51 protein-coding genes (1 of these 51 running past the window's edge) are annotated in these 57671 nt (G+C 59.1%); 32 read left to right on the top strand and 19 right to left on the bottom strand.

Annotated features, from left to right (window positions below; genetic code table 11):
* From BN77_RS09885 to BN77_RS34095, 7 genes are all read left to right on the top strand, one after another.
* On the top strand, positions 1–1680 hold the 3' portion of the coding sequence (locus BN77_RS09885; RefSeq protein WP_007531152.1) for a bifunctional 5-dehydro-2-deoxygluconokinase/5-dehydro-2-deoxyphosphogluconate aldolase. 249 nt of this gene lie to the left of the window's left edge; only the last 1680 of its 1929 coding nucleotides appear in the window; the start codon falls outside the window, past its left edge; its stop codon occupies positions 1678–1680.
* Positions 1681–1703: 23 nt separating this feature from the next.
* Positions 1704–3554, top strand: coding sequence for a 3D-(3,5/4)-trihydroxycyclohexane-1,2-dione acylhydrolase (decyclizing) (gene iolD, locus BN77_RS09880; protein WP_007531150.1), 1851 nt, complete (start codon positions 1704–1706; stop codon positions 3552–3554).
* A gap of 62 nt (positions 3555–3616) precedes the next feature.
* The gene (gene iolE, locus BN77_RS09875; RefSeq protein ID WP_007531148.1) at positions 3617–4534 is read left to right on the top strand and encodes a myo-inosose-2 dehydratase; all 918 of its coding nucleotides are present in this window, start codon (positions 3617–3619) and stop codon (positions 4532–4534) included.
* 45 nt (positions 4535–4579) lie between these two features.
* The gene (gene iolB / locus BN77_RS09870) at positions 4580–5374 is read left to right on the top strand and encodes a 5-deoxy-glucuronate isomerase (RefSeq protein WP_007531146.1); all 795 of its coding nucleotides are present in this window, start codon (positions 4580–4582) and stop codon (positions 5372–5374) included.
* 91 nt (positions 5375–5465) lie between these two features.
* Positions 5466–5681, top strand: coding sequence for a DUF1127 domain-containing protein (locus BN77_RS09865; protein WP_007531144.1), 216 nt, complete (start codon positions 5466–5468; stop codon positions 5679–5681).
* A 54-nt stretch (positions 5682–5735) separates the two neighbouring features.
* Positions 5736–6569, top strand: coding sequence for a helix-turn-helix transcriptional regulator (locus BN77_RS09860; RefSeq protein WP_007531142.1), 834 nt, complete (start codon positions 5736–5738; stop codon positions 6567–6569).
* Positions 6570–6671: 102 nt separating this feature from the next.
* A complete protein-coding gene (locus tag BN77_RS34095) occupies positions 6672–6830 on the top strand; it encodes a hypothetical protein (RefSeq protein ID WP_007531140.1) in 159 nt (52 codons plus the stop codon).
* 39 nt (positions 6831–6869) lie between these two features.
* On the opposite strand, the gene BN77_RS09855 is transcribed toward BN77_RS34095, so the two are convergent.
* Together BN77_RS09855 and BN77_RS09850 are read right to left on the bottom strand one after the other, a co-directional pair.
* A complete protein-coding gene (locus BN77_RS09855; protein WP_007531138.1) occupies positions 6870–8237 on the bottom strand; it encodes an MATE family efflux transporter in 1368 nt (455 codons plus the stop codon).
* A gap of 64 nt (positions 8238–8301) precedes the next feature.
* The gene (locus BN77_RS09850; RefSeq protein WP_007531136.1) at positions 8302–8739 is read right to left on the bottom strand and encodes a glyoxalase superfamily protein; all 438 of its coding nucleotides are present in this window, start codon (positions 8737–8739) and stop codon (positions 8302–8304) included.
* Positions 8740–9072: 333 nt separating this feature from the next.
* Between BN77_RS09850 and BN77_RS09845 the strand changes: the two genes are divergently transcribed.
* Positions 9073–9405, top strand: a complete 333-nt coding sequence (locus BN77_RS09845; protein WP_040677675.1) for a hypothetical protein — start codon at positions 9073–9075, stop codon at positions 9403–9405.
* Between the two features lie 52 nt (positions 9406–9457).
* Here the strand turns inward: BN77_RS09845 and BN77_RS09840 are convergent, their stop codons facing one another.
* A complete protein-coding gene (locus BN77_RS09840; protein ID WP_007531131.1) occupies positions 9458–9904 on the bottom strand; it encodes a baeRF12 domain-containing protein in 447 nt (148 codons plus the stop codon).
* A 471-nt stretch (positions 9905–10375) separates the two neighbouring features.
* Between BN77_RS09840 and BN77_RS09830 the strand changes: the two genes are divergently transcribed.
* Together BN77_RS09830 and BN77_RS09825 are read left to right on the top strand one after the other, a co-directional pair.
* Positions 10376–10771 carry a hypothetical protein gene (locus BN77_RS09830; protein ID WP_007531129.1) on the top strand — a complete coding sequence of 132 codons (396 nt, stop codon included), beginning with the start codon at positions 10376–10378 and terminating at the stop codon, positions 10769–10771.
* 94 nt (positions 10772–10865) lie between these two features.
* On the top strand, positions 10866–11978 hold the full coding sequence (locus BN77_RS09825; RefSeq protein ID WP_007531127.1) for a pyridoxal phosphate-dependent aminotransferase: 1113 nt from the start codon (positions 10866–10868) through the stop codon (positions 11976–11978).
* Between the two features lie 130 nt (positions 11979–12108).
* Here BN77_RS09825 and BN77_RS09820 read toward each other — a convergent pair whose 3' ends face one another.
* Positions 12109–12375, bottom strand: coding sequence for an SEL1-like repeat protein (locus tag BN77_RS09820; RefSeq protein WP_007531125.1), 267 nt, complete (start codon positions 12373–12375; stop codon positions 12109–12111).
* 437 nt (positions 12376–12812) lie between these two features.
* Here BN77_RS09820 and BN77_RS09815 point away from each other — a divergent pair, with 437 nt between their 5' ends.
* Positions 12813–13151 (top strand): DUF2147 domain-containing protein, encoded by a 339-nt coding sequence (locus BN77_RS09815; RefSeq protein ID WP_007531123.1) that lies wholly within the window; start codon positions 12813–12815, stop codon positions 13149–13151.
* Positions 13152–13209: 58 nt separating this feature from the next.
* Here the strand turns inward: BN77_RS09815 and BN77_RS09810 are convergent, their stop codons facing one another.
* Complete coding sequence (locus tag BN77_RS09810) at positions 13210–13908, bottom strand: glutathione S-transferase N-terminal domain-containing protein (RefSeq protein WP_007531121.1); 699 nt, start codon at positions 13906–13908, stop codon at positions 13210–13212.
* 155 nt (positions 13909–14063) lie between these two features.
* On the opposite strand from BN77_RS09810, the gene BN77_RS34090 reads away from it, so the two are divergent.
* Positions 14064–14240, top strand: a complete 177-nt coding sequence (locus BN77_RS34090; RefSeq protein ID WP_007531119.1) for a hypothetical protein — start codon at positions 14064–14066, stop codon at positions 14238–14240.
* A gap of 93 nt (positions 14241–14333) precedes the next feature.
* Positions 14334–15830, top strand: coding sequence for an AMP nucleosidase (locus BN77_RS09805; protein ID WP_040677011.1), 1497 nt, complete (start codon positions 14334–14336; stop codon positions 15828–15830).
* A gap of 8 nt (positions 15831–15838) precedes the next feature.
* Here the strand turns inward: BN77_RS09805 and BN77_RS09800 are convergent, their stop codons facing one another.
* A complete protein-coding gene (locus BN77_RS09800) occupies positions 15839–16060 on the bottom strand; it encodes a hypothetical protein (protein WP_007531114.1) in 222 nt (73 codons plus the stop codon).
* A 147-nt stretch (positions 16061–16207) separates the two neighbouring features.
* On the opposite strand from BN77_RS09800, the gene BN77_RS09795 reads away from it, so the two are divergent.
* From BN77_RS09795 to BN77_RS09780, 4 genes are read left to right on the top strand one after another with little or no spacing between them, the layout of a single operon-like run.
* Complete coding sequence (locus BN77_RS09795) at positions 16208–16567, top strand: YciI family protein (protein ID WP_007531112.1); 360 nt, start codon at positions 16208–16210, stop codon at positions 16565–16567.
* A gap of 10 nt (positions 16568–16577) precedes the next feature.
* Positions 16578–16937, top strand: coding sequence for a YciI family protein (locus BN77_RS09790; protein ID WP_007531111.1), 360 nt, complete (start codon positions 16578–16580; stop codon positions 16935–16937).
* Positions 16938–16940: 3 nt separating this feature from the next.
* Positions 16941–17300 (top strand): YciI family protein, encoded by a 360-nt coding sequence (locus BN77_RS09785; RefSeq protein ID WP_007531109.1) that lies wholly within the window; start codon positions 16941–16943, stop codon positions 17298–17300.
* A 3-nt stretch (positions 17301–17303) separates the two neighbouring features.
* A complete protein-coding gene (locus BN77_RS09780) occupies positions 17304–18548 on the top strand; it encodes an RNA polymerase sigma factor (RefSeq protein WP_007531107.1) in 1245 nt (414 codons plus the stop codon).
* Here BN77_RS09780 and BN77_RS09775 read toward each other — a convergent pair.
* Entirely contained in the window at positions 18516–19478 is a 963-nt protein-coding gene (locus tag BN77_RS09775) for a lysylphosphatidylglycerol synthase domain-containing protein (protein WP_040677010.1), read from the bottom strand. The two genes, BN77_RS09780 and BN77_RS09775, sit on opposite strands and share 33 nt — an antisense overlap.
* Before the next feature lie 69 nt (positions 19479–19547).
* On the opposite strand from BN77_RS09775, the gene BN77_RS09770 reads away from it, so the two are divergent.
* Positions 19548–20564 (top strand): glycosyltransferase family 2 protein, encoded by a 1017-nt coding sequence (locus BN77_RS09770; protein WP_007531101.1) that lies wholly within the window; start codon positions 19548–19550, stop codon positions 20562–20564.
* Positions 20557–22053, top strand: a complete 1497-nt coding sequence (locus BN77_RS09765) for a glycosyltransferase family 39 protein (RefSeq protein WP_040677009.1) — start codon at positions 20557–20559, stop codon at positions 22051–22053. The genes BN77_RS09770 and BN77_RS09765 overlap by 8 nt, the downstream gene beginning before the upstream one ends.
* A gap of 7 nt (positions 22054–22060) precedes the next feature.
* On the opposite strand, the gene BN77_RS09760 is transcribed toward BN77_RS09765, so the two are convergent.
* Positions 22061–23428 (bottom strand): aspartate aminotransferase family protein, encoded by a 1368-nt coding sequence (locus BN77_RS09760; protein WP_007531097.1) that lies wholly within the window; start codon positions 23426–23428, stop codon positions 22061–22063.
* Positions 23429–23481: 53 nt separating this feature from the next.
* Here BN77_RS09760 and BN77_RS09755 point away from each other — a divergent pair, with 53 nt between their 5' ends.
* Entirely contained in the window at positions 23482–24864 is a 1383-nt protein-coding gene (locus BN77_RS09755; protein WP_007531095.1) for a glutamine synthetase family protein, read from the top strand.
* Here BN77_RS09755 and BN77_RS09750 read toward each other — a convergent pair.
* Entirely contained in the window at positions 24861–25805 is a 945-nt protein-coding gene (locus BN77_RS09750; RefSeq protein ID WP_007531093.1) for a diacylglycerol/lipid kinase family protein, read from the bottom strand. The genes BN77_RS09755 and BN77_RS09750 overlap by 4 nt on opposite strands.
* A gap of 316 nt (positions 25806–26121) precedes the next feature.
* Between BN77_RS09750 and BN77_RS09745 the strand changes: the two genes are divergently transcribed.
* The gene (locus BN77_RS09745; protein WP_007531089.1) at positions 26122–27336 is read left to right on the top strand and encodes an MFS transporter; all 1215 of its coding nucleotides are present in this window, start codon (positions 26122–26124) and stop codon (positions 27334–27336) included.
* A 340-nt stretch (positions 27337–27676) separates the two neighbouring features.
* Entirely contained in the window at positions 27677–29053 is a 1377-nt protein-coding gene (gene mgtE, locus BN77_RS09735; RefSeq protein WP_007531087.1) for a magnesium transporter, read from the top strand.
* Between the two features lie 30 nt (positions 29054–29083).
* Here the strand turns inward: mgtE and BN77_RS09730 are convergent, their stop codons facing one another.
* Entirely contained in the window at positions 29084–29557 is a 474-nt protein-coding gene (locus tag BN77_RS09730; protein ID WP_007531085.1) for an Lrp/AsnC family transcriptional regulator, read from the bottom strand.
* A 142-nt stretch (positions 29558–29699) separates the two neighbouring features.
* On the opposite strand from BN77_RS09730, the gene BN77_RS09725 reads away from it, so the two are divergent.
* Positions 29700–30605 (top strand): DMT family transporter, encoded by a 906-nt coding sequence (locus BN77_RS09725; RefSeq protein ID WP_007531084.1) that lies wholly within the window; start codon positions 29700–29702, stop codon positions 30603–30605.
* A 75-nt stretch (positions 30606–30680) separates the two neighbouring features.
* Here the strand turns inward: BN77_RS09725 and BN77_RS09720 are convergent, their stop codons facing one another.
* Together BN77_RS09720 and BN77_RS09715 are read right to left on the bottom strand one after the other, a co-directional pair.
* A complete protein-coding gene (locus BN77_RS09720) occupies positions 30681–31118 on the bottom strand; it encodes a GNAT family N-acetyltransferase (RefSeq protein WP_007531082.1) in 438 nt (145 codons plus the stop codon).
* An 87-nt stretch (positions 31119–31205) separates the two neighbouring features.
* A complete protein-coding gene (locus BN77_RS09715) occupies positions 31206–32870 on the bottom strand; it encodes an electron transfer flavoprotein-ubiquinone oxidoreductase (protein WP_007531079.1) in 1665 nt (554 codons plus the stop codon).
* A gap of 246 nt (positions 32871–33116) precedes the next feature.
* Between BN77_RS09715 and BN77_RS09710 the strand changes: the two genes are divergently transcribed.
* From BN77_RS09710 to BN77_RS34730, 6 genes are all read left to right on the top strand, one after another.
* Positions 33117–33905 (top strand): SDR family oxidoreductase, encoded by a 789-nt coding sequence (locus BN77_RS09710; RefSeq protein WP_007531077.1) that lies wholly within the window; start codon positions 33117–33119, stop codon positions 33903–33905.
* A 211-nt stretch (positions 33906–34116) separates the two neighbouring features.
* Positions 34117–35397 carry an efflux RND transporter periplasmic adaptor subunit gene (locus BN77_RS09705; RefSeq protein ID WP_040677006.1) on the top strand — a complete coding sequence of 427 codons (1281 nt, stop codon included), beginning with the start codon at positions 34117–34119 and terminating at the stop codon, positions 35395–35397.
* The gene (locus tag BN77_RS09700; RefSeq protein ID WP_007531074.1) at positions 35394–38510 is read left to right on the top strand and encodes an efflux RND transporter permease subunit; all 3117 of its coding nucleotides are present in this window, start codon (positions 35394–35396) and stop codon (positions 38508–38510) included. The genes BN77_RS09705 and BN77_RS09700 overlap by 4 nt, the downstream gene beginning before the upstream one ends.
* A 170-nt stretch (positions 38511–38680) precedes the next feature.
* The gene (locus tag BN77_RS09695) at positions 38681–39973 is read left to right on the top strand and encodes an Hsp70 family protein (protein ID WP_007531072.1); all 1293 of its coding nucleotides are present in this window, start codon (positions 38681–38683) and stop codon (positions 39971–39973) included.
* 58 nt (positions 39974–40031) lie between these two features.
* The gene (locus BN77_RS09690; RefSeq protein WP_007531070.1) at positions 40032–40904 is read left to right on the top strand and encodes a uracil-DNA glycosylase; all 873 of its coding nucleotides are present in this window, start codon (positions 40032–40034) and stop codon (positions 40902–40904) included.
* A 149-nt stretch (positions 40905–41053) separates the two neighbouring features.
* Positions 41054–41245, top strand: coding sequence for a hypothetical protein (locus tag BN77_RS34730; protein WP_040677005.1), 192 nt, complete (start codon positions 41054–41056; stop codon positions 41243–41245).
* A 98-nt stretch (positions 41246–41343) separates the two neighbouring features.
* Here the strand turns inward: BN77_RS34730 and BN77_RS09680 are convergent, their stop codons facing one another.
* A complete protein-coding gene (locus BN77_RS09680) occupies positions 41344–42192 on the bottom strand; it encodes a hypothetical protein (RefSeq protein ID WP_007531066.1) in 849 nt (282 codons plus the stop codon).
* A gap of 209 nt (positions 42193–42401) precedes the next feature.
* Positions 42402–43331 carry a DMT family transporter gene (locus tag BN77_RS09675; protein WP_040677004.1) on the bottom strand — a complete coding sequence of 310 codons (930 nt, stop codon included), beginning with the start codon at positions 43329–43331 and terminating at the stop codon, positions 42402–42404.
* A 366-nt stretch (positions 43332–43697) separates the two neighbouring features.
* On the opposite strand from BN77_RS09675, the gene pepN reads away from it, so the two are divergent.
* Both pepN and BN77_RS09665 read left to right on the top strand, forming a co-directional pair.
* A complete protein-coding gene (gene pepN / locus BN77_RS09670) occupies positions 43698–46346 on the top strand; it encodes an aminopeptidase N (protein WP_007531061.1) in 2649 nt (882 codons plus the stop codon).
* Positions 46347–46529: 183 nt separating this feature from the next.
* On the top strand, positions 46530–48848 hold the full coding sequence (locus tag BN77_RS09665) for a PAS domain-containing sensor histidine kinase (protein ID WP_007531059.1): 2319 nt from the start codon (positions 46530–46532) through the stop codon (positions 48846–48848).
* Here BN77_RS09665 and BN77_RS09660 read toward each other — a convergent pair.
* The 4 genes from BN77_RS09660 to BN77_RS09645 form a co-directional block, all read right to left on the bottom strand.
* Entirely contained in the window at positions 48845–51802 is a 2958-nt protein-coding gene (locus BN77_RS09660) for a bifunctional [glutamine synthetase] adenylyltransferase/[glutamine synthetase]-adenylyl-L-tyrosine phosphorylase (protein ID WP_007531057.1), read from the bottom strand. The genes BN77_RS09665 and BN77_RS09660 overlap by 4 nt on opposite strands.
* A 136-nt stretch (positions 51803–51938) precedes the next feature.
* The gene (locus BN77_RS09655) at positions 51939–53342 is read right to left on the bottom strand and encodes a sensor histidine kinase (RefSeq protein ID WP_007531054.1); all 1404 of its coding nucleotides are present in this window, start codon (positions 53340–53342) and stop codon (positions 51939–51941) included.
* Positions 53339–54016: a response regulator transcription factor gene (locus BN77_RS09650; protein ID WP_208856455.1), complete on the bottom strand. Its 678-nt coding sequence runs from the start codon at positions 54014–54016 to the stop codon at positions 53339–53341. The genes BN77_RS09655 and BN77_RS09650 overlap by 4 nt, the downstream gene beginning before the upstream one ends.
* Before the next feature lie 147 nt (positions 54017–54163).
* The gene (locus BN77_RS09645) at positions 54164–55726 is read right to left on the bottom strand and encodes a Do family serine endopeptidase (RefSeq protein ID WP_007531050.1); all 1563 of its coding nucleotides are present in this window, start codon (positions 55724–55726) and stop codon (positions 54164–54166) included.
* A gap of 219 nt (positions 55727–55945) precedes the next feature.
* Between BN77_RS09645 and BN77_RS09640 the strand changes: the two genes are divergently transcribed.
* Positions 55946–57124 (top strand): MFS transporter, encoded by a 1179-nt coding sequence (locus tag BN77_RS09640; RefSeq protein ID WP_007531048.1) that lies wholly within the window; start codon positions 55946–55948, stop codon positions 57122–57124.
* Positions 57125–57126: 2 nt separating this feature from the next.
* Here the strand turns inward: BN77_RS09640 and BN77_RS09635 are convergent, their stop codons facing one another.
* A complete protein-coding gene (locus BN77_RS09635; protein WP_007531046.1) occupies positions 57127–57582 on the bottom strand; it encodes a cytochrome c-type biogenesis protein in 456 nt (151 codons plus the stop codon).
* Between the last annotated feature and the right edge of the window lie 89 nt (positions 57583–57671).

Genomic DNA, 57671 nt, shown 5'->3' with positions numbered 1-57671 from the left:
GGCGTCGAGACGAAGGGCATCAAGACCGACAAGGAGCGTCTCACTGCGCTGGTGCTTCTCGCCGTCGAAGCCGAAGGCGTGTCTCCGATGATCTTCTATCGCTCGGATTGCGCCGACATGGCGCTCGACGAAAACGATGTCGATGAAGGCTTCATCAAGTCGTCGCGCGCCGTCCTTGTGTCGGGCACACATTTCTCCCGGCCGAACACGGAAGCCGCACAGCGAAAGGCCATCCGCATCGCCAAGGCCAACGACCGAAAGGTGATATTCGACATTGACTATCGGCCGAACCTCTGGGGTCTTGCAGGCCATGCTGAAGGCTTCGAGCGCTATGTGAAATCCGACCGTGTCTCAGCCAAGATGAAGGAAACCCTTCCAGACTGCGATTTGATCGTTGGGACGGAAGAGGAAATCCTGATTGCGTCAGGTGCCGATGACGTGCTCGGCGCACTCAAGGAAATCCGCCGTCTGTCGCCGGCAACGATCGTGCTAAAGCGCGGCGCCATGGGCTGCATCGTCTATGACGGTCCGATCAGCGACAATCTGGAAGATGGCATTGTCGGCGAAGGCTTCCCCATCGAAGTGTTCAACGTGCTCGGCGCCGGCGACGCTTTCATGTCGGGCCTCTTGCGCGGCTGGCTGAAGAACGAGCCGCTGAAGACTTGTGCCACCTGGGCCAATGCTTGCGGCGCTTTCGCGGTCTCCCGTCTGCTCTGCTCGCCGGAGTATCCGACGTGGGCCGAGCTCGACTTCTTCCTGAAGCACGGCAGCAAGCACCGCGCCTTGCGCAAGGACGAAGCAATCAACCAAATCCACTGGGCTTCAACTCGCAAGGGCGAAATTCCGCTTCTCATGGCGTTGGCGATCGACCATCGCTCGCAGCTCACGAGCGTCTGCGATGAGCTCGGCGTCGACTACAAGAAAATCGTCGCCTTCAAGCGTCTTGCCGTGGAAGCCGCCGCGCGTGTTGCCGATGGCCGCGACGGTTACGGCATGCTGATTGATGAGCGCTTCGGGCGCGACGCCTTTTTCGATGCGGCAACCAAGAACTTCGCCTGGATCGGCCGCCCGGTGGAACTGCCAGGGTCCAAGCCGCTACGCTTCGAATTCAGCCAGGACATCGGCTCGCAGCTCGTCGAATGGCCGCTCGACCATTGTATTAAGTGCCTGTGCTTCTACCATCCGGACGATCCGGCAGCGCTTAAGACCGAGCAGCAGGAAAAGCTGCGCACGCTATTTGAAGCCGCCCGCAAGGTTGGCCGCGAATTGCTCATCGAAATCATCGCGAGCAAGAACGGACCATTGACCGACGACACGATCTCGACGGCGATGGAAGAGCTCTATGCCCTCGGAATCAAGCCCGACTGGTGGAAGCTCGAGCCTCAGGCTTCGACAGCTGCCTGGAAAAAGATCGACGCGGTGATCGCCAAGAACGACCCATGGTGCCGCGGGATCGTGCTGCTCGGTCTCGAGGCTCCGGCTGACGAGCTGGTGAAAGGCTTCGAGGCGACATTGGCGGCTCCTTCCGTGAAGGGTTTTGCCGTCGGCCGCACGATTTTTGCGGACGCAGCACGCGGTTGGCTTTCCGGCACGTTGAATGATGAAGAAGCGATCGCTGACATGGCCGAACGCTTCCGCCAATTGACCGAGGCCTGGTTGAAAACCCGCGGTCTACATTAACTAAAGCATTTGGGAGGTGCCTCATGGGCAAGACTGTACGTTTGACGATGGCTCAGGCCGTTACGCATTTCCTCAAGAAGCAGATGACGCTCGTCGACGGCAAGAAGATACCGATCTTCGGCGGCGTCTGGGCGATCTTCGGGCATGGTAATGTGGCCGGCATCGGCGAGGCGCTCTACCAGGTCCGTGGCGAACTGCCGACCTATCGCGCTCATAACGAGCAGGGCATGGCGCACGCGGCCATCGCTTATGCGAAGGCGAACTTCCGCCAGCGTTTCATGGCGTGCACGACCTCGATCGGCCCTGGTGCCCTCAATATGGTGACGGCCGCTGGCGTCGCCCACGTCAACCGCATCCCGGTTCTCTTCCTGCCTGGCGACGTTTTCGCCAACCGTGCACCGGATCCGGTGCTGCAGCAGATCGAAGATTTCGGCGACGGCACGGTTTCGGCGAACGACGCCTTCCGTTCGGTTTCCCGCTATTTCGACCGCATCACCCGGCCCGAACAGATCATCTCGGCGCTGAAGCGCGCCATGCAGGTGCTGACCGACCCCTTTGATTGCGGCCCGGTCACGCTGTCATTGTGCCAGGACGTGCAGGCTGAAGCCTTCGATTACCCCGAGAGCTTCTTCGAGGAGCGCGTCTGGACCACGCGTCGTCCGCGCCCGGACGCCGACGAGCTGGCAAACGCCATCGCTCTCATCAAGAAATCCGAAAAGCCCGTCATCATCGCCGGCGGTGGTGTGCTCTATTCGCAGGCCACCAAGGAACTCACAACGTTTGCTGAAGAACACCGCATCCCCGTCGTCGTCACGCAGGCCGGCAAGTCAGCGATCGACGAGCGGCATCCGCTGGCGCTTGGCTCCGTTGGCGTCACCGGCACATCGGCGGCCAATGCAATTGCAGCCGAAACAGACCTGATCGTTGCCGTCGGCACCCGCTGCCAGGACTTCACGACCGGGTCCTGGGCGCTCTTCCAGAACGAGAAGCTGAAGATTCTCGGCTTGAACATTGCTGCATACGATGCCGCCAAGCACGATGGCCAGACATTGGTGGCCGATGCCCGCGAAGGGTTGAAGGCTGTCTCTAGCGGGCTTGCTGGCTGGAAGGCACCGGCTGCGCTGGCGGAGAAGGCGGAACGGGAAAAGAAGGTCTGGATGGACGCCGCCGCCAAGGTGATGGCGAGCACCAATGCCGCCCTGCCCTCCGACGCCCAGGTGATCGGCGCCGTCACGCGCTCTATCGATCTCGAAAAGGCAATCGGCCTTTGCGCCGCCGGCGGTCTGCCGGGCGAGATGCACAAGCTCTGGCCGGCGACTGCGCCGGGAAGCTACCATATGGAGTATGGCTTCTCCTGCATGGGCTACGAGATTGCGGGCGGCCTTGGCGCCAAGATGGCGCATCCAGAGAAGGAAGTTTTCGTTCTCGTCGGCGACGGATCGTACATGATGCTGAATTCCGAGCTCGCGACGTCGGTCATGCTCGGCCTGAAGCTCAACATCGTCCTGCTCGACAACCGAGGCTACGGCTGCATCAACAGACTGCAGATGGCGACCGGTGGCGCGAACTTCAACAACCTGCTGAAGGACGCGCACTACGAGGTCATGCCGGATATCGATTTCCGAGCACATGCCGAGAGCATGGGCGCGATTGCAGTCAAGGTTGCTTCGATTGCCGAGCTCGAGAAAGCGATTGCCGACTCGAAAAAGAACGATCGCACCTCGGTCTTCGTGATCGACACCGATCCGCTGGTTACGACGGAAGCCGGCGGCTACTGGTGGGACGTTGCCGTTCCCGAGGTCAGCCCACGCGAGCAGGTCAACAAGGCGCATGCGGCTTACGTCAAGGCGCGCGCCGCCCAGCGCATCGGCTGATCGACCAATTTCATGGGAGGAGCGGCCCCGCTCCCCCAACAATGCCTTTAAGGAGACTATTGATGAAGGCCAAACTTGGCATGTCGCCGATCGCCTGGTGGAACGACGATCTTCCTGAGCTCAGCGACGACGTATCTCTGGAAGAATGCCTGCGCCAATCGCGCAGCGCTGGATTCACCGGCATGGAACAGGGCCGCCGCTTTCCCAACAATCCCGCCGAGATGCTGCCGATCCTGCGCGCCGCCGATGTGACGCTCTGTGGTGGCTGGTTCTCCGGCACGCTTGTTGACGAGGATCTTTCGGCCAACAAGGACCGCATCGCGCCGATGATCGAACTCTTCAAGGCCGTCAACGCGCCTTGCATTGTCTATGGGGAAGTCGGCCGTTCAATCCAGGGCGACCGTTCCAAGCCGCTCACGACCAAGCCGCGCCTCTCGGATGACGAGATGAAGGCTTATGCGCGCAAGGTCACGCAGTTTGGCGAATGGTGTGCCGAGCAGGGCATGCCGCTTTCCTATCACCATCACATGGCGGCCGTCGTCGAGACCGAGCCGGAACTCGACGCCTTCATGCGCAACTCGGGTGACGGCATTCCGCTCCTGCTCGATGCTGGTCACCTGGCCTTTGCCGGCGGTGACGTGCTGCGAGCTATCGACAATCACCACGCCCGCATCAATCACGTTCACGTCAAGGACATCCGCAAAGCCGTCGTCGACGGGCTCGACCGCAGCAAGCAGTCTTTCCTCGATGCGGTGGCGCTCGGCGCCTTCACCGTGCCTGGCGACGGCTCGCTCGATTTCGGAGCAATAGTCAAGCGGTTTGCCGATTATGGCTACGAGGGCTGGTTCGTCGTCGAGGCAGAGCAGGATCCGCGTAATGCACCCCCGCAGAAGATGGCAGAGATCGGCCATGCCGAACTGATGCGCGTCATGACCGCGGCAGGCTACACGGTGGAAACCGAAGGCTTTCCGAAGGGATAGCGTTCCTCCTGCACAAGAGCATTGAATGAACTGGAGGATATGTTCATGCCGAACCTTCTCGTAAAGCCAACGGGTGACCGCGGCCGCGTCACCCATGTCACACCGGAAACAGCCGGGTGGACCTATGTCGGCTTCGACCTGCACCGCCTGAAGCCGGGCGAGACGGTCTCCGGCGAAGCCAGCGACCGCGAAGTCTGCCTCGTCTGGGTGTCCGGCAAAGGCAAGGCAACCGCCGCTGGAGAGGATTTCGGTTCCGTCGGCGGGCGTATGAGCCCGTTCGAGGGGGCGCCGCATTCGCTCTATGTGCCGGCCGGCTCCGGCTGGTCGGTGACGGCGCAAACCGATCTGGAACTTGCCGTCTGCTCGGCGCCAGGTGGCGGTGACTACAAGGCGAAGCTCATCCCGCCTGGCGTGCATCCGCAATTCCAGCGCGGCAAGGGCTCGAATGTGCGTCTCGTGACCAACATCATGCCCGAGGACGACAACTCTGCCCACTCGCTGCTGGTGGTTGAGGTCATCACGCCCAACGGCAACACCTCCTCCTACCCCTCTCACAAGCACGACCAGGACAATCTGCCGAATGAGAGCCTGCTGGAGGAAACCTACTACCACCGCACGAACCCGCCGCAAGGCTTTGCCTTCCAGCGTGTCTATACCGACGATCGCTCGCTCGACGAGGCGATGGCGGTGGAAAATGGTGACGTGACGCTGGTGCCGAAGGGTTATCACCCCTGCGCCACCATCCATGGCTATGATCTCTATTATCTCAACGTCATGGCCGGCCCGAAGCGGGTCTGGAAGTTTCACAACCAGCCAGAGCACGCATGGCTGCTGAAATAAGACGACGTAGAATCGCTAAATAATCTGACAGCGGGCGAGCCGTGCAGATGGTTCACTGCTTCCATCGAGATCGAACCGATGGAGAATTACCATGCACGGCTCCCCCGCTATTCTTAGTGCCAACGCACATCGCTCGCAATCGCGGCTCTTCGCCGCGCTGCTCTTCCTTTTCCGCTGGATCGTCCGGAAGCTGAAAGACAGGCGCAACCTGAACGCCATGATGGAGCTTTCCGACGAGCAACTGAAAGACATCGGTCTGTCCCGCTATCAGACCGAAAGCGACGTTCATGTCTATTGCCGCGACTGAACTGTGCTAGGATGCCGCTAGTAGGCTCCTTGCATACAACTTGCGGAAATCATTATGGCGCAATTTTCGACCGAGCTGCTCTTGAAGACGAGGACCCTCGCGATCCGCGACGTCCTCTGCAATGGCGAATGCCGGCACAGGAGTGACGAGGAATGCGCCCACAAGACAAGCCTGGTCTATCCCTACAGGGGCGTCTTCATGCGCCATGTCGGGCGCAACGAGACCGTGGCGGAAGCCAATCAGATGCTGTTCTTCAATGCCGGCCAAGGCTACCGGATCAGTCATCCTGTCGAAGGCGGCGACGCCTGCATCGACCTGTCCGTCGACGCAGCGCTGCTCGCTGAATTGGCGCCCAGAGATCAGATACAGCCCGGTGAGCTCTTTGGCTTCCGGCGCCAGCGGCGGCGGATCGATCCGCGTGCACAGGCGCTCGTGGCGCTGCTGCGCCATGGACTCCATCGCAAGGCGGCCGAGACGCTGGAAGCTGAAACGCTGGCGCTCACGCTTATTCGCCGCTCGCTCGGCGAGAGAACATCACATGTGGCAGGCGCCAGCGCGGGACGGCAGAAGCTCGTCGACCGAGCGAAGCTGGTGCTCTCCTCCGATCTGTCGCGGCGATGGACGCTTGGAGAAATCGCGGCGGAAGTAGGTGTGTCGCCGGTATATCTCACACAGGTCTTTCAGCAGGTCGAAGCCACGCCTCTCTATCGCTACCAGTTGCGGCTGCGCCTTGCCAGGGCTCTCGATCTTCTCGGCCGGTATGAGGATCTGACGGCGCTCGGCCTCGATCTAGGCTTTTCCAGCCATAGCCATTTCACCGCCTTGTTCCGCCAAACCTATGGTCAGACGCCGGCGGAATTCCAGCGCGCCGCCCGACTTCGGCGGTGATGGACAAAGATCGCTAAAGAATTCGACAGCGGCAACAGCGCCCGCAGTGGTCTTATGATCCTGTCCCCGAAAGGGACACACCAAACCCAGAGGATCATCCCCATGAACAAGACCACCTGTGCTGCATGCGACTGCGAACTCGGACCGGGTGCGATCAGCGTCAAACTCGCAGGCAAGACCGTCGAGGTCTGCTGCCAGGAATGCGCCGAGGCGCTGAAGGAAGCGGAGACGGCGAAAAACGCCGCCACCGGCAAAGACTAAACGGAAAGCCGCGCCCCGTCAGGCGCGGCTTTCCGACACTCAGACAGGCAGCAGGCCGTAACGCCAACCTCTTTTTCTCGCCAAGTAAAGAAGCACACAACAAGCAAGCAAGAACATGCACAGTTCCGCAAAGACCGGCACCATCCAGATGCCCATCTCGCCAAAGAGGTGCGGCAGGAGGAAGGTCAGGGGAAGTGTGAAGAGATAGGGCCGAGACAGACCGAAAATCGCCGCACGCCTTGCATCACCGATCGACTGGAAGTAGCCCGAGAGCACGATCATCTGCCCAAAGAGGAAATAGCAGCCGACCGTCCAGGGAAGAATGCGCCTTACCTCTCTAATCACGACAGCATCGCTGACGAAGATCGCCCCGAAACGCGCGGCCAGCAGCTTAGCGATCAGCTCAAGCAATGCGCAATAGACGAACGCCGAAACCATCGCGATCAGCAGACTGCGGCCAACACGATCGGAGAGCCCTGCACCGAAGTTGTTGCCCGATATTGTCTGGAAGGCGATATTAAGGCCAAGCAACGGCAGATAGGCAAAGGTCATGATCCGGGTGATGATCCCGTAGGCGGCGATGGTTGCTGCGTAGTCGGACCTGCTCCAGAGCGTAAGATTGTAGATGATGGCCGATGAACTCAGAGACATCCCTATGAAGCCGAGGCTCATGGGCATGCCCAAGGCGAGAATGGTTCTCCATTCGCCCGCCGCACCGCCGCCCGCCGGCCGCAGGACACCAGTCCTGCGGTAGCGAAAGGTGAGGATTACGACTAGGCATATCGCCTGAGCCGAAACGGTACCGATCGCAGAACCGGCAACGCCCCACTGCATCACAGCCATGAAAAACCAGTTGGCCGCGATGTTGAGGAGTGATGCAGCGAGCGTCACCACCGTCATAAAGCCGATCCGACCTTCGCAGCGAAGCGCATCGATGTTCAGCGACAGGAAGAAGGCGACGGCAGAAGAACCCACCATGATTCCCGTGAAAGACCTGGCATTAGCGGCGACTGCCATATCGCCCTCGGCGGCCGCATCGACGATCCGCCAGCCGAAGCTCCAATAGGCAAGGTTGATCAGCACGACAACAGCGATCGCCAGCCAATGCGCCGTGCCGAATGTCCGGCGGGCCGCTGGCCCGTCTCCAGCGCCGATCTGGCGGGCGAGGATGCTCGCCATGCCGTTTGAGACGAGGGATTGCAGGGCGATGATCATCAGCAGCCCGGGAAAGATCAGCGTGACAGCCGAGAGCGCCGCGGGGCCGACATAGGCACCGAGGAAATAGCCGTCGACGACGGCGAAGAGGCCGTTGAGAGTGGTGATCATGATGATTGGGGCTGCGGTGCGGGCGAAGACGACCGGCAGCGGCGCAGTCAGGAATGTGTTCCGTTCACTGTGGTTTTGCATGGGAAGAATCCAAGTGCGTAGACGCAAGCAAGAATACGCTGCGCCAAGAGGAAAAACGGATGGCTCAAATGTCGAGAACGAGGTGGGGAACGGCGTTCGACGTCTTGCGCGGCGATATGCCGTTGCCGTCGACCTGCGCATTGATGCGCTGCCGGAAAGCCGAGAAGCTCTCGAAGGTCACGACGTCCACCGGCTCATCGAAGTGGAGGGTGATCTTGTAAAGTCCGCCGCCTTGCGCCGAAAGTGCCAGGATCTTGCCGCTGAACGGCTGATTCAGGTAGCGACCACGCACCTTGGATCCGACAGAAAGGGCCGCGATCGCCTCCTCGTTCGGCCGGGTCGCCAGAGCGGATAGTGTGTTCCAGTCGCGAACGCCGTGCTGCTGGGCAACGAGTTCAAGGGCAACACTGTGTGGAACTGTTGTACCGCGTGCTTCCATCGCCTGGCGGAGGCGCTTGGCTTGCGATTTCAGCTCTTCAATTGCGGGATATGCAGTGGTCACGGATTCAGCCTTTCGGAAGGCATGCCATTTCGACCGTCACAAGGGAGCTCGCATTGCCTGCAGTCAGCATGCACCAATTGGCTGTGACTGAATGATATCGGGGACTTCACCATGGACTAGTCGTCCGCGAGCGGCCGGCGCCTCGAGCCGTGCTGGATATGCTTGAAGGCGGGCGGCGTGTCAAGCCGGACCAATCCGCCTGCCCAATAATGAGCCATTCCGCTCTCCAGACAGGCATAAGCTTCAGATTGTAGAGAGATTCTTCAGAAGTTGTCAGCAATCTTGCGCTAACCTCGAAGCGTATAACAAGCGGAGGCTACCATGGCCTTTCAGATGCACCTCGACACAGAGCACCCGCAACCCGAGCAGGCTTACCGGGAATTTTTGCTCGATCGTCCTGGCAAGATCATCTTCGTCGGACATCACCTCAGCACCGGAACGCAGGTCCGCTGCCTTATCCGCACGATCACGCTTGCCGGCGCAGTGCTGGAAGTCAGCCCGAACATCGAAGTGCCCAACCACTTCTTCCTTGAGATTCTCGGCATACACGACGAGATTGGTTCGACGGTCGTCAAGCGCGAGGGGGAACTGGTGACGATCAGCTTCAACATGCTGATCAACCCGGAATTCCTGCATCATGTCCTGCGGCTGAATTTCGAAAGCTGAGAAGCGGATACCAACCGCGAAGTCCCTATCCAATCCACCACTTGAAGTCTGACTAGGCCACCAGATGCCGTTCAATCTGGTCGACCGGCAAATTGATGTAGTCTTTTGGAATCTCAGCCGAAATTGCAGCCTGAACGTCTGGAGTGAGATTGTCGCGCAGGGTTCCGAGTGCCCTTGGTGGCGCGACGAGGACGATGCGACGCGCCTGCTTCTCCCGCACAAGGACGTCCATCTTCGCCGCAACCCGCTTCAGAAACTCCGTTTCTGCCTGCTCATGCCAATCTGTTTGTTGCACGGCACTGCCGCTCAAGCCATCTGCCGCATGCGTTCGACCAGGTTTGCCTGTGCCAATTTCCCGATCCGGCTCATTCGGCTGGGATAAGATCTCCTCAACCTTCAGGTTCATATATTCTGCATCGCCTGCATTTTGCAGGATCAATGCCTTGGCGCCATCGCAAACGACCACCCATGATTTTGACGGAACTCTGACATCTATCATTTGGATTTCCTCGCTGCAATTTTGGAGCGTCGCGCGCGCCGCCGACATTGGTCAAACGTGCAAGCTGACAAAGAGTTCGATGACACTTCGCGACAATTGGGTTGCTTGGCGATCCAATCGCTGTTCAGCGTGTAACGGCGATTAGGCAGAACGGAATCAATCTGATGAAGATTGCAGCATCGGCCTCTCTAGGCTCCTCGACCAGCGGGTCGCTCGGATGCGATATGGCTGGCAAGATATATGGCATCACTATCTCGCTACGCTCGCATGGGACCTGCGTGGCACGTTGCCATCGCGCTGTCCGCAGCAGTTGGATTGTTGACTGCTCGAACATTCGGTTGGGCACGCAAACAGACGAAAATGGCTGCTTTGCTAAAATTGTATTTTCTTCTTTGACAATTGCGCAAAGCATTCGTGTGAGGCTCAATCGAAGAGGACCGGGATGATCTTGGTTCAACGGAGACCCGCGGGATGTCGATGCTTCGCGCCACACACCTTGCGACCGTGAAATCCGCGGTTTACGACACGCGCTGGGAACAATTCAACGTGAGAAGGCCCGCGCGAATCGTGGCGGTTCGACCCTGCCTCACGGGCATTTCCATCCGCAGTGCCGAGATCGTCGATATCTCACGCGGTGGCGCGACGTTTGTCGTAGCATCGACCGCCGGGCTGCCCAAACACTATTACCTCAACATCCTGGGCCTCGCCTATCGTATCGGCTGCGCGGAAGTCTATCGTAACAGCGAACGCATCGGCGTGCGGTTCATCAATACCATCGACCCAGAAGTCTTGCGTCGCGTCGTGCGCGCCGACTTCATGGCCGGCAACGTCGAAGCGATTGAGGCGCGCGGGGTCGTGCGCATATAAATCGCCCACTCCCGGGAATAATGTTTCTTGCCTTGGCGGTAGCAGGGCCTATTGTTGGTGCGATTTTTCACAGCATTCAGGAAATCGCTCCAGCATGTCCGCCTTCTCGCGCTTCACGCCGCTTGCTAGCGCCCTTCCCTCGACAGTTCCTTTCGTAGGCCCAGAAGCAATCGAGCGTCAGCGCGGCCTTCACGTCAAGGCGCGCATCGGCGCCAACGAGAATGGCTTCGGCCCTGCCCCGTCGGTGCTTGCCGCCATGCGCGATCAAGCTGGTGATATTTGGAAGTACAACGACCCAGAAAACCACGCCCTGAGGGACGCGCTCGCTGATCATCTTGGCATTGGAATCGACTCCATCGCGATAGGCGGCGGCATCGATGAACTGCTCGGCCAGATTGTTCGGCTCATCATCGAGCCAGGCGCACCTGTCGTCACGTCGCTCGGTGGCTATCCGACCTTCAATTTCCACGTTGCGGGCTTCGGCGGGCGGCTTGTCACCGTGCCCTATGCCAGTGATCGCGAAGATCTCAACGGCCTTCTCGAAGCCGCAAAACGTGAGAACGCGCCTCTTGTCTATTTCGCCAATCCGGACAATCCGATGGGAAGCTGGTGGGATGCAGAAAGCATTGTTGCCTTTGCCCGCGCACTACCTGAAACCACCATGCTGATTCTCGACGAGGCCTACAGCGAAACCGGACCAGCCGGATCTCTGCCTGCGATCGACGCGCTCATCGATCGTCCCAACATCGTTCGCACGCGCACCTTCTCGAAAGCCTACGGCCTGGCTGGCGCGAGAGTAGGCTATGTCATTTCGACCCCTGGTACGGCGCGTGCATTCGACAAGATCCGCAATCATTTCGGGATGAACCGGCTGGCGACGGTGGCAGCGCTGGCGGCGCTGAGGGATCAGGCCTACCTCACCGAGGTGGTGTCCAATATCCACCGCGCGCGCGACCGGATTGCCCGTATTGCCAAAGCCAACAATCTGCTTCCGCTTGCCTCGGCGACGAACTTCGTTGCGATCGACGCCGGACGTGACGGCACCTATGCACGCGCCATCGTCGACGGCCTTATGCAGCATGGCGTCTTCATTCGCATGCCGGGTGTTGCGCCGCTTAATCGCTGCATCCGTGTCAGCGTCGGGCCGGAAGCAGACATGGCGCTCTTCGAGGAAGCACTGCCGCAAGTGCTCAGTGCATTGGGCTAAGTCGATGCAAGGAACCGCGCCGGCCTTGTTCCGGTCGGTCGCGGTTGGTTATCTGGTCATGACCTAATCCAAGATCCGCCAGTCCTTTTTTGACGTTATTGTCATGTCCGCGTTGGCGGAGAAACCAGCCTTAATGGATCGTCATCCATTCACGGGCAGCCCTTAGCGCCTCTACGATCTGCATCTTGTCCATGTTCGCGGCAACGTCCGCGCGAAGCTCTGCGGCGCGGTCGTTGCCCTTGATCGCCGCGATGTTCAGCCACTTGTGAGCGGCGACCAGATCCACGGCACAGCCGCGGCCAGTCGCATACATCAGACCCATTTCGCAGAAGATGTCGGCGTTGTTCCCGCCATCCATGGTGGCCGTTTCAGCATTGTGCATTTCAAAGCGTGCCATCGGTTTTGTCCCTGTTTAGCCTGTTATCGACTTACCCTGTTTTACCTCCGGGCCCCGCCGTCTATCGCGGCTTTTGTACCCTTCGGTTTGGCGAGTTTTCCCCGCTCGTTGGAATGGCCCCACTATGCCAACGCCCCTTCAAAAAACGCCTAAAATGCATGATTAATTTGCGACAAACAAAGTGCAAACGCTTGGTAAAATTGGATTTTTGTTAAACATCGCAATCCTTGCGGATTAAGGATTTTCGACATAGTTTTACTAAATATTCAGATTTGAAAATTAACCTTCCGTTCACCACGAAATCAGCATTAACTGGCCGAAACGCACGATTTTGTCGCTTGTGCCGCTATCAAAACACCCTTTATCAGCGGCAAAAACGATATTTACGTTTACGTTCGCGTCATATATTTTCCTGCCGGGACATCAGGGAGGAACGAATGATCCGCACACTTTTTCTCGCCAGCGCATTGATGCTTGCCGCCGGAGCAGCCTCTGCGGACGAGCCGATCGTCGGCAATTGGAAGACGGCAGCGGGGGATACCGCCCATATTGCATCCTGCGGCGCCAGCTACTGCATCGTGCTGAAGACCGGCAAGTATGCCGGCAAGAAGATCGGAACGCTCGCAGGAAGCGGCGAGACCTATACCGGCCAGATCACGGATCCGGCCAACGACAAGACCTACAGCGGATCGGGCAACATTCTCGGAAACTCACTGAAAATGAAGGGCTGCGTCCTCAACGTGCTTTGCAAATCGCAGACCTGGACGCGGCTGTAAAAGGCCGCTCTCGAAAAGAAGCGCCCGCAAACCTGGCCGGGCGCGTTCCTATGTCCGGTCAGCGGGCGCGCTGATTGAAGAGGATTTTCTGTGCTTCCTTGTCGTTTGCAAGGTTGCTGCGTTCACGCTCTTCCTTGCCGATTTCTGTACCGCGAATGACGGCCGGACGCGCCGTCATCGTCTCAAACCAGCGCTTCAGGTGGGGAAACTCGTTGAGATCCTGTCCTTGCTTTTCGTACGGAATCACCCAGCCAATGCAGGCCATGTCGGCGATCGAATAGTCGCCGGCGAGATATTCGCGCTCCGCCAGCCTCTTGTTCATCACGCCGTACAGGCGGTTCACTTCATTGGTATAGCGGTTGATGCCATATTCGATCTTCTCGGGCGCATAGCCGCGAAAGTGATGTGCCTGGCCAGCCATCGGGCCCAATCCGCCCACCTGCCAGAAAAGCCACTCCTCGATCTGGACGCGTGTGCGCTCGTCCGTCGAATAGAACTTTCCGAACTTGCGACCGAGATATTGGAGAATCGCACCGGATTCAAACACCGAGATCGGTTCGCCGCCAGGACCGTCCGGATCGATGATCGCCGGCATCCGGTTATTCGGCGCGATTTTCAGGAATTCCGGCACGAATTGCTCGCCCCGCCCGATATTGACGTACTTGACCTCGTAAGGAACGCCGAGTTCCTCGAGCATGATGCTGATCTTCCAGCCATTCGGGGTGGGCCAATAGTAAAGCTCAATCGGTGCCGTCATGAAAAATCTCCTTTGGGGACTACAGAGATAATAAGCGGCGGCCACGCTTCAAGCTGCCCGGCTTCCTGAACGCCTGATGAACCATGATCTCAGCACTGGTTCAGCCACAACGTGGCAAAACTGTCTCAACGCTAGGGCGAGACCGGGGCAAAGTCATGGATATGCTCATTTTGGCAAGACGTTTCACCATCATCACACTCTTTGCGGCGGTCTTTGCCGTCAGCTTCTCAGCTGCCGTCAATCGGAACGCAGGGGGCGGCGCACAGTCTCACTTCGGAGCCAACTATACGTGCTTCGACGCCACCAGCCCATTCTGCCGAACAAGCCACTGACCCGATCGAACGTCTGAATGTGCTGTGTTCAAAACTACGCAATCCTCTCTGCCGCGTCGTTTGCTTGTTAAAAACAACACCCTATAATGGCGCATGAACAAACGAATCTCTTCCCCTCTCGATATTTCGTCCCCCTCTCCTTTTGCTCCGCAAACCTTCGACGATCCGGTGAAGGCTGTCGATGCTCTGACGGAACTCTATGAGCGCAACACTACCTTCCTGATTGATAGCTTCGCTAGGCTTGCCAAAGGCGCACCGACAACCTCGCGCTATCGCGCCTTCTATCCGCAAGTGAGCATCGAGACGACCAGTTACGGCCACATCGACACGCGACTGTCCTACGGCCACGTCACCGCGCCTGGAATCTATACGACGACGATCACTCGACCGCAGCTCTTTCGGCATTATCTGAAGCAGCAGCTTGGTCTGCTGATGAAAAATCATAGCGTTCCTGTCATTGTCTCTGAATCGACAACGCCTATTCCGCTGCACTTTGCTTTCGGAGAAGGCGCACACGTCGAGGCTTCAGCCGCGACGTTCATGGACATTCCGATGCGCGACCTGTTCGACACACCGGACCTGAATACGACAGACGACGAAATCGCAAATGGCGAATACATTCCCCCGCCGGGCGAACCTTCGCCGCTCGCGGCCTTTACGGCCCAGCGTATCGACTATTCGCTTGCGCGACTTGCCCATTACACCGCGACCAGCGCTCAGCACTTCCAGAATTTCGTACTGTTCACGAACTACCAGTTCTACATCGACGAGTTCTGCACTTGGGCACGGAAGCTGATGGCTGAAGGGGGCGATGGCTATACGGCTTTCGTCGAGCCGGGCAACATCGTCACGTATGCCGGTTCCAGTCAGCCCGAGACCGGCATTACACTCTCACGCCTGCCGCAAATGCCTGCCTACCATCTGAAAAAGAAGGGACATGGCGGTATCACGATGATTAATATTGGCGTCGGCCCGTCCAACGCCAAGACGATCACTGACCATGTGGCCGTGCTTCGCCCGCATGCCTGGTTGATGCTCGGCCATTGCGCGGGCCTGCGCAACAGCCAGCGCCTGGGCGATTACGTCCTGGCACACGCATATATGCGCGAAGACCATGTCCTGGACGACGATCTGCCGGTCTGGGTGCCCATTCCGGCCCTGGCGGAAGTGCAGGTCGCCCTTGAGGGGGCCGTGGCAGAGGTAACGGGTTATGAAGGTTTCGAGCTGAAGCGTATCATGCGCACCGGCACGGTCGGCACGATCGACAACCGGAACTGGGAGTTGCGCGATCAGCGCGGCCCGGTGAAGCGCCTGTCCCAGGCTCGCGCCATTGCACTCGACATGGAGTCGGCCACGATTGCCGCAAACGGCTTCCGTTTCCGTGTGCCCTACGGCACCCTGCTCTGCGTATCGGACAAACCGCTGCACGGTGAATTGAAGCTGCCGGGCATGGCAACTGCCTTCTACAGGACGCAGGTCAATCAGCATCTGCAGATCGGCATCCGCGCAATCCAGAAGCTTGCCGCAATGCCGCCGGAAGCGCTGCATTCTCGCAAGCTCAGGAGCTTCTTCGAAACAGCCTTCCAATAGTCGTTTGCTTACTGGCGAGTGGCGGCAACGGTGATGGCGAGTTGCCGCTCGTAGCGCTCGCCTTCGGTATTCAGCGCCAGGATAGCGACTGAAAGAACGACAGCAACCGCAGCAAGCCGGGTGATCATGGCCCGCGTCGTTGACGGCGTCGTATCGGCCCAATGACGCTGCCTATTCTCTTGGCGACTTTCTCTGATGCAATTCGCCAGCGCAATCTCGAAAAGATTCATTGTCGTCACTCCATGTTGTTGACGACCTTTGTCGAAGCGGGCCGGCTCGTTTCGACGCAAACTCACGCAAAAAGATTTATTCGCTTGCTGTCGAAATCCCCCTAGGCTGCTCGTCCAATGATTGATGCCGCCAACGGGGAGCCAACGATGAAGTATCTCTGCCAAGTGTGGTTCGAGCCTGCGACGCTTGAGGCCATGACCGATGACGAGAAAAGGAGCCTCGACAGAGCGTCCCTTGACTACGACGATGATCTGGTCGCCAGCGGTCACATGCTTACCGCCCACGCGCTACAATCACCGAAGAGCGCCATCACTGTCCGCGTTCGCAACGGGGAAATGTCGGTGACGGACGGCCCCTTTGCAGAAACAAAAGAACAGCTCGGCGGCTTCATTCTCATCGATGCGAAAGATCTGAATGATGCCATTCGCGTTGCCGCCGGCATCCCACTCGCGAAACTCGGCTCAATCGAAGTTAGACCGATCTACGATATTCCAGTTCACACCTGAGGGAGACGTCATGAAATATCTCTGCCAGATTTGGTTCGACACTGAAAAGAGCAAGCTCGTACCGCAGGAGGAGTGGGATGCTCTGACACAGGAGTGCATCGTGAGCGACAATTACTGGGAGGAGCGTGGTGTCTTCCAGGCCGCGCTTGCGTTGCGCGCGCCCGAAACGGCCGTAACGCTTCGTATCAAGCAAGGCGTCACCACGGCAACCGACGGTCCTTTCGCCGAAATCAAGGAGCACCTCGGCGGCTTCATACTGATCGAAGCAGCCGATATGGAAGAAGCCAAGACGATCGTCTCCACGCTTCCTATACTAAAGTACGCCTCGATCGAGATCCGTCCCGGCTATTCCATCAAGGACGGGAGATAACCCATGCGCTATGTTTGCCTGATCTTCAATTCCGCTGATGTTGACGGTCGTCAGACTCCGGCCGAAACCGAAGCCGTTGTTCGCGCCCATTTCAGCTTCGACGAAGGCTTGCGTGATCGTGGCACGCTGATCCATGCCGATGCTCTCGAAGCGCCAGACAAGGCTGTCGTCCTTCGGGTGCGCAACAACGAGATTAGCGTGACGGACGGCCCATATGTCGAAACGAAAGAGCATCTGGCCGGCATCTACGTTATCGATGCATCTGACATGAATGAGGCAAAAGCTATTGCCGCTGGAATTCCCTGCGCCCGAATTGGAGCTGTGGAAGTCCGCCCGGTGCGGATTTTGACTCTACCGGAGTAACCCTTGGAACGTCTGATTGAGGACATCTACCGAACGCAGTCTCGCCGAGTCCTTGCGACGCTCATCCGCCTCCTCGGCGACTTCGACAGGGCTGAGGAAGCGTTGCATGACGCGTTTGCCGCCGCCGCTCGTGCGTGGCCGCGCGATGGTATTCCGGCAAATCCCTTCGGCTGGCTTGTTTCCGCCGGACGGTTTCGCGCGATCGACCACATTAGGCGTCGGTCACGGTTTGATAAGTCGGTGAAGGATATCGAGGAAAGTCTATACGGATCTTTCGACGAAACGGAGATCGGTAACGTGGACCTGATCGAAGACGACATGCTCCGCCTGATCTTCACTTGCTGCCATCCGGCCATACCGGCCGACGCACAGATGGCGATGGCACTTCGGGAGATATGTGGGCTTACGACCGAGGAGATCGCACACGCGTTTCTCGTACCCGCGCCGACTGTGGCGCAACGCATCGTGCGTGCAAAGACCAAGATCCGTACGGCGAAAATTCCCTACGAGGTTCCCGAGGCGGACGAGCTGCCAGAACGGTTGGACCGGGTACTGCATGTCATCTACCTCGTCTTCAACGAAGGTTATTCCGCATCCTCAGGCGAAGAGGTCGTGCGAGCCGACCTCATCTCGGAAGCCATCCGCCTCATACGGCTGCTTGCGGGTCTACTGCCGCATCCTGACGTATCCGGGCTGCTTGCACTCCTCTTGCTGCAGGATTCGCGCCGTGCCGCCAGGCGAGGCCCAGAGGGAGGTCTCATTCTGCTGGCCGATCAGGATCGCAAGCTTTGGGATCGGCAAAAGATCAGCGAAGGTCTAGCACGCCTTGACGGCGCCCTGAGAACTGGGGAGGTCGGCATCTATACGCTGCAGGCTGCCATAGCCGCAGAGCACGCGCGGGCAGCGACACCGGAGGAGACGGACTGGAAACGCATCGTCAGCTATTATGATCTGTTGCTTGCTGCTCAGTCATCGCCGATCGCGCAACTCAATAGAGCAGTCGCGGTGGCGATGGTGGATGGAGCAGAAAGGGGCCTGCAGCTCGTTGATGCGATCCTGCAGACTGGAGAACTGGAGAGCTACCACCTGGCACACTCAGCCCGTGCCGATTTTCTGAGGCGAATGGGGCGGAAAACAGATGCCATTGCGGCGTACCAGGCAGCGTTGAGGCTGTGCCAGCAAGCGCCGGAGCAGGCCTTCCTGCGCAAGAGAATCTCAGAGCTTTCGGCTGCGGCCGAGCGGCAGTGAGATTGCGGTGCCCGTCAGGGCCGAAACGATAATCAGCAGATGTGCATTGATACTGGCCTGTGCCAAGGTGGCAAGGGCCGCTTTTTCGCTGGATGCGCCAAGGGCCACTGCACCGGCGGTTATTCCGGCCGGATAAGTACCGACACCGCCCGGCGCGTGCACCGGGAGCACCGAAGAGAGCTCGCCGCCAAGCGCCCCACCGAAGCTTGCAGCCATCGGAAAAACACCCATGAGGTTGAGGGCCCAAGCAAGGACCAGCACCTTGACGAGCCAATTGATGATTGTCATCGCCCAGGCGCGTGTAAAGGCCGCTGCATCTATTGGGAGTCCCCTCTCGATTTCGATTACGAGCTTCTGAGCCTTGGCCGGCAGAAGCTTGCTTGCCAGCAGCAACAGCGGCCGCCTGAAAGCAAAAGCGACCACGGGCAGCGCTAGGAAGGCACTCCAGGCGACCCATGCGATGATCTTGTCTTTTGATGCAATCGCAAAGCCTATGCCAGCGGCCGCAAGCAAAGCGTGCAGGTCAAGCATGCGCATGACGAGGAGCGCAGACGTGCCGCGCGCCAACGGGATACCGAACTCGGTACGCATCAAGACCGGAAAGCTGGTCTCGCCCGTTCGAAACGGCAACATGATGTTCAGAAGATTATGTATCTGCGTAACCCGGAAAAGCACTGTGAAGCGCCCCGAAGTCTCACGCGGGAAATAGTCGTAGATCCGCCAGGTCCTGAGGAAGTAGGTGCTGGTTAGCAGAACCAAAGCACCAACAACCGGGATTGCGCCCACGTCCGCCCATTGTCCAAGAATGACCGGCCAGCCCCAGAACCACTGGATGAAAAGCGCATAAGCCGCAACGATCACTACTGTCAGCAGCGTCATTCGATTGCGGATAAACCAGGATTGTCGGCTGGCAACAACCGGAAACTTCATATAGTAGGCTTTCCTGACTATCGCGGCGAATGCCGCATGCGGCCGTCGGCCTTGTAGGAGAAATTGAACGTGCAGACAACGGTAGACTCGCGTCAAAGCTCGGTGGAAGCAACGCGGCCGGTCGAATTGTCGCTGGTGGTACCCGTCTTCAACGAGGAAGAGAGCGTTGGCCCCCTTGTCGATCGTATCTGCTCGGCGATGGCAGGTTACTCCGATCGCTGGGAGCTTATTCTAGTCGATGATGGTAGCACGGATGCCACCTTGGCGAACGCACGCAAGCATATCGGCCGCGAGGGTCTTACCCTTAGGATTGTCGAACTGCAGCGCAACTTCGGCCAGACGGCCGCCATGCAGGCAGGCATCGATGCCGCCACGGGCCGATTGATCGCCACGATGGACGGCGACCTGCAGAACGATCCAAAGGATATTCCCTCGATGGTCGCCGAACTTGAGCGCCGGCAGCTCGATCTTCTGGTCGGCTGGCGCAAGAACCGGCAAGACGGCCTCCTTTTGCGCAAGATCCCATCATGGTGCGCCAACTACCTGATCGGACGCATTACCGGCGTGAAGCTGCACGATTACGGCTGCAGCCTTAAGATCTATCGTGCCTCGATCATCAAGCAGGTGAAGCTGATGGGCGAAATGCACCGTTTTATCCCGGCCTGGGTCGCTGGCGTCGTGCCAAGCTCTCGCATCGGCGAAATGGTCGTGAGCCACCACGCCCGTCAGCATGGCCAGTCCAAGTACGGCATCTCGCGCACCTTCCGCGTGATCCTCGACCTGCTTTCAGTGATGTTCTTCATGCGATATAAGGCACGGCCAGGGCACTTCTTCGGCTCACTGGGCCTTGGTCTCGGTGCAATCTCGATCCTCGTGATGATTTACCTGTTCTTCGACAAGTTCATCATGGGGAACGATATCGGCACGCGTCCACTGTTGATGGTCGGCATCGTCTTCATGCTCTCCTCGGTCCAACTGATCACGACTGGCATCCTCGCCGAAATGATCGCGCGCACCTACTACCGCGACGACACGTCACCGAACTACATCATCCGCCAAATCTTTGATGGAAGCGAGAATGCGTAATCTGCTTGCTCGCAAGCCGGACACTGTTGTCCTACTGCTGGCGGCATATTTCGTAATCAGCTTTATCGTTCGCCTGCTCGTGCCAAACGGCCTGCGAATGGACGAATCCCAGCAAGCGTTCTTTTCGCAATGGCTTGTGGTCGGCTACGACACCCAGCCACCGCTCTATAACTGGTTCCAGGCCGTGATCGTATCCGTGTTCGGTCTGTCGATCGCAACGATTGCCGCGGCCAAGAACCTGGTCCTGTTTCTTGTTTTCCTGAGCTACTACAAACTCGCGAAACTGGTGCTCGATGACCGTATGTTTGCGGCCATCGCGACGCTTTCGCTGTTCACCATTCCGCAGGTGTTCTGGCAGGCACAAAGGGATCTGACCCACACGGTCGCCCAGATGCTGATGATCAACCTGCTTCTCTACAGCATCATCAGGACGCTGAAGATGCCTTCGTTGTTCTCATACGTGATGATCGGGATTACGCTCGGCCTTGGTATGTTGACGAAGTACAACTTCACTCTCGTTGTATTTGCAGCATTCATTGCAGTGTTTTTACATCCGGACGGACTGAAGCGGCTGCTCGACCGTCGCTTCCTGTTGTCGCTCGTTATCGCGGTGCTGCTCTTCCTGCCGCATGGTCTTTGGCTGCTCGACAATTTCAGTCTTGCCGCAAACCGCACGCTCGATACGATGGCGCAAGAAGCGCCAACCGGCGCCTTCGCCAAGCTGGTCAAGGGCCCGACTGAATTCATCGGGCAGGTTCTCGTCATCATGGCGCCTCTGGTTGCGGTTTATGCGATCATCTTCGGCAAGTCGTTTCTCCGCAATCTACGACCGACGACCGCCTGGGCTCATTTTTTCGACACCGTATTCCTGGCGATTGGTCTGCAGGTCCTGGTGTTGGTTTTCGCCATCGGCATAACGTCCATGCGTGATCGCTGGGTGTTGCCCTTCCTGTTTCTGATGCCGATCGCGTTTTGCCTGAAAATGCAAGCACGGGGTATTCGAGCAGACGTTTTCGCGCGACGGTTCCTGGTTGTGCCACTTGCGGTGATGGTCATTGTCCCGTCGGTGATTCTGGTCCGCGCGTACATGCCGACGCTTTTCGGCCGACCGGAGGCCTACAACGCGCCTTACGCGGAATTTGTCAGCAAGGTTGTTGCAGAGGAAGGCAAGCGCCCTGGACTGGTGCTGACTGATGGCTGGTTAGCGTCGGGAAATCTGCAATTGCAGTTACCGGGCATTCCGACGATATGCACGTTTTTCGGCAATCTCACGATCGACTACGATTGGACCGCGGAAAAGCCAATCCTGGTCGTTTGGCTTCCCGCTAAAGAGGGCACAACGCTCCCGGCGGCGCTGGTTGATTGGATTCAACAGAACCTCGGACCGTACTACTTGGCAGTGACGACCAAAAACACTGGCATCGGATACATTGGCGGGCGACCTGAAGACCAACGCCTCTTCGGCTACGCCTGGATCTATCCGCGCTAAGCCGCGCCTAGGCTCTCAGTGCCCGCCATGCGCAATCAAGAGCGATCTTTGCGATACGGGCCATCTCGTCTACCTCCTCGTGGGTTATGACCAGCGGCGGTGATGCGAGCATTCGGTCGCCAGTAGCGCGCAGAACAAGCCCGTTTGCGAGCGCGTGGTTTCGTACCAGCGCTCCGACCGCGTCCGGCTTTTCGAAGCGGGTGCGACTTGTCTTGTCAGCAGTTAGTTGGAGCGCCCCCATGAGGCCGACATTTACCGCCTCGCCGACGAGATCGTGCTCGCCAAGCGTTCCCCAGACCTTGGTAAAGTAGGGACCTATATCCTCCCGAACACGTTCGACGAGCCTTTCGTGCTCGATGATGCGGAGGTTTTCGAGCGCTGCGGCGGCGCAGACGGGGTGGCCGGAATAGGTGAACCCGTGATTGAAGTCCCCGACTTCGTTGATCAAAATATCAGCGATGCGGTCGCTGACGAGCACGCCACCGATCGGGAGATAGCCGGAGGAAAGTCCCTTTGCGATCGGTGCAAGGTCCGGTTCGACGCCGTAATATTGGTGGCCGAACCACTCTCCGAGGCGGCCAAAGCCGCAGATCACTTCATCGCAGACGAGGAGGATGTTGCGCGACTTGCAGATGCGGGCGATCTCCGGCCAGTAGGTGTCAGGTGGGATGATCACGCCCGCAGCGCCCTGAATGGGCTCCGCCACGAAGGCAGCGACGTTCTCTTCGCCGAGTTCGTCGAGCTTGGCTTCCAACTCCCGAGCTACCTTGAGGCCGAACTCGGCCGGGGACAGTTCACCGCCCTCGCCGTACCAGTAAGGCTGTCCGATGTGTACGATGCCGGGTATCGGCAAGTCGCCCTGCTCATGCATGTACTTCATGCCGCCGAGACTGGCGCCGGCCACCGTGGAGCCGTGATAGCCATTCTTGCGGGCGATGACGATCTTCTTCGAAGGCTTGCCGACCACGCTCCAGTAGACCCGTGCCATGCGAAACCACGTGTCGTTCGCCTCGGAACCCGAGCCCGTGAAGAAAACGTGGTTGAAGTGCGGTCCAGCGTGGGAGGTGACCTTCTCGCCGAGCAATGCCGTTGGTGTCGTCGTCGTGCCGAAGAAGGTGTTGTAATAGGGCAGTTCGTTCATCTGGCGGGCGACGGCGTCGGTAATCTCCTTCCGCCCGTAGCCGACATTAACGCACCACAGCCCCGCAAAGCCATCTAGGTAGCGCTTGCCGTGACTATCCCAGATGTAGACGCCCTCGCCGCGTTGAATGATGCGAGTACCGTCGGCATTCAGCTTCCGCATGTCCGAGAAAGGATGCAGATGATGGGCCGCATCGATAGCCGCGAGGTTGGAACGGGAGTAAGTATCGGACATGATTTGCAAATCACCTTCGGAGATTGAAAGCCTCTTTCCAATGGGTTACGACCTTGGCCTTCTCCGAGAGGATTTTCAAGATCATGGAAGACGATAAGATTCATGGCACGGCAGCCGGCGGCAACCCGCGCATCGAACTACTGCTCGTCGGTATGAACGGTGATCTGCGCGGGAAGCAGATTCCGCTCGATGCCCAAAAGAAAGTCTGGGCCGGGGAGGTCCGCCTTCCCTCTTCGACGCAGTCGCTCGATGTCTGGGGCCATGACAACGACGACATCACCGGCCTCTCGCTTTCCGTTGGCGATCCGGATGGCAATTGCATTCCGGACAAGCGCAGCCTGGCGCTGATGCCATGGGCGCCCGAAGGTTCGATGCAGATCCTAGCTACGATGCATGAGTTCGACGGTACCCCGAGCTTCATGGACCCCCGCGCTATCCTTGCATCCGTGTTGAAGCGATATGAAGAGCGAGGCCTGACGCCTGTTGTCGCTACCGAACTTGAATTCTATGTCGTCGAGCCGGATTGGCGTGAGACAGGCCGGCCTTCACCGCCGACCAATCTCACCTATCGCGGCGAACCAAACGGCTTCCAGCTCTACGACATGAGCGCCGTCGATGCGCTTGACGACTACCTGCAGACCGTACGCGCCTATTCCAAGGTGCAGGGATTGCCGATTGATGCGACAACGGCGGAGTTCGGTCCGGGGCAGTTCGAAATCAACTTGCTGCACCGGCCAGATGCTCTGGCCGCGGCCGACGACTGCATCTATCTGAAGCGTATTGTGGAACAGGCGGCGCGTAAGCACGGACTGAAATCCACCTGCATGGCAAAGCCCTACTCGGACCATGCCGGCTCTGGACTTCATGTGCATGCCAGCGTCATCGACAAGCATGGGAGGAATATTCTCGATGCAAAAGGCAACGACCCGCGGCGGCTGAAATCCCTCTGTGCCGGGCTGCTGCAGACGATGCGCGATGCGCAACTCGTCTTCGCACCGTTCGCCAATTCCTATCGCCGTTTCCAGCCTGGATCGTTTGCGCCTGTCGACCTGACCTGGGGATACGGTCATCGTGGCACAGCAGTCCGCATCCCGGATCTGAATGGCCCGGCTGCTCGCGTCGAACACCGCGTGGCCGGCGCCGACGCCAACCCCTATTTGCTGCTCGGTGCGATTCTCGGCGGCATGTTGCTCGGCATCGATTACGAACTCGATCCCGGCGAGGAAACGACACCGTCACATACGCCTCGACACACCACGCAACTAACCCACGATTTTCTGACGGCGGTTGACGCATTCCGCGCCTCGCCGTTCATCGCCGACATATTCGGTGAGCGCTACCAGAAGCTTTATGGCGACACGAAACGCAAAGAGGCCATCACCTACCTGCGCACCGTCTCGGACTTCGACTATCGCACCTACCTGCCGCGCCTCTAGCTTGCAGATTCGCGACGCTCGGATTGTTCCACCTGCGCCGCAAGCCCCTGTTTTACGAGCACCTTCAACTCACCGGGGTGCAGCTTCAGAGCCACGTCACGCGCAAGCGGCAGCAATTCGCCGTCCATCACACAGTTTGCCTTGGCACGAAGCTTGGGGAAGTGGAGGTGAACTTCGGCCGGATGCATGATCATCACGTCGGCATTTTCCCTCACCTTGCCTCTCAGCAGATCGATCGCCAAGCGGGCGACGCCGAGCGGCTTCAACGGCTTGGCGGTATAGAAGCCCAGTTCACCGCTGGTGAGGCTGTCGGCATAAAGCAAAGCGTTCTGGCCAAAAGGGTTGTTTGAGACGGAGATTGCAGAAACCCGGCGGCGCTCGCGAACGCCTGCGGCATCAAAATCGACTTCGAACTCGGGCGGATTCAGTATGACCCCGCAGGCGGCACGCAAGCTTGCCCTCATCTTTCCGAACCGCGTTCGATACGTATAAGAATCTCGATAGCGCACCATGCGCGCATGGAGCCCGGCTGAGAACTGATGAATGAACGGTCGAGCGTTGGCACTGGCTATATCGACGTGATCGACTTCGCCAAATGCAAGTGTCTCAAGCGCCTGCGATATATCGAGCGGAACACGCAAGGAACGGGCGAAAAGGTTCATTGTGCCCGCGGGCACCACGCCGAGCGCGACACCGTTCTTCCAGGCGATCGACGCAGCCGCCGATATCGTTCCGTCACCGCCGCCGGCAACGATACCATCGATGTCGTCACGGCGAGCCGCGCGCTCCATGGCGGGCACGATCTCCTTGCCGGAGAAGACGATTGCATCGAAATCGTGACCAGCCTCCCTGAAGATCGCTTCGGCCCGTCTTTCATAGGCTTCCATATCGGTGGCCCTGAAGGTCCCACTGTCTCGATTGAAAAAGCCAATTAGTTTCATCGGGTTCCCGTTGGTCCTTAGCGACAGGCAAAACCTGCCGGCGCTGCTAAGAGATGGTTCCTATGGCGGCGATTTCAAGCCAAGGCGCGCCGCGCGGTTCGTGCGGGAGAGGAGACAGAGCCAGCAAATTTGCAAGGAACCTATGCATATCAGGGGACGCTGCACTGCAGAAAACGCACTCGACCTGCAAGAGTGTATCACCGATACATGAGATAGTGGAGCAGCGTCCCCAATCTCCCTTCCTTTCCGGCCTACCGGTCCCGGCTGCATCACGCCCCGCCCCGTATGTCAGCTATCGAATGCCAAGGAGTGCGTCTTGAGCCAGGTCGCCGTAAACGATTCCATTGAGACGAACTCTGTGGCCGAAGCCCCATCGCCGATCGCCATTGCGCTTGTGCAACTGGCGCTCGCCTGCGGCGGCTTTGGCATTGGCACCGGTGAATTCGCGATCATGGGTCTTTTGCCTAACGTCGCCAATACCTTCGCGGTGACGACGCCTCAGGCGGGCCATGTGATCAGCGCCTATGCGCTTGGTGTCGTTGTGGGCGCCCCGGTCATTGCGGTTCTTGCTGCGAAAATGGAGCGACGCTCATTGCTCCTCCTCGTCATGGGTATCTTTGCGATCGGCAACATCTTAAGCGCGATGGCCCCCACCTTCGACAGCTTCACGGTGATGCGTTTCGTAACAGGCCTGCCGCATGGAGCCTACTTCGGCGTTGCCGCGATCGTTGCCGCATCCATGGTGCCCACGCACAAGCGTGCTCGCGCCATCGGCCGCGTCATGCTCGGGTTGACGGTCGCGACCCTGCTTGGAACGCCACTCGCCACTGTGTTCGGACAGTCTCTCAACTGGCGACTTGCCTTTACGATCGTTGGCATCATCGGATTGCTGACGGTCGCCCTGATCTGGTACTACGTGCCGCGTGACCGCCTCGCCGAGGGTGCAAGCTTCAAGCGGGAGCTCGGCGCCTTCAAGCGCCCGCAGGTTCTCTTGACGCTTGCGACGGCGTCCGTTGGCTTCGGTGGGATGTTTGCCATGTTCAGCTATATCGCGCCGACCACGACCGAGGTCGCGATGCTGCCCGAGAGCATGGTCGCCGTGATGCTTATCATCTTCGGCATCGGCATGAATGTCGGCAATGTCGTCGGCTCCTGGCTTGCCGACAAATCGCTGATGGGAACGATCGGCGGTTGCCTTGTGTTCAACATCGTCGTGCTGACGCTGTTTTCCTTGACCGCGGCCAATCCGTTCATGCTGGCGCTCTGCGTCTTCTGCATCGGTTGCGGCTTTGCTGCTGGTCCCGCTATCCAGACCCGACTGATGGATGTCGCAGCGGATGCGCAGACACTTGCCGCGGCATCTCACCACTCGGCATTCAACATCGCAAACGCGCTCGGCGCCTGGCTCGGCGGCCTGGTGATCGCAAAGGGCTATGGTTTCGCCGCCACCGGCTATGTCGGCGCGATCCTGTCGTTTATCGGCATCTTTGTGTTTGCGGCGTCTCTAAGCCTCGATCGCCGCGGCCGCTGACGCGGCCGCAATATCCCGCAGATATCGGACGTCGGACAGGCAGAGGACATTCTCCTCCCCCCAGGACGCCAGCACCTGATGACGGGACGCAGCGTCGCGCCAAGGGTGCGGCATTCTGGCACCAAGCGCCTCAAACGCTTGACTTTTTTGCCAATTGATACCAGGTAAAGCCTTACGCGGATCACCTCCGTTTTCCGCGGATATCAACGGAGCCATCATCACGATGCCAAGCGACAGTAGCAGTCGATTGCCTTTGCCGTACGCGGCCCTCGTGCGCTGACCTGACTCCTGTCGGGCTCGCCCGTCGGTCGCTACGGCGGATCGACGGAAAGGCGAGCCTATGAACATCAATCGCTTCCCACTGCGGGCAGGCCATGCCGCGCGTTTCTTCAGCAGCGACCACCTCGGCACGATCACCACGGCAGAGCGTGTCGAGCAACTGAACGCACTTGAAATTTCCGAAGCCGCAGCGGTCCTGGTTACGCTGCCGCAGCAGAAGGCTGTGCGCATTCTCGGGCGTCCCGAGTTGCATCACGCAGCCGCGATCCTGGCAGAGATGCCGGTCGCGCATGCCGCGCGCCTGCTGAACGCCGTGGCAAACGACCGCGTCGCCGACCTCTTTCAGGAAATGAGCGAAGAGGTCCGCGCCCACCTGTTCTCCCGCTTGGATCGCGCGACCTGTCTCGCCGTCCAGCACCTGATGGGCTATCCGCCCCGCACCGCCGGCAGCATCATGACGACGGAATTCGTCAGCGTGCCCGACACCTGGACAGTCGAACAGACGCTGGAGCATGTGCGCAAGGTCGAGCGTTCGCGCGAGACGGTCTATGCCATCTACGTCCTTGATGCCGTCAGCCGTGTGCTCACGAGCGTCGTCACGTTGCGCCGTCTCATCACCGGCGATCCCGGTGAATCCGTTCTGAGCGTTGCACAGAAGGAAGGGGTTGTGCGTGCCGATCCGCTGATGACGCAGGAAGATGTCGCCCGGCTGATCCGCAAGCATAATCTGCTCGCCCTGCCCGTCGTGAGCGAGGATGGCCACATGCTTGGCATCGTCACGGTCGATGACGTCATTGACACGATGATCGCAGACCAGACGGAAGACGCTCAGAAGTTCGGCGGCATGGAAGCGCTCGGTAAGCCATACATGAAGATCGGCTTTGCCGGCATGATCCGCAAGCGTGCGGGCTGGCTCTGCGCCCTTTTCCTAGGCGAAATGCTGACGGCAAGCGCCATGCAGCATTTCGAAGGTGAGTTGGAGAGGGCGATCGTGCTGACATTGTTCGTGCCGCTGATCATGAGCTCCGGCGGCAACAGCGGTTCGCAGGCGACGTCGCTGATTATCCGCGCGTTGGCGCTCGGAGAGTTGAAGCTTTCCGATTGGTGGCGCGTCCTGCTGCGCGAACTGCCGACAGGTATCGTGCTTGGTACGATCCTCGGATTAGTCGGCTTCGCCCGCATCGTGCTCTGGCAGAACATCGGACTCTTTGACTATGGCGAGCACTGGGTTCTGGTCGGTGTGACGATCTTTGCCGCCCTGATCGGCATCGTCACCTTTGGGTCTCTGGCGGGCTCCATGCTGCCCTTCATCCTGCAAAGGCTGCGGCTCGATCCGGCAAGCGCCTCCGCCCCGTTCGTCGCGACGCTTGTTGATGTCAGCGGGCTGGTAATCTACTTCTCGGTGGCTCTGCTGATCCTCAGCGGCACGCTCCTTTAACCCGGAAGACGGGGCCGATCGGCCCCGTTTTCATTTCGGCTCGGGCAGCTTCAACGCTCCATGGGTTTTCATGCTGCGAATGGCGAAGTTCGAGCGGATATCGCTGACATTCGGCAAGGTCAGCAGCGTGTCTGTCAGCAGCCGCTCATAGGCCGTGAGGTCCTCGACCACCACCTCTGCCAGGAAATCCGCCGTTCCTGAGATCAGGAAACACGAAACCACTTCGGGAATGGCAAGCAATGCGGCCTCCTGTGCCTGCGCGTTCTCGCGGCTGTGATGGGCGACCTTGAGTTCGACGAATACCGTAAGGCCGAGACCAACTTCCCTGCGATCGATGTCGGCGCGGTAGCCGCGGATGACACCAGTCTTTTCAAGATTGCGGATTCGCCGCAGGCAGGGCGACGGCGACAGATTGACCTTCTCGGCAATCTCAACGTTCGTTGCCCGGGCATCCTCCTGCAGGCATTTCAGGATCGCCAGATCAAATTTATCAAGATTTGGCATGATCGATAAAATTCCCTCGGCTTTTTGGCAGATAGTTGCCCATACTAGCCATTTGGCGGCATAAATAGCAAGGACATGCCTCGCTACTTCCGCCTAATCTTGTCTCAGCCGGACAGCCGGACGATCATGAGAGGAGAGATAGATGAGCGCCGTAACCTTCACCAACAACGAAAAATCCACTTCGACGACAGTCGGATATGCCGGCGCTGTCGTCACGGTCCTGATCTGGGCTGCATGGATCCTTGCGACCCGCCACAGCGCAACAACGCAACTCGGGACGATCGATATCGGCCTGATCCGCTATGGTATTCCGGCGCTGGCGTTGGCGCCTGTCTGGCTAAAGACGGGACTGCTGCCGAAGGGTGTGCCGATCGCTCTGCTCGTCACAATGGTTGCAGGCGCGGGCGCCGTCTTTTTCCAGCTGACCACGTCGGCCATTCACTCCACCCCCGCATCTGCGGCCGGCATTCTGCTCGGCGGTTCCATGTCGCTAGCAACTGCGCTGATCGGTGTTATCGGCTTCCAGGAACGGCCTGATGTCATGCGCGTGTTCGGCCTGGCCGCAATCGTCGCTGGGGTCGCCATCCTTTTGGTTCGCAGCCTTGCCGGCGCTTCCCTACCGGGAAGCAGCTTCGTGCTGCTGCCGATGGCTGCAGTTCTCTGGGCAAGCTACACACATGCCTTCCGCCGCTCCGGCCTGACTGCCGTGCAGGCCAGCGCGCTCATCGCGGTCTGGTCCTTCCTGATCCATATCGTTCTGGCCATCGTCTTCGGCACGTCGATCGCCAGTGCGCCACTTGGCGAAATTGGGCTGCAGGTTTTGAGCCAAGGTCTTCTTTCCGGCCTTGCCGCGACAGTCGCCTACGGTCTAGCCGTTCATGCACTGGGTGGCACACAGGCAGCGGCCTTCACGGCGATCACGCCGGTCCTGGCAACGATCGGCGGCGGCATGCTGCTGGGCGAAGAGATCGGCATCGCAGAGATCGCCGCTGCCATTATCACGGGACTCGGCGTGGCGCTCTCGACCGGTATTGCATCGCGCCGATAGCAACAACCTCGCAGGTTGAGCCGGCGGGAATTCCGCCGGCTCATTCTATTTGTCAGGTCGGGCGTCGCTACACTCTCAAAGGGTAAGAACCATCGCGACGCGCCCTTCCGCGTCCATCCCAACCGCGACTTCGTAATTCAGCTTTTTGCGCAGGAACCGAGGTAAGACCTCGGCGCTCGGCAGCACAAAGCCGAGGGAAGAATAGAAGGGCGCATTGAATGGAAGGTGGCGATCAGTGGTAAGCGTCAGAGAGGATAATTGGCGCGTCCGGGCCATCTCGATTGCAGCCGACATCAGATGCCGCCCAACACCTCTGCGCTGCCAATTGCGGCAGACGTCCAGTTCGATCACATAGAGCATGCCCTCGATCTCCTCCGCCGCGAGAAAGCCGACCGGACGATCGCTGACATCAGCGGCAACAAGCAGCAGCCCCGCGTCGAGCGATCCCTGCAACACAGTGTGCGGTAGCGCGTGCGCTTGCCTGGCAACACCGAGCGCCTCGGCCAGCGTCACGAAGGCGTCGATTTCGATCTCAGTCAGGCGCGGCAGTTCATCGGGGCGCGCCCGCCGTATGGTGCAGGCGTTGCTGATGCATGCCTCTTACATATTCGGATAGACCGGTCCCTCGCCGCCCTGCGGCGGCACCCAATTGATGTTCTGGTTTGGGTCCTTGATGTCGCAGGTTTTGCAGTGCACGCAGTTCTGGGCGTTGATGACGAAGACATCCTCTCCGTCCTTCTCAACCCATTCATAAACGCCGGCCGGACAGTAACGGGTCGACGGACCAGCATAGATGTCATGTTCGGAGCGTTTCTGCAGGCCCATATCCTTGACCTGCAGATGCACCGGCTGATCTTCCTCATGATTGGTGTTCGACAGGAACACCGAGGACAGACGGTCGAAGGTAAGAACACCGTCCGGCTTCGGATAGGCGATCGGCTTATGCTTGGAGGCCGGCTCCAGCGAGGCCGCATCGGTCTTGCCGTGCTTCAGCGTGCCGAAGAGCGAAAGGCCGAAGAGCTCATTGGTCCACATGTCGAGGCCGCCAAGCGCGACGCCGATCGCCGTGCCGAACTTCGACCACAGCGGCTTGACGTTGCGCACCTTCTTCAGGTCCTTGCCGATGTCGCTTGAACGCCAGTCATTCTCGATCTCGATCACTTCATCGTTGGCGCGGCCAGCGGCGATCGCAGCCGCGATCCGGTCTGCCGCCATCATGCCCGACAGCACCGCGTTGTGGCTGCCCTTGATGCGCGGCACGTTGACGAAGCCGGCCGAGCAGCCGATCAGCGCCCCGCCGGGGAAGGAAAGCTTCGGCACGGACTGATAGCCGCCCTCGGTGATGGCGCGGGCACCATAGGAGAGGCGCTTAGCCCCCGAAAAGGTGGTGCGGATCGCCGGATGGGTCTTGAAGCGCTGGAATTCCTCGAAGGGGTAAAGATAGGGGTTCTTGTAGTTCAGGTGGACGACGAAGCCGACGGCTACGAGATTGTCTTCGAGATGATAGAGGAAGGAGCCGCCGCCGGTCTTCATGCCGAGGGGCCAGCCGAAGGAGTGCTGCACCAGACCCTGTTTGTGGTGCTCCGGCTTCACCTGCCAGAGTTCCTTGATGCCGATGCCGAACTTCTGCGGCTCACGATTCTTCGACAGATCGAACTTGGCGATCAGCTGCTTGGCGAGCGAACCGCGCACGCCTTCGCCGATCAAAACGTATTTGCCGAGAAGCGCCATGCCGCGGGTGTAGTTCGGGCCGGGCTCGCCGTTCTTCTCGATGCCCATGTCGCCGGTGGCCACCCCGACGACGGCACCTTCGTCGTTGTAGAGCACTTCGGTGGCGGCAAAGCCGGGATAGATCTCGACGCCAAGTTCTTCTGCCTTGGTGGCGAGCCAACGACAGACGAGCCCGAGCGACACGATGTAGTTGCCATGGTTGCTCATTAGCGGCGGCATCATGAAGTTCGGCAGGCGCACCGAGCCGGCCGGGCCGAGCACCAGGAAGTGGTCGTCCGTCACTTCAGTCTTGAACGGATGGCCCTCCTCCTCGCGCCAGCCGGGCAGCAGTCGGTCGATACCGACAGGATCGACAACCGCACCCGACAGGATATGCGCGCCGACTTCCGCCCCCTTCTCGAGAACAACGACCGACAGTTCCGGATTGACCTGCTTCAGACGGATTGCAGCTGACAATCCCGCAGGACCGCCACCGACGATCACAACATCGAATTCCATGCTCTCGCGTTCGGGCAGTTCAGTCGTATCGGCCATGCATCAAACTCCGCTCGGCCGACATTGCAGCCATATTCCCCGTGATCGGGTTATCTCTTGTCAAAACACAGGACTATTGTCGAGCCGGGAAACGACAGCGAGTCCCCCAATTCGCGAAACAGCATTTCTGGGGGCGGAATATTTATATTCAGTTTACGTAAACGTCAAACAGAAGAAATTGCAACCGGCGCTTTCGTCTCGTTTCGACGCGCCGTATAGAGAGACGAACGACTGGAGGATTTCGGCATGGATCTGGGCATCAAAGGCAAGCGCGCACTTGTTTTGGCGTCGTCGCGTGGACTGGGTCATGGGATCGCGCTGGCATTGGCGCGTGAGGGCACAAATGTTCTCCTTTGCGGGCGCAGTGGCGAGGCATTGGAAGCAAATTGCCGCGCTATCAATGCCGAAGGAAATGGCAAGGCCGATTGGATCTGGGCCGATCTTTCCGATGAGAATTTCGTGGAAACAGTGACCGCCGCTGTACACGAGAAGCTCGGCGGCGTTGACATTCTGGTCAACAATACCGGAGGCCCAACCCCGGGGACGACGCAGGATATGACACCCGAGAAGTTGGAGACCTACTTTTTCTCGATGGTTCTTCGCGTTATCGCGCTCACCAATGCAGTGTTGCCATCCATGAAGGCACAAGGGTGGGGACGCATTCTCACCGTCGCATCATCAGGTGTCATCGAACCGATTGCAAACCTCGCTCTTTCGAATACGCTGCGTCCCGCCCTCGCCGGTTGGAGCAAAACGCTGGCAACGGAGATTGGTCGATTCGGCATCACCTCGAACCTCCTGCTTCCCGGCAGCATTCTGACGGGCCGACTTGACGATCTCGATGGTGCCGCCGCCAAGCGCACTGGTAAAAGCCTCGATGAAATCCGCTCCGCAAAACAAGCAGCGATTCCCATGGGCCGCTATGGCACGATCGAAGAGTTCGCAGCGACCGCGGCCTTCCTCTGCAGCCAGCCGGCGAGCTACATCACCGGCAGTCTCGTGCGCTGCGACGGCGGAGCGGCGCGATCCGTCTGATCGAAAAGGAGAAATTACGAAAGTCTAGATTACGGCACATGGCCGATGTTCAACAAATGTCATTTCAGTACACTCTTTCATTACAAAAATTTAAGCTATTATAACCACTTAGTGATAGTGGGTGCGGCAATTGTGTCTTTTTTGCGCCGTAATAGACGTGGTTCAATAGAACCTAGATTTCCGCGCAACTTGCCACAAACCGGTTCTGCATATGAAAAAGCTATTTGTCACAGTTTGCATCCTCGCTGCTGCCAGCGTCGGCGCATGGCAATATAGGGAAAATATCCCTTATCTTTCGCAATTTTTGCCAATGGGACAGCAGTCAGATAGAGGCAATGGCGGCAGCCAAGCTGCCGGTGATGCGTACCAGAAACCCGGCGATCAAAAGGGCGGCAGCAAGGGCCGGAACCGCAATGGCGGGCCAACGCTGGTAAAGACCGTCGCGGCGGTCAAGACAACCCTCCCCCGAGACGTCACGGCATCCGGCTGGGCTGAGGCAGAAGACACCACGACGATCGCCGCCCAGGAACAGGGCATTGTTACGAAAATCCTGGCGTCCGACGGCGCTACCGTCAAACAGGGCGACCTCATCGCCGAGCTGGATGCCCGCACAGCACAAGCAACGGTCGACAAGGACAGCGCCATGGTCGTGCGTGATCAGGCAACCCTGGCCGAGGCCGAAACTGCACTGGCCCGTGCGAACGACCTACTAAATTCGAAGGCCGGGACGCAACAAAGCTACGACCAGGCGAAGGCGGCGCGCGATACCGCGGCGGCCATGGTAGAGGCGGACAAGGCGGCGCTCGCCGCCGATCAGGTCCTGCTCGAGCATACCGATATCCGCGCACCCTTTGACGGGCGCCTCGGCGATATCTCCGTAAGCCCCGGCGCCTTCGTGAACGCTGGCTCGGCGATCGTAACGATCGCAAAATACGATCCGATTTATGTGAAGTTCCATCTGCAGGAGCGTGACCTCCGGCAGTTGAAGCTTGCCCTTGGCGCAGGACCAGTCGACGTCAGCACCGTTCCCCAATCCGACAAAGGCAAACCGCGCCAGGGCCGCATCAGTTTTTATGACAACGCGGTCGATCCGGCATCCGGCACCATTCTGGCGAAGGCTAAATTTGAGAACGCCTCGGGCGCCCTCTGGCCCGGGCAATCCGTCAATATTGTCGTCCACTTCAACAATAACGAGCAGCAGGTCGTCGTTCCCACCGTTGCAGTCAGCCCAGGTGCGGATGGGTTCTTCGCCATTGTGGTGCGTGACGGGAAGGCTCACGTCACACCCGTCACCGTGGCACGCGCGAACGGCGGCTTTAGCGCGATCGCGAGTGGCCTAGCCGAGGGCGACCACGTTATTGTCGAAGGGCAGGCGCAGCTGGTCGATCAACAGGAGGTCAAGGAGCAGTTCGACAACCAGGCATTGAACGTTGCCTCCATCGATCAGGCCGCGAGCAAAAACGCAAACGTAAAGGCGGGCACGGAAGAATGATACCTAATTTCTGCATCCGACGTCCTGTCGCGACCACGCTGCTTGCCATCGGCGTCGTGCTTGCAGGCCTTGCTGGCTATCAGCTGGTACCGGTGGCAGCCCTGCCGCAAGTCGATTTCCCGACTATCAACGTCTCGGCCGCTCTTACTGGCGCCTCACCGCAGACAATGGCGACCTCGGTGGCGACGCCACTGATCAAACAGTTCCAGACAATTCCTGGAATCAGCGAAATCAGCGCCACGAACTCGCTCGGCAATACTAGCATCGTCCTGCAGTTTGACCTCAATCGCAACATCGACGCGGCGGCGGCCGACGTTCAGGCGGCGATTTCGCATGCGACCCGCCAGTTGCCCGACAACATGACAACGCCGCCAAGCTACCGCAAGACGAACCCTGCCGACGCGCCGGTCATGCTGCTTGCCGTGCAGAGCGATACCATGCCTCGCAGCAAGCTCGATGAGATTGCCGAGGACATCATCTCGCCGTCCCTTTCGACGCTTCCCGGTGTCGCCGAGGTTTCGGTCTTCGGCGCGCAGACCTACGCGGTTCGGGTAGAGGTCGATCCAAACAAGCTTCTAAACCGCGGGATCGGCATCGATACTGTCAATAAGGCGCTGGTCGCGGCCAACAGCCAAGTTCCCGTCGGCTCACTGCAAAACGCCACGCAGAGCATGACGATCAATGCGAACACCCAGCGGACCAATGCCGGCGAGTTCCGTACGCTTGTCATAGCCAATCCGAACGGCGCGCCAATCCATCTCGGCGACGTGGCCGACGTGCAGGACAGTGTTCAGAACCAGAATACCGGCAGTTGGTACGATGGCAACCGCAGCATCATTCTCGCCATTCAACGCCAGCCCGATGCGAATACGGTCGAGGTTGTTGACGCAATCAGGGCAAAGCTGCCTGGCCTCCACGCCGAGATTCCGGCCTCGGTTTCGACGAAAGTCATGAACGACTCCGCACAGCCGATCAAGGACGCAATCAGCGACGTGAAGTTCACCTTATTGCTGACAATCGGCCTCGTCGTCCTCGTCATCTACTTCTTTACCGGCCATTTGACGGCGACGATCATTCCCGGGCTAGCGGTGCCGCTGTCGCTGATTTCCACCTTCGGCATGATGTACGTGCTCGGATACAGCATCGACAACATTTCGCTGCTCGGATTGACGCTTGCGGTCGGCCTCGTCGTCGATGATGCGATCGTCATGCTGGAAAATATTCTCCGACACGTCGAGGAAGGCATGCCGGTTCTCGACGCGGCGATCAAAGGTGCCGGGGAAGTGAGCTACACGATCATTTCGATGTCGGTGTCGCTGATCGCCGTTTTCATCCCGATCCTGTTGATGGGCGGCGTCGTCGGCCGCATCTTCAACGAATTCGGCATGGTCGTCGCTATCGCGATCGTGGCCTCCGCGATCGTGTCACTCACGGTGACACCGATGCTTGCATCGCGGCTCGGCAGCGCCCACGACCGGCCACCTTTCTTCATCCGCTGGTTCGACGCAGGTTTCGAACGGACCCTCAGAGGGTACGAGAGATCGGTTGGCTGGTGCCTTAAGCATCGTCCTACGGTCCTCTCTCTGTTCGTGGCATCGGTAGGCTTAACTGCTTACCTTTTCATGACGATGCCCTCGAGCTTTTTCCCCACCGAGGATATCGGCCGTCTAAACATCTCGACGCGCGCGCGCCAGGACATCTCCTACGCGGCAATGCAGGCGCTGCAGAACCAGGCGGCAGAACTGGTAAAGCGAAATCCCGCCGTCAACCACGTCATGTCGATCGTCGGCGGCAATGCGCGCAGCCCGCTCAACAATGGCACGATGTATGTCGAACTCAAGGACAAGGAACAGCGACCGCCGCTAGATCAGACGTTGCGGGAGTTGCGAGCGAGCATCAGCAAGATTCCGGGCCTTCAGGCATACATAACGCCGCAGCAAAGCCTTCGCTTCGGCGGCCGCCAGACCGCGAGCCAATACCAGCTGGTTGTCCAGGCACTGAGTGCTGATCAGACAAACATTTGGGCCAACAAGATCCAGCAGGCAATGCGTGCCGATCCGCGATTCACCGACGTGGCTTCAGACGCGCAGAACAACGCCTTGCAGGCCGATATCGTGGTCGATACGGAGAAAGCCGCGGCCTTCGGCATCACCGACGGGCAATTGCGTACGACGCTGCAGGAAGCCTTTGGTGGCTATACCGCTGCACAGATACAGTCGACCGGCGACAGTTACGACGTGATCGTGGAATACGACACCAGCAAGCCATGGGACGATCAAAAGCTCCAGGAAATCCGCGTTGCGTCCGACAGCGGCGCCCTGGTTCCTCTATCAAACTTTGCTACCGTCCAGCGGACGACAGGGCCTGTGACGATCAACCAGACCGGTCAGCTTGTCTCGACGACAATCTCCTTCAACCTGCCCTCAGGTGAAGCGCTCGGCGACGCCACTGCCGCGATCGACCAGATCAAGAAGGATATCAATATGCCTGCCGACGTCTTCACGTCCTATGGCGGCACGGCGCAGATATTCCAGCAGTCCCAGGGCAACACCCCACTTCTGATCCTGGCCGCCGTGTTGACGATCTATGTCGTGCTGGGTGTCCTGTACGAAAGTTTCATCCACCCCTTGACGATCCTTTCCGGCCTGCCCGCCGCAGCGCTCGGTGCCTTGTTCGCACTGAAGGTGATGGGCTTCGATTTTTCGATCATCGCGCTCATCGGTCTGCTAATGCTGATCGGCATCGTCAAGAAGAATGCAATCATGATGATCGACGTCGCATTGGAAAATCTTCGCGCCGGCAACGGCATGTCGCCGTCGGAAGCAATCCACGAAGCCTGTGTTCGGCGCTTCCGCCCGATCATGATGACGACCTTCTGTGCCCTCCTCGGCGCGCTTCCCATCGCTCTCGGGACTGGAGCAAGTTCGGAACTTCGTCAGCCGCTGGGCATCGCCGTCGTCGGCGGTCTTCTCGTGTCACAAGCACTGACGCTGTTCATCACCCCGGTAATTTTCGTTGAGATGGGCAGGCTTAGCGATTGGCTTCTCAGCTTCGGACGCAAGAAGAAGACCGAACGCGATGAGGAGATACGACAAGCAATGGCAGCCGAATAGAGAACAGCGGCGCGCCGCTGGCGCCCGCTTCATTTTTCGCTTCAAGCCTTGAATAACGACGGCCTCTGTGGCATCACGCGCCCTCCTGAAATTCGGGCCGGTCCTTCCGCGCCCTTGCGGAGGCTGGACCTCCGATCTCAAAACAATAATCGGCAGGATGAGGTGCGAGCATGGCTCAGGCGCTGGGATTCGACTTCGGCACAACGAACACGGTTTTGGCCACGGCAGACGGGCAGACGACGCATTCAATGGCCTTTACGAGTACGGCCGGCAACGCAGATAGCATGCGCACTGCCTTGTCTTTCATGAAGGATTCTAAGCTCGGTGCATCCGCCCTGAAGGTCGAGGCAGGACACGCGGCAATTCGGCAATTCATCGACAATCCCGGCGACTGCCGGTTCCTGCAGTCGATCAAGACCTTTGCCGCAAGCGCGCTATTCCAGGGCACCCTGATCTACGCCAAGCGTCATAGCTTCGAGGATCTGATGGAGGTCTTCGTTCGGCGCCTCCGGAACTATGCCGGGGACAACTGGCCGTCCGATTTGAAGCGCATCGTTACCGGGCGTCCGGTGCATTTTGCCGGCGCAAGCCCCGATCCCGTGCTGGCGACGGAGCGCTATAACGAGGCGCTCTCCCGCTTCGGCTTTCCAGAGGTTCACTATGTCTACGAGCCAGTGGCCGCTGCCTTCTACTTCGCGCAGAACCTGAAGTCCGATGCCACCGTGCTCGTCGCCGATTTTGGCGGCGGTACGACCGACTATTCGCTTATCCGGTTCGAAACAGTCGGCGGAAAGCTGACGGCAATCCCTATCGGCCATTCGGGCGTTGGGATCGCTGGCGACCATTTCGACTATCGCATGATCGACAACATCGTTGCGCCTGAGATTGGCAAGGGGAGTCATTTCAAGAGCTTCGACAAGATCCTTGAAGTTCCGACGAACTACTATTCCAGCTTCGGTCGCTGGAACCAGCTCTCCATCTTCAAGACATCGCGCGAATTCGAGGATCTCAAGAGGCTCGTGCGCACGGCACTCGAACCCGAGAAGCTTGAGACCTTCATCGACCTTGTTGATCACGACGAAGGTTACCCGCTTTATCAGGCGGTGTCGGCAACCAAAATGGCGCTCTCGGCTGCCGATGAGGCTGCCTTCGACTTCGCCCCTCTCGGCCGCGGAGGTCACCGCACCATCAGGCGCGTCGACTTCGAGAGCTGGATTGCAGATGATCTCGCGCGGATCGAAGGCGCACTTGATGACGTGCTGGAGAAGACGAAGACGACATGTGACATGATCGATAAGGTGTTCCTCACCGGCGGCACGTCGTTCGTACCGGCTGTGCGCCGCATTTTCACCGAGCGCTTCGACGCGGACCGCATTGAGACCGGCGGCGAACTGCTGTCCATAGCCCACGGCCTGGCGCTGATTGGCGAACGCGAGGACATCGAGCAATGGACGGTGCAATAGGTCTGCTTGCAGCCAGTACACTCTTTCATTGACGTCTGGGCTTCGCTAAAGTCGCCCCATGATCTCCGTCAACGAACTCTCTGCGGGCGAACTCGCAGCCCTATTGCATTTCCATGCGGAAGCCGGCGTGGAGTGGTTGCTCGAAGAGGAAGCTGTCGACCGCTTCGCCGAGTTCGAGGCAATGAAGGCGGCGCGACGGAGTGCGGCCACCTCCCCGCAGGCTACCGAATCCCGGGAATCCTCGTCTCGCCCGGCGGCACAGCCAACACAAAGGAATGCCCCTTCCCCCGAACGCACCGCTCAGCGACCGCAACCGTCAATCCCCGATGGGGAGGCCGTACAACAGGCGCGCCTTGCTGCTGAGAGCGCCCGCTCACTGGCCGAGCTGAAGACGGCGATTGAGGCATTCAATGGCTGCAACCTTAAGCACAGCGCACGCTCGACGATCTTCGCGAGCGGAGATGTGGCGAGCGGAATCATGGTGATCGGTTCAGCCCCGAGCGCTGACGATGACCGAGAAGGTCAACCTTTTTCCGGACGACCTGGCCAACTGCTCGATAAGATGCTCGCGGCAATCGGCCTGCAGCGCGATACCATATTACTGACACAGGTCATTCCCTGGCGACCACCAGGCAACCGCATTGCGTCGACCGCCGAGATGGACATCTGCCGCCCTTTCATCGAGCGGCAGATCGCCCTTGCCGAACCGAAGGCAATTCTCGTGCTCGGCAATTTTGCTGCCCGGGTCTTTTTTGGAGAGAACGATACTATTCACGGTCTGCGCGGGCATTGGCGGGAGATCGCGGTCGCAAACCGCGTCGTTCCTGCAATCGCGACATTGCATCCACAGGATCTATTGACGGCCCCCATCAATAAGCGCCTCGCCTGGAACGATCTTTTGGCTTTTCAGGCCAAACTGGCAGCACTCTGATTTGCTGTCAAAATGAGCAATTATGAATGCTTTTTTAAAACATCTATGCGCTTTGCGCATATCTGCTCGTTATTCTGACGCATTGAAAACTTCATGCTGCAGTGCAATATAGCGGTGTGTCTTGGGAGGAATCAACAGGAACCAAGGCAATGACGGCACGTTTTCGACCAATCCACAGCGGGTTTGAAACCCTTCGCCTTGCCAATGAGCAGGGTCGCACAACGCAAAGCTACAGCCGTATCGGCTTCGCCACGAACGAGCAAATGGTTGCTCGGGGTACTGGCGCAAGCGGCCGAATCGCGCGCCCTGCAGCGATCTTTGCGGATTTTCAGCAATATTGAGGTCGAGGCCGGCACTTGTCGGCCTTCCCGTTGCGCAGCCTTAGCGCCAGGCACATTTTCGACTATCTGACCGCTTCGTGGGCGACGCTTTGTCGCGATTATCTCGTTCCCCATTGGAACGCTTCATCCACATAAGCGAACTTGATTGCCTGCCACTGACTATACTGTTCGAGGAATGAGCGGGACATCCAGAGCAGAGGTTTCCGTTCGCTCGTCTCCCAGCCAATGCATCCCTGCTGCGCTGCCTTGGCAAAAAGGCGCTGCAAGTGCGTGCGTGATATCATGAAATCGGCAGCAAGAGCGCGACTGTCGACATGACCGACAATAACGTGCTTGGGGTCATTTCCCACATCCATTCGGGATACCAAGTGATCGACGATCAGACTGCCGGCGTCGTTCCACAGGAAAAGCCCCACATGCTCTGCGGGGTCTCGCCACAGCGGATCTCGAAGGCAATTGCGCGCGATACGCGGCTGAAGGATCCGAACCAATTCCGGATGCGCCTCGACGTGTGCAGCCCGGCTCCCACCGTCCACCAAGTCAAGAGCTCCCAGGTTCGAGACGAGCCATCCAAATATTGCCTGATGACTGATTTCTGCGGGTTCGAAGTGGCGGGGACGGCGCCGCTCCGCCCCCGGCTCATAGGCTATGAAGCGGTAAGTAAGGAGTTCGTCGATGAAGCTCAGCACGGTGTTGCGACTGGCCACTTTCAGGGATGTGATCTCGCCCGTCAGCCGAACGGCCGTGAAGCCCGAAGCCGGATCAGCCGGATCGCGTTCCATGGCAAGGGCATAGGCGGTCTGGGTCAGCAGCCACCTTTGCTGGGAAGCGAGCAGTCGTGCCAGCCGCGGGCCTGCATCGAACATGCCGCGCATTCGTCCAGCGTGAAAGCGCAGGGTTAGTATGAATTTCGGGTTCGCAACCAAGTCTTCGGCACTGAAAGGCATTTTTCTCCCAATACAGGGTCATCGGCTCGGCAACCACTTGGTGCCGTGAGGTCGATCAACCCGCAACATGCGCATTCCCGAATAGGTGAAGATTCGTCAAGTTCATAAGGCGCAACAACCGTTCGCACGTCGTTCACTATTTCGTTGATTTTCTCCCGCAATGCGCGAGAACTTCCACGGGGCGATCACAATGCCAAGATGGGGCCACTTTATGAACCTGCTTGCCGCGCTGCGCGGCGCTCCAGATCAAGCTGGCGTTCGCGGTAGATGATAAATATCCCGGCAGCCACGACAATCGCGGTGCCCACAAGCGTGCTGCCACCGGGGACATCACCAAAGACCAGGTAAGCAATAACGCTGCCGAGAACGATCGATGTGTACTCGAACGGAGCAACCGTCGAAACATCCGCGTGTCGATAGCTCTCCGTCAACAGGATCTGCGCAATACCTCCACAGAAACCGGCTGCAACGAGAAACAATTGCGGTTTCAGATCAAGGGCCTGCCAGCCGAATGGAACCGTCACGAGTGAGAACGCCGCGGCGGTGATCGAAAAATAGAGAACGATTGTTGCGGTCTTCTCTTCCTCGACCAATCGTCGCACCTGGATCATGGCCATGCCGCCCAGCACCGAGGCCATCAGGACCGAGATTGCACCTATTGCCTGCTCGGCATGGATGCCGCCCTCGCGGAACAGCGTGAGCTTCGGCCAGGATATGATAGCGACACCCACCATCCCGAAAAGCACCGCGCTCCAGCGATAGATTCGTACGGTCTCGCCGAGGAACAATGCTGCAAAAACCACGGCCACAAGCGGCATAGCGTAACCAAGCGCAATCGCCTCCGGCAGCGGCAGATGCAGCAGCCCGTAAAAACCGAGTCCCATAGAGATGATGCCGAGCGTTCCTCTCTTCAGGTGGCCGACCGGATTGGCGGTGTAGAATGACGACCGCAACTGGCCCTGATAACCGAGGTAGCTCATGATCGGAAACAATGCGAAGAAGGAGCGGCAGAAGGTCACCTGCCCTGGCGCAATGTCGCTGCCGGCGAGCTTAATGAAGGTCTGCATTGCAAGAAAGACGAGCACCGAACCGACCTTGAACGCAATGCCCCTCATCGGGTTTCCCGTAGCCGGTCGCATGTCTTGAACTCTTGTATTGCTATTGGGAGGTAGGAGGACGCGCCAGACTCGACGCGTCCTGACTGTGACAGCAGTCGCGCCGTATGAACAGACGGAAAATTGGAAAGTTTCCAGATGATCGAGCAATCTAAATAGACTGGCGGACCGAATGAATCGGTACGAATCATGCACCAGCTGGACCCAGTTAAAATCCTACTCGCGGATCCGCCCCAATATAGCCGCGTCCGATACCTCCAAATCTTCCGCTGCCGTCATTTGGCTTTAACTTTGGTTCAGACTTTAATGTAATCATGCCGTCAAAATTTGTTGTGGAGTGCCCACTCCGCTTACGACCCAGTCATCCGCTCAAGGTCTTCAGGGAACACCATGCGTACAGATACCGGCCAGGTCATCAATCTGGCAGACTACCAGCCCACCGAATTCGTCCTGGAACGCGTGGATCTCACCTTTGAACTTGATCCTACAGCCACCAAGGTTGAAGCACGCCTGATCTTTCACCGCCGCGAAGGCTCAGACCCCAAAGCCCCGCTTGTGCTCGATGGCGATGAATTGGTGCTTTCTGGACTGTTGTTCGACCAGACGGAGATGCCGGCAGAGCAATACACGGCGACGCCTGCAAGCCTAACAGTCCGCGATTTGCCCGCGTCCGAACCGTTCGAACTGACGATCACGACGGTCATCAATCCCGAAGCCAACACGCAGCTGATGGGCCTCTACCGCACCGGCGGGATCTACTGCACGCAGTGTGAAGCCGAAGGCTTCCGGCGTATTACCTATTTCCCGGACCGCCCAGACGTTCTCGCGCCGTACACTGTCAACATCATAGCCGACAAGGCCGCCAATCCGGTACTGCTGTCGAACGGCAACTTCCTCGGCGGTGCTGGCTATGGCGAAGGCAAGCATTTCGGCGCCTGGTTCGATCCGCATCCCAAGCCAAGCTATCTTTTCGCATTGGTCGCCGGCGATCTCGGGGTCATCGAAGATACGTTCACGACCATGTCCGGTCGCGAGGTCGCGCTGAAGATCTATGTCGAGCATGGCAAGGAGCCGCGCGCGGCTTACGCAATGGACGCACTGAAGCGGTCGATGAAGTGGGACGAGGAAGTCTTCGGACGCGAGTATGATCTCGAAATCTTCATGATCGTCGCCGTATCCGACTTCAACATGGGCGCTATGGAGAACAAGGGGCTCAATGTCTTCAACGACAAGTACGTCCTTGCCGATCCCGAGACCGCCACGGACAGCGACTACGCCAACATCGAAGCGATCATCGCCCACGAATACTTCCATAATTGGACCGGCAACCGCATCACCTGCCGCGACTGGTTTCAGCTGTGCCTGAAGGAAGGACTGACTGTCTATCGCGATCACGAGTTCTCGGCCGATCAGCGCTCGCGCCCAGTAAAGCGCATCGCCGAGGTCCGCCACCTGAAATCCGAACAGTTCCCGGAGGATGCAGGTCCGCTCGCGCATCCGGTCAGGCCCACGAAGTATCGCGAGATCAATAACTTCTATACGACGACCGTCTACGAGAAAGGCAGCGAAGTCACGCGCATGATCGCGACGCTGCTTGGCAAGGATACTTTCAAGAAGGGCATGGACCTCTACTTCGATCGTCACGATGGCCAAGCAGTGACGATCGAGGACTTCGTTAAATGCTTCGAGGATGCCAGCGGGCGCAACCTTGCACAGTTCTCGCTCTGGTACCATCAGGCGGGCACGCCGCTGATCACGGCCTCCGGCTCCTACGATGGGGCCGCAAAGACCTTCAGCCTCTCGCTGGAGCAGATGATTCCGGCGACGCCCGGCCAGTCCGAGAAAAAGCCGATGCACATTCCGCTCAATCTGCAGCTCTTCGCGGAAGATGGGCTCACCATAGCTCCGGCCTCGGTCGACGGTGCGGAGTATGCCGGCAACATTCTGCATCTGACCAAACGCACGCAAACGGTCGTATTTCAGGGCATCCCGTCGCGACCAGTGGTCTCGATCAATCGCAGTTTCTCGGCACCGATCAACCTCCACTTCGACCAGTCGCCCGCCGACTTAGCGCTGCTCGCACGCCATGAAACGGACCATTTCGCACGCTGGCAGGCCCTGACCGACCTTGCGCTCCCGAACCTCCTGAACGCGGCGCGCGATGCCCGCGAAGGAAAAGCCGTCGGCTCTGAAGCAACATTCGTCGATACCCTTGTAGCGGCCGCGGCCGACGAGAGCCTCGAGCCCGCCTTCCGCGCCCAGGCCCTGGCGCTGCCGAGTGAAGCTGATATCGCCCGAGAACTCGGCGGCGATAACGATCCGGACGCGATCCATGCCGGACGCCAGGCTGTGATGAAGCAAGTCGCGGACGCCGGACAGGACACATTCCTTGCACTCTACGACGCTATGACGACGCCAGGCGCTTTCAGCCCCGACGCCACGAGTGCCGGCCGCCGTGCTTTGCGCAATGCCGCGCTGACCTACCTCGCTTATGCCGAGAATTCGCCGGCACGCGCCAAAGCGGCCTTCGATGCCGCAAATAACATGACTGACCTGTTGCACGCGTTGACGGTCCTTGCTCATCGCTTCCCGGATCGTCCTGAAGCTTTTGAAGCATTGTCGTTCTTCAAGGATCGCTTCTCGGAGAACGCGCTGGTCCTCGACAAATGGTTTTCCGTCCAAGCCACCATACCAGGCGCCGGTACGCTCGATCGGGTAAAGACGCTGATGGAGAACCCTCTATTCAAGAGGACCAATCCCAATCGCGTCCGTTCGCTGATCGGAACTTTCGCTTTCGCCAATCCGACCGGATTCGGCCGTGTCGATGGCGCAGGCTACCGCTTCCTAGCGCATGAGATCCTCGACATTGATCAGCGCAACCCTCAGTTGGCCGCCCGCATTCTGACGTCAATGCGTTCCTGGCGATCCCTTGAGCCAGTTAGGCAAGATCATGCGCGCGCCGCCCTGCTGGAAATTGAACGCGTGCCCGACCTTTCGACCGACGTCCGCGACATTGTCGAACGCACTCTGAAAGGGTGATTTGCCATCGATTGCTGCTGCAACGCTTGCAGCGGCAGTCCGATCGCCAAAGAAAATTCAGCATCTAGAATCAGTTAACAGATTTTTACCTTTTCCTCTGGACAAGGCGAATCGCCAGTGATTCATTGAGTTAGGTTCGGGCGAGCGGCGCCGCGAATCACACGAGGGATCAAGGCTGAAGAGATGATGAACGTGCGGCGGGCAACCGCAGCCGAGGGGCGGCTGCGTGTCGATTTCGACGGCCTCCTGGCCTGGCGGGACAGCTTTTCAGCCCGGCGATCCACCCTATCTTCGTCGTCTTCGCGCAGCCTCTCCCAGGTCGAAATCGTGCTGAAGCGAATTATTCCGATCCTGATCGTGGCCTTCCTTACAGTTGTCGCTGCATCGCACTTTTTCGGAATGGTTTCTGAATACGGACGAACGGAGGCCGCTGCCCGTCATTCCACCGCTCTCGCCGCTGCCACCGCCGCTGCGGCCTTCGCCGATGCCCCCCATATATTCGAAACCGCTGACGTCATGCAGGCACAGGCTCGACTGGCGCGCTTCTTGCCGCAGGATCGCCTGGATGACGACGCATTCGTGCTGCTTGTGCAGCCGAGTGGCAAGGTCTTTGCGGCAACCGCTGCCGGCTCGGCTTACCTCGGCGCCAGCGTCGGCGATTTCTTCTCGGAGATCTCGGCGGTTCGCCGTTTTGGTGATCGCGCCGGCGTCATCGAGACAAAAATCAGCGGACTTCCGCACTACGCGGAAATCAGTCTCATCGGCAACTCTGGCGGCTACGTCATTGCAGCAACGTCGTTGGAACGGATCGGCAAGCTCTGGCGCGACGAAGTTACACTCAACGTAACTCTGTTTGCCGGAATCTCCTCGATCCTCCTCGTCATTCTCTATGCCTACTACATGCAGGTGAAGCGCGCCCGCGACGCCGACGACATTTTTCTGGAGTCGAATCTTCGTGTCGAAACGGCGCTGTCGCGCGGCCGCTGCGGTCTCTGGGACTTCGATTTCGACAGGCGCGAGTTCTACTGGTCGCGCTCGATGTACGAGATGCTCGGTCTTCCCGGCTCAGACCGGACGATGTGCTTCAGCGATGCAGCCCGTCTGATGCATCCGGACGACGGCGGCGTCTACGAAATCGCCCGGTCGATCGCTCGCGGCGACGCCGGCCAAGTCGACCAGATCTTCCGCATGCGGCATGCCGGTGGTCACTACGTCTGGATGCGCGCCCGCGCCCAGGTGATCCGCACCAATTCAGGCCGTGTCCATATGATCGGCATTGCGATGGACGTAACGGAGCAGCACCGCCTCGCGCAGCGTTACGCAGAGGCCGATCAGCGACTGGCGGACGCCATCGAATGCACGTCGGAAGCTTTCGTGCTCTGGGACAAGAACGACCGGCTTGTGATGTGCAACACGCATTTCCAGCAGGCATATGGACTTCCCGATAGCGTCCTGGTGCCGGGGACCGAACATAGCGTCGTCAACGCTGCGGCAGCACGGCCGGTAATCGAACGGCGGATTGCAGATGCTGACGGCTCCGGCTATTCCCGCACAACCGAGGTGCAGCTTGCCGACGAACGCTGGCTGCAGATTAACGAGCGCCGCACGCGCGATGGCGGCATGGTTTCAGTCGGCACCGATATCACGCTTTTGAAGCGAAACCAGGAGCGCTTGCGCGATTCCGAACGTCGGCTCATGGCAACGATCGGCGACCTCTCCGCCTCCCGCCAGACCCTAGAAAGCCAGAAGGCTGCACTCTCCGTCGCGAACTCAAACTATCTTGTCGAGAAGGAGCGCGCAGAAGCTGCAAACCGGGCAAAGAGCGAGTTCCTGGCAAACATGTCCCACGAGCTCCGCACGCCTCTTAACGCAATCCTCGGCTTCTCCGAAATCCTGCAGGACCAGATGTTCGGCCCGCTTGGCTCGTCGAAGTACAATGAGTATGCCCGCGACATCCATGACAGCGGCAAGCATCTCCTGAACGTTATTAGCGACATTCTCGACATGTCGAAGATCGAAGCCGGCCATATGAAGCTCGAGTTCGAGACGATCGATCTTGCGCCCCTCATCGAGGAAAGCCTTCGCTTCACCGCGATTCCGGCCGCACAGAAGAATATCTTCGTAGAACAGCGTATTTGCGATGGGATGCGGCTGACCGCCGACCGCCGCGCCATGAAGCAGATCCTGCTCAACCTGCTCTCCAATGCGGTTAAGTTCACCAATGAAGGCGGCCGCATCGCCGTTCGCACGCGCCGCACCAACAGCGGTGTCATGCTGACGATTGCAGACACCGGCATCGGCATCCCCCGCGCCGCACTCGGCAAAATTGGCCAGCCATTCGAGCAGGTGCAAAGCCAATACGCGAAAAGCAAGGGAGGCTCTGGCCTTGGTTTGGCGATCTCGCGGTCTCTGACGACCCTTCACGGGGGCAAGATGAAAATCCGCTCGCGCGAGGCCATCGGCACCGTCATTTCCCTGCACATCCCTAACAACGGTCGCTAAGATTTCACTACTTTCTGGAATATCTTCCGAACGGCTTTCGAAAGCCGTTTGATCTCTCCCTCGACAGTCTTGATGTCAGGGCAGTCGGCTACACGAGAGACAAGGTCGATGAGGCCGGCGGGAGACTCCTTCGGATCAAACAAACCATCGATGCAGAGGCGAATGAGCTGTGAAATATCCGTATAGAGCGACAGTGCTTCCAGGCAGAGTTCCATGTCATCACGGTTCATCAGCTCCGCGCCGACGAGCTTCACCTGTCCCGCCGTATTGAAATCGTCCTCCTCGATCGCGATGCCTTTGGTGGATGCCACCAGCCGCAGGTATTGCGCTATGAATTCGATATCGATCAGTCCGCCCGGAATAAGCTTCAGGTCCCAGATGCTCGCCGGCGGCTTTTCCTGCTCGATCAAGGCACGCATTTCGGAAACGTCCTTGGCGATCTTCTCCGCGCCGGTCTTCGAACGGAGAACCTCTGCGATGATCCGCTCGGCCTCCTTGATCAGTTCTTTGTCACCGCACACGAGGCGGGCACGCGTCAGCGCCATGTGCTCCCAGGTCCAGGCCTCCTCGCGCTGATATTTTTCGAACGACTTGATGCGAGTGGCGACCGGCCCCTTGTTCCCGGACGGCCTGAGGCGCATGTCGACCTCATAGAGCACTCCTTCCGCCATTGGCGCCGAGAGCGCCGAGATCAACCGCTGCGTGACGCGGGTGAAATAGCGCGGCGCGTCGAGCGGCTTGGGACCCGAGGATTCGGCGGCTTCATCGTCGTAGTCGTAGAGCAGGATGATATCGATGTCGGAACCGGCCGTCAGTTCGAAGCTGCCTAGTTTGCCCATGCCCACGACAGCGACGCGGCCACCTAGAAAATCGCCATGTGCGGTCCTGATCTCTTTCATGACGGCATCGAGCGCCGCTTCGATGACAAGATCGGCCAAATGCGTGAAGGCGCGGCCCGCCATGGCACCCCGGATGGCGCCGGTCAACAGCCGGATGCCAATGAGAAAGCGTTGTTCGTCAGCGAAGATCCGTAGTCGATCGAGCACCTCCTCATAGTATCGAGCAGGCGCGAGAAAGGCGCGGATCCGTTCGGCGAGGTAGGAGCGTGTCGGCAATTCCGCCATCAGGCCTGGATCGAGCATGCCATCGAAGACATGCGGCTTGGCGGCAATCACCTCCGCCAGTCTTGGGGCTGAGGACATGATGTTGACGATCAGCGAAAGCAGCGCGGGATTGCTGCCGAGAAGGGAAAAAAGCTGAATGCCTGCGGGTAGACCCGAGAGAAAGCTGTCGAAGCGAAGGATCGCCTCGTCGGCGCGCTTGCTCTCACCAAACACGCGCAGCAATTCCGGCGTCAATTCCGTCAGGCGCTCGCGCGCCTCCACCGACTGCGTCGCCTTGTAGCGGCCGTAGTGCCATGTGCGGATGACGCGCGAGATATCGGAGGGCCGCTCGAAGCCGAGCTTACGCAGCGTGTTCAGCGTATCGGGATCATCCCCCTGACCGGTAAAAACCAGATTGCCTGTTCCGGTCGAGAGCTTGGTTTCCTGTTCGAACAGGCGCGCGTAGCGTCGCTCGACCGTCTTGAAGACTTCGACCAACCGGGCGGCGAAACTCGGCGTATCATCGAAGCCCATCATGAAGGCGATGCGCTTCAGGTCGGTTTCTGACTCCGGAAGAAGATGCGTTTGCTCATCGTGCACCATTTGAATGCGATGCTCGACATCACGAAGAAACCAATAGGCCTCGGTCAGCTCGTCGCGGGTCTCCTCGTCGATCCACTTCGCTTTTGTCAGCGCGCTCAGCGTCTCTTCGGTGCCGCGGGAACGAAGCTCCGGCATCCGGCCGCCGGCGATCAGCTGCTGCGTCTGTGCGAAGAACTCGATCTCACGGATGCCGCCGCGACCGAGCTTCACATTATGTCCTTTAACGGCGATCGCGCCATGCCCCTTATGAGCATGGATCTGCCGCTTGATGGAATGAATATCGGCGATGGCCGCGTAGTCGAGATATTTACGGAAGACGAAAGGAACGAGCCCGCGCAGGAACTGTTCGCCAGCGCGGATATCCCCAGCGACCGCGCGCGCCTTGATGAAGGCAGCACGCTCCCAGTTTTGTCCCCTGCCCTCATAATAGATCATCGCCGCATCGACCGGGATCGCAAGCGGTGTTGATCCCGGGTCGGGCCGCAGCCGCAAGTCGGTGCGGAAGACGTATCCATCCGCCGTCCGTTCCTGCATGATCCGTACGAGTCGCCGCATCAACCGCGGGAAGATCTCGATCGCGTCGTCGGGATCCGCGACGATCCCCGCCTGTTCGTCGAAGAATACGACCAGATCGATATCCGACGAATAGTTGAGCTCGGAGGCACCAAGCTTGCCCATGCCGAGGACGATCAGCCCCGAGCCCTCGCTCGGAGCTGCTGCGTTCTTCAGCGCAACCTTGCGCCCATCGTGAGCCGCCAGCAGGAGATGATCGATCGCCGCCCCAACAGACGCTTCCGCCAGCAGGCTCAGCCAGGCGGTCGTCACGCGGCTGTCGAATATGCGGGCGAGATCTGCGAGGGCGACAAGAAAGGCAACCCTGCGCTTGATGATGCGCAGATGGCTCATGACTTCGGCTTCACTCGGCGCCTCACCCCCTGCTGCCGGTTTCCAGCATGCGCGCGCCTCCGCGATTAGGGCCTCTATGCGCGGCTCCAGCGGCTCCGAAATTGCGGTTGCGAGGATTGCCGTATCGATGTTCGCAATGTCACGCAGATAGGGAGACAGGGTCAGCGCGGCGGTGACGAAGTCGCAAAGTGCGCCTTCCGCCTTGAGCATCTCCGCCACAGCCGGCTCGCTTTTGCCGATCTTCTGGAGGTCCGTCAGGGCAAGCTTCAGCTCGCTCCTGTTCAGCGGCTTCAGCAACCCTTCGGCTACATCAACAAGGCTATGCCTCGAACTCGTCAGCATGCACCCTCCCTGGCGAAGAGAACCAAGAACCGCCGGGGAGAATCATAGCAGCTTCCGGCAACTGCGATCTAAGGTAGGGTCTATGGCGGCTGTGGCCAACATCGAATTCGATCCGCGCCATGGTGCTCGCAAGGTGCTATTTCACTGGAAATACCATGCTGACCTTAAGGCCTCGCTTCTCCTGATTTTGCGGATCGGTATCGGACAGCTCCAGCTTCCCACCGTGCAGTTCCATCACCGCTTCAACCAGCGAGAGACCAAGGCCAGTGCCGGGTTTTGACCGGCTTTCATCAAGCCGCACGAAACGTTTGAGTACATCGTCCCGCTTCTCGGCTGGGATACCCGGTCCGCGATCGGCAACCGAAAGGCAAATACCGTCAGGACGGCGAACCAGTGTGAGCGTTATATCGCCGTGGGCATCCACATCCGAGGAATACTTGATTGCATTATCGATGAGATTGAAAATCGCCTGGCCGATCAGTTCGCGGTTGCCCTGCACTTCAACATCAGGCTCGATCGACGACGTAAGGGCCAGCCCAGCTTCGTCAGCGACGGGCTCATAGAGTTCCGCGCTGTCAGCCACGATGGCAGAGAGGTCGACCGGTGACATTTCCGCAGCGACCGATCCCGCCTCGACACGCGAGATCATCAGCAGTGCGTTGAACGTGCGGATCAGCTGATCGGACTCGGAGATGATCCCCTCGAGCGCAGTGCGTCGCACTTCACTGTCGGTTGTGTCCAGTGCATCGGCGGCCTTGTTGCGCAACCGGGTCAGAGGCGTCTTCAGGTCATGCGCAATGTTGTCGGAAACCTGCCGTAGGCCCTCGTTCAGCTTCTCTATCCGACCAAGCATCGCATTGAGCGACACAGAAAGGCGATCGAACTCGTCGCCCGAGCCCCCGACCGGAAGGCGCTGCGAGAGATCACCGGCCATGATCTTCTTGCTGGCATCGGACATCCGGTCAATGCGCTTCAGGGCGTTGCGGCCGATACCGAACCATATGACGATGGCGCCGAGGCCCATGATCGCCAGGGCGATCATCAGCGCCTGCCGGACCAGCCCGCGGAAGGCCTCTGGTTCCCCAAGGTCGCGGCCGATCAGGAGGCGCAATCCGTTGTCCAACACGAAGATGTTGGCCACCGCCATATGCCTGCGGCTGAGGCCGCTTTCGGCATAGCGCTGATACATGAACGGCAAGGAGGTCCACCCCTCCTCATCGAGGACACCAGGCTGCACGGACGCAACGTTGCCGGCGAGGATATCGCCTGAAGGACCTGCAATAATGTAGAGATTGGCGCCCGGCTGGCGCGCGCGGCGTTCCATTGTCCGCAGGAGGAGATTCATGCCGCCGGTATCATAGGCGCGCTGGACCTGATCCACCTCCTGCTGCACAGCCTCGCGGATCTGGTTGGTCAGGAGCCGCTCGGACATCGCCGTCACATAGAAGACCAAAGTCGCGGCGCAGATCGCGAAGAGCAGGATATAAAGTGCCGAAAGGCGGACTGCTGTGGACTTGAAGAGAAACCAGAAGCGGTTCATCCCTCGTCCTTGATCATGTAGCCCGCACCGCGAATGGTCTTGAGAAGCGGCTGATTGAAGTCCTTCTCGATCTTCGATCGCAGACGAGACACGTGAACGTCGATGACGTTGGTCTGCGGATCGAAGTGGTAATCCCAGACGTTCTCGAGAAGCATCGTGCGGGTCACGACCTGACCGGCGTTCTTCATCAAATATTCGAGGAGGCGGAATTCGCGAGGTTGCAGCGGTATTTCCTTGCCTCCGCGGCGAACCTCATGCGCAAGCCTGTCGAGTTCAAGGTCGCCGACGCGATAAACGACATCCTGGTCCGGTGTGCCCTTGCGGCGACCCAGCACCTCGACGCGGGCAAGAAGCTCACTGAACGCGTAAGGCTTCGGGAGGTAGTCGTCGCCGCCTGCCCTGAGGCCGGTTACGCGATCATCCACCTGACCGAGGGCGGAGAGAATGAGAACGGGCGTGTGAACTCCCTTGCGGCGCAGTTCGCTGATAACAGACAGACCATCGCGGCGCGGCAGCATGCGATCGATCACGATCACGTCGTAGGTGTTTTCCGAGCCCATAAAGAGCCCGCTTTCGCCATCGCTCGCATGATCGGCGACTATGCCCGCCTCACGAAAGGCCTTGGTGAGGTAGACCGCTGCTTCCAGATCGTCTTCGATGATGAGAATCTTCATGCGGCCGACATTACTTGCCGGGTGCGTTTCGGCAAGGCTTAAACCTTCTTCCTGCTGCACAGAGGTCATTGCATTCACCCTATGGATATTGGCGAAAAGGAGCCGCGCCCGTAGGGCGCGACTCCCATCCTGTCAGGGTCGGGATGATTAGCCCTGGCCGTTGATCGGAAGGGCGACGAAGCGGCTGCCGTCCTTCGACTGGATCTGGAACAGCGCGCGGGTGCGCCCATCCTTCTTCGCCTGGTTCAGGACCTTGACGACATCGTCGGCATTGGAGACTTCCTGGTTGTTGACCGAGGTGATCTTCTCGCCTTCCTTGATGCCCTTGTCGGCCGCGTCGGAGTTCGGGTCGACACCGGTGATCTGCAAGCCCTTGCCATCCTCAGCCGGACCGACCGTGAGGCCGAGATCGGCCAGCGCCTTTTCCGAAGCAGGAGCCTGGCTTTCCGGTGCCTGATCGCCGTCCTCAGCAGAAGCATCCTTCTGTTCAGCAGGTAGCGTTCCAAGTTCGACCGTCAGAGACTGAGCCTTGCCAGAGCGCCAGACGGATAGTTCGACCTTCTTGCCCGGCGTCATCGCACCGATACGGCGGCTGAGGTCGCGGGCATCCTTGACGGTTTCGCCGTTGACCGCGGTCACGACATCACCTGCCTTCATGCCGGCCTTCTCGCCAGGCGTTCCCGGCTGGGCGGAGACGACCAACGCGCCGCTTGCCTCGGAAAGGCCAAGCGAGTCAGCAATGTCCTTGGTAACCGGCTGGATCTGGACCCCCAGGTAGCCGCGGGACACCTGACCGTCTTTCATCAGGTCTGCAACGACATCCTTGGCGGTAGAGGCCGGGATGGCAAACGCAATACCCACACTGCCACCGGACGGAGAGAAGATCGCGGTGTTGATGCCAACGACTTCGCCATTGAGATTGAAAGTCGGACCACCCGAGTTGCCGCGGTTCACCGCAGCGTCGACCTGTAGGTAATCATCATACGGGCCGGAGCCGATATCACGGCCGCGAGCCGAAACGATGCCGGCCGTGACCGTACCACCGAGACCGAAGGGGTTACCGACCGCAACAACCCAGTCGCCGACACGAACATTGTTATCGTCGGCCCATTTGACATAGGTGAACTTGCGACCCTTGCCGTCGACCTTGAGAACGGCGAGATCGGTACGCGGGTCCTTGCCGATCAGCTTGGCATCGAGTTCGGTGCCATCGTTTAGCACGGCGACGAAAGCCGCACCGTCGGATACCACGTGGTTGTTGGTAACGATGTAACCGTCCTCAGAAATGAAGAAGCCGGAGCCCTGGGCAACGGGACGCAGACGACCCTTGCCATCCTGCGGGCCATGATGACCCTGCGGACCGCGGTGGCCCTGCGGACCCTGCTCACCGAACTGGCGGAAGAACGGCTTCAAGGCATCCGGAAGATCGTCGAAGCCGCGGCCGTTGAAGTCGAACGTGAAGCCATTGCCATCATCGTCGGCCACAGGGTTAACGCGGTTTTCGACGCGTACCGAAACAACTGCCGGCGAAACAGCATCAACGACATTCGCAAAGCTTGGAACGGACGGCGCCTGAACCTTCACCGCTTCGGCGTAGGAACGCGTGATTTCGAGGGGAATACCGGTCGCAAGCACCGCAGCGGTAAGGCCGGCGACGGTCGAAGCCTTCAGCGCGGTATTGAGCGACGGAGCTTTGATATTCTTGAACATGAGTGGCACCTTCTTTGACTTCTATATCGACATGATCAGGATGACCGGATCGGTTGATGGAGCAAGATATAGGACCGCACACCTTACTGCGAACTGTCTGAGCGATGAAAAATTCGTAATGTGCCATATGTCCGCGGTCCGATCTGGATACAATCTCGCCCTCGACTAAAGCGGTCGGAGTCGATAAGCCTCCTCCTACAACCGTAGGAGGACGAGACGATGGCCCATGTGGTCACGGGAGAGGATTTTGCGCCCGACACTGCCGCGCTCGCCGCGGTCATTTTCGGTGTCACCGCCTTTGCGGTTGCGCAAGGGCTGACCTACCCGCTGATTTCTCTCGTCCTCGAGCAACGCAATGTTACGCCGAGCCTTATCGGCTTCAACGCAGGCTGCTTTGCGGCGGGTCTGGCCGTGGCAACATTTGCGGTCACATGGCTGTCGCGCAAGATGCGCGGCGATCGCCTGATCGTTGCGGGGTTGGTGGGTTGTGCGGTCAGCCTCTCCACCTTTGCGACATTCGATGTTTTCTGGGTGTGGTGCTTCGCGCGATTTTTTCTCGGCTTCTTCGTCAGCCTCATTTTCATGCTGAGCGAGGCCTGGCTCAACACGGCCTGTCCGGACCGCCTGCGCGGGCGCGTCTCCGGCCTCTATGGCGCCGGGATGTGCGGTGGCTTTGCTGCCGGTCCGCTCGTGATCCCAATTTTCGGGACCGCGCAAGGCTTCGCCTTCGCTCTCCTTGCTGTCTATGTCGCCTGCGTCGCCTTCCTGACGATCATCCTGACCCGGAGAGCCCGAACGCTACCCGAACAGGCCGCATCGGGGGCACTCTTCAAATTTGTCAGAAGCGCGCCGCTTCTCATCTGCATGGTAGTCGCGTTCGCATTCGCCGATATTGCCGCCATCTCGGCCATGCCGGTCTATTTCGTCCGGCTCGGCTATTCCGAGGCGTTCGCGGCGATCAGCGTTACGGTGCTTGCATTACCGACGGCACTTGCCCAGCCGATGGTCGGTTGGCTCCTCGACAAGACATCGCGCTTCGGCGTCGCTATCTGCTCCGGCCTGCTTGCCGGGCTGAGCTTCATCGCGATCCCGTTTCTTCAGTCGCAGGCAGCGATCCTGGTGATGTTCGGCATCATGGGCGCGGCAAGCTTTTCACTTTACACATGTGCCTTGACAATCCTTGGCGAGCGCTATGCCGGCGATACGCTTGTTGCGGGAAGTGCGGCCTTCGCTCTTGCCTACGCGGTCGGCAGTGCCGTGGGCTCATCCTCGGTCGGCGCGGCGATGGACATATATTCGCCCTCTGCTGGACCAATCGCCGCTGGTTGCGTGGTTCTGGCACTCACCGCCGTGCTTGTCGGGTCGCTGATGCGAAGCCGCCTCCATGGGCGGCCGTAAGATCATTCGTCGAGCAGTTTGCGCAATCGTGCCTGTTCTTCGGCTGTCAGCTTGGAGCCTGTCGGTCGGCCGGCCCTTCTGCGCGCGAAGACGATCAGCGAGAGGCCGCCTGCAACAACCAGCAGAAGCGGCGCGCCCCATAGCAGGATCGTCTTCGGTTCAAGGCGCGGCTTCAAAAGCACGAACTCGCCGTATCGCGAGACGATGTAGTTCATGACCTGCTCGTCCGTATCGCCATCGGTCAGCCGCTTGCGCACCAGCAGCCGCAGGTCCTTTGCGAGCTCGGCATTGGAATCGTCGATGGACTGATTCTGGCAAACCATGCAGCGCAGTTCCGCCGAGATCGCCCGGGCCCGCATCTCGAGCTTCGGATCGGCAAGAACTTCGTCCGGATTGACGGCAAAGGCAGGTACCGAGGAAAGAACGACTGCCAGTACGAGGAGGAAACGCCGGATCATTCGGCTGGCTCCATTACGGCACGCGCCGTCTTTGCTCTGCGGCTCGGGGCGCCGACGCGCAGCCGGCGGTCGCTAAGCGACGCGGCCCC

The sequence above is a fragment of the Rhizobium mesoamericanum STM3625 genome (assembly GCF_000312665.1).
Lineage (GTDB): Bacteria > Pseudomonadota > Alphaproteobacteria > Rhizobiales > Rhizobiaceae > Rhizobium > Rhizobium mesoamericanum.
Note: the sequence above shows the minus strand (reverse complement) of the source record. Positions and strands in the feature narration are given on the sequence as shown.

Bases quoted from the DNA above. Each gene is read 5' to 3' on its own strand.
- iolD (WP_007531150.1), top strand. From the start codon at position 1,704: ATGGGCAAGACTGTACGTTTGACGATGGCTCAGGCCGTTACGCATTTC.
- iolE (WP_007531148.1), top strand. From the start codon at position 3,617: ATGAAGGCCAAACTTGGCATGTCGCCGATCGCCTGGTGGAACGACGAT.
- iolB (WP_007531146.1), top strand. From the start codon at position 4,580: ATGCCGAACCTTCTCGTAAAGCCAACGGGTGACCGCGGCCGCGTCACC.
- BN77_RS09865 (WP_007531144.1), top strand. From the start codon at position 5,466: ATGCACGGCTCCCCCGCTATTCTTAGTGCCAACGCACATCGCTCGCAA.
- BN77_RS09860 (WP_007531142.1), top strand. From the start codon at position 5,736: ATGGCGCAATTTTCGACCGAGCTGCTCTTGAAGACGAGGACCCTCGCG.
- BN77_RS34095 (WP_007531140.1), top strand. From the start codon at position 6,672: ATGAACAAGACCACCTGTGCTGCATGCGACTGCGAACTCGGACCGGGT.
- BN77_RS09855 (WP_007531138.1), bottom strand. From the start codon at position 8,237: ATGCAAAACCACAGTGAACGGAACACATTCCTGACTGCGCCGCTGCCG.
- BN77_RS09845 (WP_040677675.1), top strand. From the start codon at position 9,073: ATGCACCTCGACACAGAGCACCCGCAACCCGAGCAGGCTTACCGGGAA.
- BN77_RS09840 (WP_007531131.1), bottom strand. From the start codon at position 9,904: ATGATAGATGTCAGAGTTCCGTCAAAATCATGGGTGGTCGTTTGCGAT.
- BN77_RS09830 (WP_007531129.1), top strand. From the start codon at position 10,376: ATGTCGATGCTTCGCGCCACACACCTTGCGACCGTGAAATCCGCGGTT.
- BN77_RS09825 (WP_007531127.1), top strand. From the start codon at position 10,866: ATGTCCGCCTTCTCGCGCTTCACGCCGCTTGCTAGCGCCCTTCCCTCG.
- BN77_RS09820 (WP_007531125.1), bottom strand. From the start codon at position 12,375: ATGGCACGCTTTGAAATGCACAATGCTGAAACGGCCACCATGGATGGC.
- BN77_RS09815 (WP_007531123.1), top strand. From the start codon at position 12,813: ATGATCCGCACACTTTTTCTCGCCAGCGCATTGATGCTTGCCGCCGGA.
- BN77_RS09810 (WP_007531121.1), bottom strand. From the start codon at position 13,908: ATGACGGCACCGATTGAGCTTTACTATTGGCCCACCCCGAATGGCTGG.
- BN77_RS34090 (WP_007531119.1), top strand. From the start codon at position 14,064: ATGGATATGCTCATTTTGGCAAGACGTTTCACCATCATCACACTCTTT.
- BN77_RS09805 (WP_040677011.1), top strand. From the start codon at position 14,334: ATGAACAAACGAATCTCTTCCCCTCTCGATATTTCGTCCCCCTCTCCT.
- BN77_RS09800 (WP_007531114.1), bottom strand. From the start codon at position 16,060: ATGAATCTTTTCGAGATTGCGCTGGCGAATTGCATCAGAGAAAGTCGC.
- BN77_RS09795 (WP_007531112.1), top strand. From the start codon at position 16,208: ATGAAGTATCTCTGCCAAGTGTGGTTCGAGCCTGCGACGCTTGAGGCC.
- BN77_RS09790 (WP_007531111.1), top strand. From the start codon at position 16,578: ATGAAATATCTCTGCCAGATTTGGTTCGACACTGAAAAGAGCAAGCTC.
- BN77_RS09785 (WP_007531109.1), top strand. From the start codon at position 16,941: ATGCGCTATGTTTGCCTGATCTTCAATTCCGCTGATGTTGACGGTCGT.
- BN77_RS09775 (WP_040677010.1), bottom strand. From the start codon at position 19,478: ATGAAGTTTCCGGTTGTTGCCAGCCGACAATCCTGGTTTATCCGCAAT.
- BN77_RS09765 (WP_040677009.1), top strand. From the start codon at position 20,557: ATGCGTAATCTGCTTGCTCGCAAGCCGGACACTGTTGTCCTACTGCTG.
- BN77_RS09760 (WP_007531097.1), bottom strand. From the start codon at position 23,428: ATGTCCGATACTTACTCCCGTTCCAACCTCGCGGCTATCGATGCGGCC.
- BN77_RS09750 (WP_007531093.1), bottom strand. From the start codon at position 25,805: ATGAAACTAATTGGCTTTTTCAATCGAGACAGTGGGACCTTCAGGGCC.
- mgtE (WP_007531087.1), top strand. From the start codon at position 27,677: ATGAACATCAATCGCTTCCCACTGCGGGCAGGCCATGCCGCGCGTTTC.
- BN77_RS09730 (WP_007531085.1), bottom strand. From the start codon at position 29,557: ATGCCAAATCTTGATAAATTTGATCTGGCGATCCTGAAATGCCTGCAG.
- BN77_RS09725 (WP_007531084.1), top strand. From the start codon at position 29,700: ATGAGCGCCGTAACCTTCACCAACAACGAAAAATCCACTTCGACGACA.
- BN77_RS09715 (WP_007531079.1), bottom strand. From the start codon at position 32,870: ATGGCCGATACGACTGAACTGCCCGAACGCGAGAGCATGGAATTCGAT.
- BN77_RS09710 (WP_007531077.1), top strand. From the start codon at position 33,117: ATGGATCTGGGCATCAAAGGCAAGCGCGCACTTGTTTTGGCGTCGTCG.
- BN77_RS09705 (WP_040677006.1), top strand. From the start codon at position 34,117: ATGAAAAAGCTATTTGTCACAGTTTGCATCCTCGCTGCTGCCAGCGTC.
- BN77_RS09700 (WP_007531074.1), top strand. From the start codon at position 35,394: ATGATACCTAATTTCTGCATCCGACGTCCTGTCGCGACCACGCTGCTT.
- BN77_RS09695 (WP_007531072.1), top strand. From the start codon at position 38,681: ATGGCTCAGGCGCTGGGATTCGACTTCGGCACAACGAACACGGTTTTG.
- BN77_RS09690 (WP_007531070.1), top strand. From the start codon at position 40,032: ATGATCTCCGTCAACGAACTCTCTGCGGGCGAACTCGCAGCCCTATTG.
- BN77_RS34730 (WP_040677005.1), top strand. From the start codon at position 41,054: ATGACGGCACGTTTTCGACCAATCCACAGCGGGTTTGAAACCCTTCGC.
- BN77_RS09680 (WP_007531066.1), bottom strand. From the start codon at position 42,192: ATGCCTTTCAGTGCCGAAGACTTGGTTGCGAACCCGAAATTCATACTA.
- BN77_RS09675 (WP_040677004.1), bottom strand. From the start codon at position 43,331: ATGCGACCGGCTACGGGAAACCCGATGAGGGGCATTGCGTTCAAGGTC.
- pepN (WP_007531061.1), top strand. From the start codon at position 43,698: ATGCGTACAGATACCGGCCAGGTCATCAATCTGGCAGACTACCAGCCC.
- BN77_RS09665 (WP_007531059.1), top strand. From the start codon at position 46,530: ATGATGAACGTGCGGCGGGCAACCGCAGCCGAGGGGCGGCTGCGTGTC.
- BN77_RS09660 (WP_007531057.1), bottom strand. From the start codon at position 51,802: ATGCTGACGAGTTCGAGGCATAGCCTTGTTGATGTAGCCGAAGGGTTG.
- BN77_RS09655 (WP_007531054.1), bottom strand. From the start codon at position 53,342: ATGAACCGCTTCTGGTTTCTCTTCAAGTCCACAGCAGTCCGCCTTTCG.
- BN77_RS09650 (WP_208856455.1), bottom strand. From the start codon at position 54,016: ATGAAGATTCTCATCATCGAAGACGATCTGGAAGCAGCGGTCTACCTC.
- BN77_RS09645 (WP_007531050.1), bottom strand. From the start codon at position 55,726: ATGTTCAAGAATATCAAAGCTCCGTCGCTCAATACCGCGCTGAAGGCT.
- BN77_RS09640 (WP_007531048.1), top strand. From the start codon at position 55,946: ATGGCCCATGTGGTCACGGGAGAGGATTTTGCGCCCGACACTGCCGCG.
- BN77_RS09635 (WP_007531046.1), bottom strand. From the start codon at position 57,582: ATGATCCGGCGTTTCCTCCTCGTACTGGCAGTCGTTCTTTCCTCGGTA.